Source organism: Pseudomonas frederiksbergensis (assembly GCF_003732665.1).
GTDB classification, from domain to species: Bacteria; Pseudomonadota; Gammaproteobacteria; order Pseudomonadales; family Pseudomonadaceae; genus Aquipseudomonas; species Aquipseudomonas frederiksbergensis_G.
Genome location: NZ_MOBP01000009.1, coordinates 1 through 56,371 on the forward strand (window position 1 = coordinate 1; position 56,371 = coordinate 56,371).

Annotated in this window: 56 protein-coding genes and 1 pseudogene (1 of these 57 cut by a window edge); 26 read left to right on the forward strand and 31 right to left on the reverse strand. The window is 58.3% G+C overall.

What is annotated here, in order from left to right; all coding sequences use genetic code 11:
* The 3 genes and pseudogenes from BK665_RS14805 to BK665_RS14820 form a co-directional block, all read left to right on the forward strand.
* A pseudogene (locus BK665_RS14805) lies at nt 1–119 on the forward strand (MarR family transcriptional regulator); the annotation flags it as partial.
* Nucleotides 120–458: 339 nt separating this feature from the next.
* Nucleotides 459–878 (forward strand): organic hydroperoxide resistance protein, encoded by a 420-nt coding sequence (locus BK665_RS14815; protein WP_123406683.1) that lies wholly within the window; start codon nt 459–461, stop codon nt 876–878.
* A gap of 33 nt (nt 879–911) precedes the next feature.
* Nucleotides 912–1,925 carry an alpha/beta hydrolase gene (locus BK665_RS14820; RefSeq protein ID WP_123406685.1) on the forward strand — a complete coding sequence of 338 codons (1,014 nt, stop codon included), beginning with the start codon at nt 912–914 and terminating at the stop codon, nt 1,923–1,925.
* A gap of 176 nt (nt 1,926–2,101) precedes the next feature.
* Here BK665_RS14820 and BK665_RS14825 read toward each other — a convergent pair whose 3' ends face one another.
* A complete protein-coding gene (locus tag BK665_RS14825; protein ID WP_123406687.1) occupies nt 2,102–2,671 on the reverse strand; it encodes an elongation factor P in 570 nt (189 codons plus the stop codon).
* Between the two features lie 48 nt (nt 2,672–2,719).
* A complete protein-coding gene (gene earP, locus BK665_RS14830; protein WP_123406689.1) occupies nt 2,720–3,877 on the reverse strand; it encodes an elongation factor P maturation arginine rhamnosyltransferase EarP in 1,158 nt (385 codons plus the stop codon).
* Between the two features lie 125 nt (nt 3,878–4,002).
* Between earP and BK665_RS14835 the strand changes: the two genes are divergently transcribed.
* Complete coding sequence (locus BK665_RS14835; RefSeq protein WP_123406691.1) at nt 4,003–4,413, forward strand: hypothetical protein; 411 nt, start codon at nt 4,003–4,005, stop codon at nt 4,411–4,413.
* A gap of 12 nt (nt 4,414–4,425) precedes the next feature.
* The gene (locus tag BK665_RS14840; protein ID WP_123406694.1) at nt 4,426–4,908 is read left to right on the forward strand and encodes a GreA/GreB family elongation factor; all 483 of its coding nucleotides are present in this window, start codon (nt 4,426–4,428) and stop codon (nt 4,906–4,908) included.
* 6 nt (nt 4,909–4,914) lie between these two features.
* Here the strand turns inward: BK665_RS14840 and cysB are convergent, their stop codons facing one another.
* The 5 genes from cysB to BK665_RS14865 all read right to left on the reverse strand — a co-directional run bounded on the left by cysB (nt 4,915) and on the right by BK665_RS14865 (nt 8,868).
* Nucleotides 4,915–5,889: an HTH-type transcriptional regulator CysB gene (gene cysB / locus BK665_RS14845; RefSeq protein WP_054052018.1), complete on the reverse strand. Its 975-nt coding sequence runs from the start codon at nt 5,887–5,889 to the stop codon at nt 4,915–4,917.
* Nucleotides 5,890–6,002: 113 nt separating this feature from the next.
* Nucleotides 6,003–6,506: a universal stress protein gene (locus BK665_RS14850; protein ID WP_123406696.1), complete on the reverse strand. Its 504-nt coding sequence runs from the start codon at nt 6,504–6,506 to the stop codon at nt 6,003–6,005.
* 95 nt (nt 6,507–6,601) lie between these two features.
* Nucleotides 6,602–7,507, reverse strand: coding sequence for a 5'-nucleotidase (locus tag BK665_RS14855; protein WP_123406698.1), 906 nt, complete (start codon nt 7,505–7,507; stop codon nt 6,602–6,604).
* A gap of 24 nt (nt 7,508–7,531) precedes the next feature.
* Nucleotides 7,532–8,485, reverse strand: coding sequence for a putative 2-dehydropantoate 2-reductase (locus BK665_RS14860; RefSeq protein WP_123406700.1), 954 nt, complete (start codon nt 8,483–8,485; stop codon nt 7,532–7,534).
* The gene (locus BK665_RS14865) at nt 8,482–8,868 is read right to left on the reverse strand and encodes a thioredoxin family protein (RefSeq protein ID WP_123406702.1); all 387 of its coding nucleotides are present in this window, start codon (nt 8,866–8,868) and stop codon (nt 8,482–8,484) included. The genes BK665_RS14860 and BK665_RS14865 overlap by 4 nt, the downstream gene beginning before the upstream one ends.
* On the opposite strand from BK665_RS14865, the gene BK665_RS14870 reads away from it, so the two are divergent.
* Nucleotides 8,867–9,310 (forward strand): PilZ domain-containing protein, encoded by a 444-nt coding sequence (locus BK665_RS14870; protein WP_123406704.1) that lies wholly within the window; start codon nt 8,867–8,869, stop codon nt 9,308–9,310. The genes BK665_RS14865 and BK665_RS14870 overlap by 2 nt on opposite strands.
* 128 nt (nt 9,311–9,438) lie before the next feature.
* Nucleotides 9,439–10,515, forward strand: a complete 1,077-nt coding sequence (locus BK665_RS14875; protein WP_123406706.1) for a 3-deoxy-7-phosphoheptulonate synthase — start codon at nt 9,439–9,441, stop codon at nt 10,513–10,515.
* 65 nt (nt 10,516–10,580) lie between these two features.
* Here the strand turns inward: BK665_RS14875 and BK665_RS14880 are convergent, their stop codons facing one another.
* On the reverse strand, nt 10,581–10,868 hold the full coding sequence (locus BK665_RS14880) for a GNAT family N-acetyltransferase (RefSeq protein WP_020800382.1): 288 nt from the start codon (nt 10,866–10,868) through the stop codon (nt 10,581–10,583).
* Nucleotides 10,869–11,511: 643 nt separating this feature from the next.
* Between BK665_RS14880 and BK665_RS14890 the strand changes: the two genes are divergently transcribed.
* Nucleotides 11,512–11,763, forward strand: a complete 252-nt coding sequence (locus BK665_RS14890) for an outer membrane lipoprotein OprI (RefSeq protein ID WP_002553018.1) — start codon at nt 11,512–11,514, stop codon at nt 11,761–11,763.
* Nucleotides 11,764–11,886: 123 nt separating this feature from the next.
* Here BK665_RS14890 and BK665_RS14895 read toward each other — a convergent pair whose 3' ends face one another.
* From BK665_RS14895 to BK665_RS14905, 3 genes are all read right to left on the reverse strand, one after another.
* A complete protein-coding gene (locus BK665_RS14895; protein ID WP_123406710.1) occupies nt 11,887–12,858 on the reverse strand; it encodes a L,D-transpeptidase family protein in 972 nt (323 codons plus the stop codon).
* A gap of 292 nt (nt 12,859–13,150) precedes the next feature.
* Nucleotides 13,151–13,444, reverse strand: a complete 294-nt coding sequence (locus BK665_RS14900) for a hypothetical protein (RefSeq protein WP_003226812.1) — start codon at nt 13,442–13,444, stop codon at nt 13,151–13,153.
* 56 nt (nt 13,445–13,500) lie between these two features.
* Nucleotides 13,501–14,106, reverse strand: coding sequence for an arylesterase (locus BK665_RS14905; RefSeq protein WP_185076526.1), 606 nt, complete (start codon nt 14,104–14,106; stop codon nt 13,501–13,503).
* Nucleotides 14,107–14,116: 10 nt separating this feature from the next.
* Between BK665_RS14905 and BK665_RS14910 the strand changes: the two genes are divergently transcribed.
* The 3 genes from BK665_RS14910 to greB are packed head-to-tail and all read left to right on the forward strand — an operon-like array spanning nt 14,117 to nt 17,835.
* Nucleotides 14,117–14,800, forward strand: a complete 684-nt coding sequence (locus tag BK665_RS14910; RefSeq protein ID WP_007939984.1) for an ABC transporter ATP-binding protein — start codon at nt 14,117–14,119, stop codon at nt 14,798–14,800.
* Nucleotides 14,800–17,304 carry an ABC transporter permease gene (locus BK665_RS14915; protein WP_123406714.1) on the forward strand — a complete coding sequence of 835 codons (2,505 nt, stop codon included), beginning with the start codon at nt 14,800–14,802 and terminating at the stop codon, nt 17,302–17,304. Before BK665_RS14910 ends, BK665_RS14915 begins: the two co-directional genes overlap by 1 nt.
* Before the next feature lie 33 nt (nt 17,305–17,337).
* A complete protein-coding gene (gene greB / locus BK665_RS14920) occupies nt 17,338–17,835 on the forward strand; it encodes a transcription elongation factor GreB (protein ID WP_123406716.1) in 498 nt (165 codons plus the stop codon).
* Nucleotides 17,836–17,847: 12 nt separating this feature from the next.
* Here greB and BK665_RS14925 read toward each other — a convergent pair whose 3' ends face one another.
* From BK665_RS14925 to BK665_RS14935, 3 genes are all read right to left on the reverse strand, one after another.
* Entirely contained in the window at nt 17,848–18,156 is a 309-nt protein-coding gene (locus BK665_RS14925) for a class I SAM-dependent methyltransferase (RefSeq protein ID WP_123406718.1), read from the reverse strand.
* 248 nt (nt 18,157–18,404) lie between these two features.
* The gene (locus tag BK665_RS14930) at nt 18,405–18,839 is read right to left on the reverse strand and encodes a DoxX family protein (RefSeq protein ID WP_123406720.1); all 435 of its coding nucleotides are present in this window, start codon (nt 18,837–18,839) and stop codon (nt 18,405–18,407) included.
* 105 nt (nt 18,840–18,944) lie between these two features.
* Complete coding sequence (locus BK665_RS14935; RefSeq protein WP_123406722.1) at nt 18,945–20,366, reverse strand: MltF family protein; 1,422 nt, start codon at nt 20,364–20,366, stop codon at nt 18,945–18,947.
* Nucleotides 20,367–20,602: 236 nt separating this feature from the next.
* Here BK665_RS14935 and BK665_RS14940 point away from each other — a divergent pair, with 236 nt between their 5' ends.
* The 3 genes from BK665_RS14940 (at nt 20,603) to BK665_RS14950 (ending at nt 23,682) form a co-directional block, all read left to right on the forward strand.
* The gene (locus BK665_RS14940) at nt 20,603–21,412 is read left to right on the forward strand and encodes a TatD family hydrolase (RefSeq protein WP_123406724.1); all 810 of its coding nucleotides are present in this window, start codon (nt 20,603–20,605) and stop codon (nt 21,410–21,412) included.
* A gap of 208 nt (nt 21,413–21,620) precedes the next feature.
* Nucleotides 21,621–23,105, forward strand: a complete 1,485-nt coding sequence (locus tag BK665_RS14945; protein ID WP_123406726.1) for a methyl-accepting chemotaxis protein — start codon at nt 21,621–21,623, stop codon at nt 23,103–23,105.
* A 214-nt stretch (nt 23,106–23,319) separates the two neighbouring features.
* Nucleotides 23,320–23,682 (forward strand): DUF962 domain-containing protein, encoded by a 363-nt coding sequence (locus BK665_RS14950; RefSeq protein ID WP_123406728.1) that lies wholly within the window; start codon nt 23,320–23,322, stop codon nt 23,680–23,682.
* 1 nt (nt 23,683) lies between these two features.
* Here BK665_RS14950 and BK665_RS14955 read toward each other — a convergent pair whose 3' ends face one another.
* From BK665_RS14955 to BK665_RS14965, 3 genes are all read right to left on the reverse strand, one after another.
* Complete coding sequence (locus BK665_RS14955) at nt 23,684–24,481, reverse strand: acyl-CoA thioesterase (RefSeq protein ID WP_123406730.1); 798 nt, start codon at nt 24,479–24,481, stop codon at nt 23,684–23,686.
* 219 nt (nt 24,482–24,700) lie between these two features.
* Nucleotides 24,701–25,468 (reverse strand): CHAD domain-containing protein, encoded by a 768-nt coding sequence (locus tag BK665_RS14960; RefSeq protein WP_123406732.1) that lies wholly within the window; start codon nt 25,466–25,468, stop codon nt 24,701–24,703.
* Nucleotides 25,469–25,557: 89 nt separating this feature from the next.
* On the reverse strand, nt 25,558–25,836 hold the full coding sequence (locus tag BK665_RS14965; protein ID WP_054051974.1) for a hypothetical protein: 279 nt from the start codon (nt 25,834–25,836) through the stop codon (nt 25,558–25,560).
* A gap of 222 nt (nt 25,837–26,058) precedes the next feature.
* Here BK665_RS14965 and BK665_RS14970 point away from each other — a divergent pair, with 222 nt between their 5' ends.
* On the forward strand, nt 26,059–27,096 hold the full coding sequence (locus BK665_RS14970) for a patatin-like phospholipase family protein (RefSeq protein ID WP_123406734.1): 1,038 nt from the start codon (nt 26,059–26,061) through the stop codon (nt 27,094–27,096).
* 135 nt (nt 27,097–27,231) lie between these two features.
* Here the strand turns inward: BK665_RS14970 and BK665_RS14980 are convergent, their stop codons facing one another.
* The 6 genes from BK665_RS14980 to kdpF form a co-directional block, all read right to left on the reverse strand.
* Nucleotides 27,232–27,930 carry a response regulator gene (locus tag BK665_RS14980; RefSeq protein WP_123406737.1) on the reverse strand — a complete coding sequence of 233 codons (699 nt, stop codon included), beginning with the start codon at nt 27,928–27,930 and terminating at the stop codon, nt 27,232–27,234.
* Between the two features lie 48 nt (nt 27,931–27,978).
* Nucleotides 27,979–30,630, reverse strand: a complete 2,652-nt coding sequence (locus BK665_RS14985; RefSeq protein ID WP_123406739.1) for a DUF4118 domain-containing protein — start codon at nt 30,628–30,630, stop codon at nt 27,979–27,981.
* Between the two features lie 132 nt (nt 30,631–30,762).
* Entirely contained in the window at nt 30,763–31,308 is a 546-nt protein-coding gene (kdpC, locus tag BK665_RS14990) for a potassium-transporting ATPase subunit KdpC (RefSeq protein WP_123406741.1), read from the reverse strand.
* 155 nt (nt 31,309–31,463) lie between these two features.
* On the reverse strand, nt 31,464–33,521 hold the full coding sequence (kdpB, locus tag BK665_RS14995; protein WP_123406743.1) for a potassium-transporting ATPase subunit KdpB: 2,058 nt from the start codon (nt 33,519–33,521) through the stop codon (nt 31,464–31,466).
* Nucleotides 33,522–33,531: 10 nt separating this feature from the next.
* Nucleotides 33,532–35,226, reverse strand: coding sequence for a potassium-transporting ATPase subunit KdpA (gene kdpA, locus BK665_RS15000; protein WP_123406745.1), 1,695 nt, complete (start codon nt 35,224–35,226; stop codon nt 33,532–33,534).
* Between the two features lie 8 nt (nt 35,227–35,234).
* Nucleotides 35,235–35,324, reverse strand: a complete 90-nt coding sequence (kdpF, locus tag BK665_RS15005; protein WP_007899818.1) for a K(+)-transporting ATPase subunit F — start codon at nt 35,322–35,324, stop codon at nt 35,235–35,237.
* Nucleotides 35,325–35,731: 407 nt separating this feature from the next.
* Here kdpF and eat point away from each other — a divergent pair, with 407 nt between their 5' ends.
* The 3 genes from eat (at nt 35,732) to BK665_RS15020 (ending at nt 38,077) form a co-directional block, all read left to right on the forward strand.
* Nucleotides 35,732–37,096, forward strand: coding sequence for an ethanolamine permease (eat, locus tag BK665_RS15010; protein WP_123406747.1), 1,365 nt, complete (start codon nt 35,732–35,734; stop codon nt 37,094–37,096).
* A gap of 124 nt (nt 37,097–37,220) precedes the next feature.
* A complete protein-coding gene (locus BK665_RS15015) occupies nt 37,221–37,388 on the forward strand; it encodes a DUF2897 family protein (RefSeq protein WP_123406749.1) in 168 nt (55 codons plus the stop codon).
* Nucleotides 37,389–37,519: 131 nt separating this feature from the next.
* Nucleotides 37,520–38,077 (forward strand): TetR/AcrR family transcriptional regulator, encoded by a 558-nt coding sequence (locus BK665_RS15020; protein ID WP_123406751.1) that lies wholly within the window; start codon nt 37,520–37,522, stop codon nt 38,075–38,077.
* Here BK665_RS15020 and fabF read toward each other — a convergent pair.
* The 6 genes from fabF to BK665_RS15050 all read right to left on the reverse strand — a co-directional run bounded on the left by fabF (nt 38,074) and on the right by BK665_RS15050 (nt 44,908).
* Nucleotides 38,074–39,348, reverse strand: a complete 1,275-nt coding sequence (gene fabF, locus BK665_RS15025) for a beta-ketoacyl-ACP synthase II (RefSeq protein ID WP_123406753.1) — start codon at nt 39,346–39,348, stop codon at nt 38,074–38,076. The two genes, BK665_RS15020 and fabF, sit on opposite strands and share 4 nt — an antisense overlap.
* Before the next feature lie 32 nt (nt 39,349–39,380).
* Nucleotides 39,381–40,175 (reverse strand): SDR family NAD(P)-dependent oxidoreductase, encoded by a 795-nt coding sequence (locus BK665_RS15030; RefSeq protein WP_123406755.1) that lies wholly within the window; start codon nt 40,173–40,175, stop codon nt 39,381–39,383.
* Nucleotides 40,176–40,364: 189 nt separating this feature from the next.
* Nucleotides 40,365–40,700, reverse strand: coding sequence for a ComEA family DNA-binding protein (locus BK665_RS15035; RefSeq protein WP_123406757.1), 336 nt, complete (start codon nt 40,698–40,700; stop codon nt 40,365–40,367).
* 112 nt (nt 40,701–40,812) lie between these two features.
* Entirely contained in the window at nt 40,813–42,807 is a 1,995-nt protein-coding gene (locus tag BK665_RS15040; RefSeq protein WP_123406759.1) for a polysaccharide biosynthesis protein, read from the reverse strand.
* Nucleotides 42,808–42,911: 104 nt separating this feature from the next.
* Complete coding sequence (locus BK665_RS15045; protein ID WP_123406761.1) at nt 42,912–43,940, reverse strand: MraY family glycosyltransferase; 1,029 nt, start codon at nt 43,938–43,940, stop codon at nt 42,912–42,914.
* Nucleotides 43,937–44,908 carry a UDP-glucose 4-epimerase family protein gene (locus BK665_RS15050; protein ID WP_123407147.1) on the reverse strand — a complete coding sequence of 324 codons (972 nt, stop codon included), beginning with the start codon at nt 44,906–44,908 and terminating at the stop codon, nt 43,937–43,939. The genes BK665_RS15045 and BK665_RS15050 overlap by 4 nt, the downstream gene beginning before the upstream one ends.
* A 331-nt stretch (nt 44,909–45,239) precedes the next feature.
* Here BK665_RS15050 and BK665_RS15055 point away from each other — a divergent pair, with 331 nt between their 5' ends.
* From BK665_RS15055 to BK665_RS15090, 8 genes are all read left to right on the forward strand, one after another.
* Nucleotides 45,240–46,304, forward strand: coding sequence for an acyltransferase family protein (locus tag BK665_RS15055; RefSeq protein WP_123406763.1), 1,065 nt, complete (start codon nt 45,240–45,242; stop codon nt 46,302–46,304).
* A gap of 134 nt (nt 46,305–46,438) precedes the next feature.
* Entirely contained in the window at nt 46,439–47,623 is a 1,185-nt protein-coding gene (locus BK665_RS15060) for a DegT/DnrJ/EryC1/StrS family aminotransferase (protein ID WP_259699605.1), read from the forward strand.
* A complete protein-coding gene (locus BK665_RS15065; RefSeq protein ID WP_123406767.1) occupies nt 47,620–48,564 on the forward strand; it encodes a glycosyltransferase family 2 protein in 945 nt (314 codons plus the stop codon). The genes BK665_RS15060 and BK665_RS15065 overlap by 4 nt, the downstream gene beginning before the upstream one ends.
* A complete protein-coding gene (locus BK665_RS35175; RefSeq protein WP_123406769.1) occupies nt 48,557–49,513 on the forward strand; it encodes a WxcM-like domain-containing protein in 957 nt (318 codons plus the stop codon). The genes BK665_RS15065 and BK665_RS35175 overlap by 8 nt, the downstream gene beginning before the upstream one ends.
* Nucleotides 49,510–49,920 (forward strand): GtrA family protein, encoded by a 411-nt coding sequence (locus BK665_RS15075; protein WP_259699606.1) that lies wholly within the window; start codon nt 49,510–49,512, stop codon nt 49,918–49,920. Before BK665_RS35175 ends, BK665_RS15075 begins: the two co-directional genes overlap by 4 nt.
* 10 nt (nt 49,921–49,930) lie before the next feature.
* Nucleotides 49,931–52,129 carry a hypothetical protein gene (locus BK665_RS15080; RefSeq protein WP_123406771.1) on the forward strand — a complete coding sequence of 733 codons (2,199 nt, stop codon included), beginning with the start codon at nt 49,931–49,933 and terminating at the stop codon, nt 52,127–52,129.
* 279 nt (nt 52,130–52,408) lie between these two features.
* Nucleotides 52,409–53,584, forward strand: a complete 1,176-nt coding sequence (locus tag BK665_RS15085; protein ID WP_185076528.1) for an acyltransferase family protein — start codon at nt 52,409–52,411, stop codon at nt 53,582–53,584.
* Entirely contained in the window at nt 53,581–55,026 is a 1,446-nt protein-coding gene (locus BK665_RS15090; RefSeq protein ID WP_148053229.1) for a hypothetical protein, read from the forward strand. Before BK665_RS15085 ends, BK665_RS15090 begins: the two co-directional genes overlap by 4 nt.
* A gap of 205 nt (nt 55,027–55,231) precedes the next feature.
* Here BK665_RS15090 and BK665_RS15095 read toward each other — a convergent pair whose 3' ends face one another.
* Together BK665_RS15095 and BK665_RS15100 are read right to left on the reverse strand one after the other, a co-directional pair.
* Complete coding sequence (locus BK665_RS15095; RefSeq protein ID WP_123406777.1) at nt 55,232–56,344, reverse strand: glycosyltransferase family 4 protein; 1,113 nt, start codon at nt 56,342–56,344, stop codon at nt 55,232–55,234.
* Nucleotides 56,341–56,371 carry the end of a glycosyltransferase family 4 protein gene (locus BK665_RS15100; protein WP_123406779.1) on the reverse strand. The gene runs 1,115 nt beyond the window's last position, so 31 of the gene's 1,146 nt are visible here — the last part of the coding sequence; its start codon lies beyond the right edge, outside the window; its stop codon occupies nt 56,341–56,343. The genes BK665_RS15095 and BK665_RS15100 overlap by 4 nt, the downstream gene beginning before the upstream one ends.

A 56,371-nucleotide genomic window follows, 5' to 3' on the forward strand; every position in this document is an offset into this window, starting at 1 on the left:
AAAAAGCTCGGGGCATTCCGCAGTGCATCCTGGGGTCCAGCGGGCAGACGATCGAGCAGTTGAAGAAGCTTCAGAATGATCTTCAGGATTTGCGGGCTCACCTGCAGGACAGCCTCTAATCCCCCAAACACCATAGATCCCTTGTGGGAGCGGGCTTGCTCGCGAATGCGGTGTGTCATTCAGCATGTGGGTTGACTGACACACCGCATTCGCGAGCAAGCCCGCTCCCACATTTGTTTTTGTGGTGCCCTTCAAAAAAATTCGGCCTTGCCAAATCCTGAGCAAACCGCCCTAACTCAACTGTCTTTCGAGAATCAACCCTCTGAACGCCCCTCTCCACCCAACTTTTTCAAAAATTTATCTTGCGCGCTAAATATTCGTGCGATACATTCATTTCGTACTTACTTAGCGCGCAAACATTTAGCGCAAAACACCCAAACCCGAATGAGGCTCACACCATGCAAACTCTCTACACCGCAATCGCAACTTCCACCGGTGGCCGTGACGGTCGTGCGGTTTCCAGCGACAACATCCTCGACGTCAAACTCGCCACCCCGAAAGAACTTGGCGGTGCTGGCGGCGCGGCGACCAACCCTGAACAACTGTTCGCAGCCGGTTACTCCGCCTGCTTCATCGGCGCGTTGAAATTCGTCGCCAGCCAGACCAAACGTACGATCCCGAACGACGCCTCGATCACTGCTCATGTCGGCATCGGCCAGATCCCTGGCGGTTTCGGTCTGGACATCGACCTGCACATCAGCCTGCCGGGTCTGGAACAAGCCGACGCGCAATCCCTGGTTGAAGCGGCCCACCAGGTCTGCCCGTACTCAAACGCCACCCGTGGCAATGTTGATGTACGCCTGCACGTTACCGTCTAACCGCTGAGCCCAAGACCCGAACAGGAAATGACCATGAACACTTTCAGCAAAGTCTTGACCGGCACCCTGCTTGCCCTCTCCATCCACAGCGCATTCGCGGGCGACGGAGTGGAACACACCACCCAGGCGTTCCTCGATGTACTGAATGCCGGCACCGGCAAACCGATGGAGCAACTCACTCCCAAAGACGCCCGCGCCGTATTGGTGGGTGCGCAAGCCGGGGTGAAGCTGACACTGCCAAAAGCCGATGTCAGCCAGAAAACCATTCAAGTCGATGGCCAACCGCTGAGCCTGACCATCGTCCGTCCGGCCGGGGTCAAGGGTGAATTGCCGGTGTTCATGTTCTTCCACGGCGGTGGCTGGGTGCTGGGGGACTTCCCAACCCACGAACGGCTGGTTCGGGACCTGGTGGTGGGTTCGGGTGCAGCGGCGGTATTCGTCAATTACACGCCGTCGCCGGAAGCGCATTACCCGGTGGCGATCAACCAGGCTTACGCCGCGACCCAATGGGTGGCCGAGCATGGGAAAGAGATCAACGTCGACGGCAAACGCCTGGCGGTGGCCGGCAACAGTGTCGGCGGTAACATGGCCGCCGTGGTGGCGCTGATGGCCAAGGACAAGGGCACGCCGGCGATCAAGTTCCAGGTGTTGTTGTGGCCGGTGACCGATGCGAGCTTCGAAACCGCGTCCTACAACCAGTTCGCCGACGGGCACTTCCTCACCAAGAACATGATGAAGTGGTTCTGGGACAACTACACCACCGACGCCAAGCAACGCAGCGAGATCTACGCGTCACCGCTGCGGGCGACCACCGCCCAGCTCAAAGGCCTGCCGCCAGCCCTGGTGCAGACCGCTGGCGCCGATGTGTTGCGCGATGAGGGCGAAGCCTATGCACGCAAACTCGACGAGGCCGGCGTACCGGTCACGGCGGTTCGCTACAACGGCATGATTCACGACTATGGTTTGTTGAACGTGGTGAGTCAGGTGCCGGAAGTGCGTTCGGCGATGCTGCAAGCGTCTGAAGAACTCAAGCAACACCTGAAATAAAAATGTGGGAGCGGGCTTGCTCGCGAAGAGGGAGTGTCAGACGAATCATTGTCGCCTGATACACCGCTTTCGCGAGCAAGCCCGCTCCCACAGGGGGGTTTCAGCGCTCTCACGTTATTCGCAGGCACAAAAAAGCCCGACTCAATGGTCGGGCTTTTTCATTCCTGAAGCTGTGCTTATTTGGCACGGCCTTTGTAGGAACCGCCTTCGCGGGTATCGATCTCGATCATGTCGCCGATTTCGATGAAGTCAGCAACCGACAGTTCAGTACCGTTCTTCAGTTTGGCAGGCTTCATCACCTTGCCGGAAGTGTCGCCGCGAGCGGAACCTTCGGTGTAGTCAACCTGACGCACGATAGTGGTCGGCAGTTCTACGGAAACCAGACGCTCTTCGAAGAAGATCGCTTCGCAAACATCGGTCATGCCTTCTTCAACGAAAGGCAGAACGGCTTCGATGTCTTCGGCGTTCAGCTCGTACATGGTGTAGTCGGTGGTGTCCATGAACGTGTAGGCGTCGCCGCTGATGAAGGACAGGGTCGCTTCTTTGCGGTCGAGGATTACGTCGTCCAGTTTGTCGTCGGCGCTGTAAACAGTTTCGGTCTTGTAACCGGTCAGCAGGTTCTTCAGCTTGGTCTTCATGATCGCGCTGTTACGACCCGACTTGGTGAATTCAGCTTTCTGAACCAGCCAAGGATCGTTGTCGATACGGATTACCATACCGGGTTTCAGTTCTTTACCAGTTTTCATTGCGAATATCCGAATTTGGATGGGATTTACAAAAATCTAGGCCGCGTATCATATCCAATTTAGGTAAAACTGTACCAGCGCTGCGGCAAGATCAGCCTGCAAGGCTTGTTCCAGACACCACGCCTCTGCATGTTTTTCCAGCTCCGCCCAGTGTTTGCGGGTCGCGAGCCACTGGTCGGCCATGTCTTCACCGGCATTCCACGCCCGCCAAAGACCGCTGATCGCCTGCGCGGCCGGCACCGACAGGCCTTTTGTATAGAGCGTGAGGAAGGCTTCGAGCTTGTCCAGGTGAATGTCTTCGTCCTGTTGATAGATGTGCCACAACAGCGGCCGCCCCGCCCATTGCGCCCGGACAAACGAGTCTTCACCGCGCACCGCATTGAAATCGCAGCACCAGAGCAAGTGATCGTATTGATCCTGCCGGACGAATGGCAGCACCTGAACGGTCAGGGCCTCGCGCACATGCAACGCACCGGCCACCAGGTCGCTGACCCCGAGCCAACGCTCGACGTCGCCGAGAATCCGTCCTTCCGGCACCAGCAAATGGGTGGGTGTCGAATCGGCGGCCAATGCGTCGAGCCAACTCGCCAGCCCGGTGTTCTCATAGGCAAACAGCGAAATCAATTGCGCAGCGGGCGCACGATCAATCCCTAACCCTTGCAGGAATTCTCGCTGGAGCTCGGGGCTTTGCTGAAAGTGCCGACGCCGCTCCAGCAATCCACATTCACGCAGCAAGCCGCCGGTGCCCCTCTGGAACCCCGGGAAGAAAAAGTACTTCTGCACACTTTTGTACTTCACCGAAGGCAAACCGTGGCAACCGATCACCCAGTCTTCGGCGCTCAGGTAGTCGAGGTTCATCCACAGCGGCGGTTTTTCCCTCTCGGCCATGGCGTCCATGTAGTCGCTGGGCAGTTGGCAGGCGAACGCGGCGATCACCACGTCGGCGGCATCGGCATTCGGCCACTCGGCCTGCCAATGGCACACTTCGACACCCTGCTGCCACTGCCGGGGCGCGAGGATGTCGATCTCCGGGCACAGCCGTTCGAAGGCCCGCAAGTCATCGACCCACAGGCGCACGTCCACCGCGTGTTCGGCCACCAGTTGACGGGCCAGGCGCCAGGTCACACCGATGTCGCCATAGTTGTCGACCACGGTGCAAAAAATATCCCAGCGCCCGCGGTTTTTCATTGGAGGCAGTTCAGGCATTAAAGGCTCCCGTTGGCAAAGGCGCTGATTGTCCGCATAAATTACCCCGTGCAGAAGGGCCGACGACGATTAATCTTCGTGCGACAATCGCCACTCGCCCGCGACCACCCCGCCAGGAGGCAGCCATGCCCTACCGTCCCAACCCACGCCGCCCGTTGCCGATCCGCCTCAATGCCGTGCAATTGACCGGCAGCATTGCCTTGGGTCTGTGGCTCGGGTTCCTGGCCATCGCGCTGACTTGTTGGTTCGCCTCGCGCTTTGTCTTCCCTGAACAATTGGCGCCAGTGGCCCAGGCCGTGCAGCAACTGGCGAAACCGCCGGTGGTGCAACAGCCAGCGCCGGACATCCCGCCCCAGAGCCCGCTGTTCGAACAATACAAAGAAAACCTGCGCAAGAACGAGCAACAGCAATTCCTCGATCAGGCCCGCACCAATAACCGCAACCTGTCGAACCCCAAATGCCAGTTCTGGCTGCAACAGGACCAGACCGCGCCCAGCGAAAAAAGCCGCGCCAACGTCCAGCAATTCTGCGATTGATCTGAGCTCTCTATGCACAAGCCGACCGTCCACCAACTGATTCTCGACAAGCTGCGCATCGACCTCGACATCGCCGAGCGTGCCGCGCAAACCGCCTACGAAACCGCGACCCACGAAGAAAACATCGCCGAAAACAAATACGACACGCTGGGTTTGGAGGCGTCGTACCTGGCGGCCGGGCAGGCGAAACGGGTCGAGGAAATCCGTCATTCACTGACGCTGTGCCAGAACCTGACGTTGCGCCCGTATGACGATCAGCGTGGTATCGAAGTCGGTGCCCTGCTCGGCCTGGAAGACGAAAAGGGTCGTGAACAATGGCTGTTCCTGGCCCCTGATGCGGCGGGTTTGAAGGTTGATCTGGTGGGGCAGATGATCACCGTCATCACCCCCCGCTCGCCGCTGGGCAAAAGCCTGCTGGGCAAGTTCGAAGGGGACGAGGTGGAGATTCTGGTGGCGGGCGCTCGGCAACAGTTTGCTGTTACCGAGGTGATTTAAAGCAGCTTAGTGGACCGGCAGTTCGACGCCGTCGAACAGCTCTTCCAGTTCCTGCTTGTTGTGGCACTGGATGGCCTTGGCCATGACTTCGCGGGTCAGGTGCGGGGCAAACTTCTCGATGAAGTCGCACATGAAACCACGCAGGAAGGTGCCGCGACGGAAGCCGATCTTGGTGATGCTGGATTCGAACAGATCGCTGGCATCGAGCATCACCAGGTCGCTGTCGAGTTTGGCGTCGACCGCCATTTTGGCGACGATGCCCACGCCCAGGCCCAGGCGCACGTAAGTCTTGATCACGTCGGCGTCGGCGGCGGTGAACACCACTTTCGGTGTCAGGCCACGATGGCTGAAAGCTTCGTCGAGTTTCGAACGGCCGGTGAAACCGAACACGTAGGTCACGATCGGGTATTCGGCCAGGGCTTCAAGGGTCAGCTTCGGCAGCTTGGTCAGCGGGTGGCCCTGGGGCACGACCACGCAGCGGTTCCAGCGGTAGCACGGCATCATCACCAGGTCACCGAACAGCTCCAGGGCTTCGGTGGCGATGGCGAAATCCACGGTGCCGTCAGCGGCCATTTCGGCAATCTGCATCGGCGAACCCTGGTGCATGTGCAACGCCACGTCCGGGTACTGCTTGATGAAGTTGCTGATTACCGGCGGCAACGCATAACGCGCCTGGGTGTGGGTGGTGGCGATCGACAGGGTGCCTTTCTTCTCGTTGGAGAATTCCTGGGCAATCTGCTTGATGCTTTCGACCTTGCGCAGGATTTCGCCGGCGGTGGTGATGATGCGCTCACCGGCCGGGGTGACGCGGGTCAGGTGCTTGCCGCTGCGGGCGAAGACCTCGACGCCCAATTCGTCTTCCAGCAAACGGATCTGTTTACTGATGCCCGGCTGCGAGGTGTAGAGACTTTGGGCGGTAGCGGAAACGTTGAGGTCGTGGTGCGCCACTTCCCAGATGTAGCGCAATTGTTGAAGCTTCATATGAATCCCTCAAAGCAGGTAGACGCCACGGGCATCAGCGACGGTATATAACTATATTAATGGTTTGAAGAATAAATCTAGAACTTTTTTATCAAAACGCCATTATTCGTGTTCTAGCGATCACCCTGGCGGCGACGCTCTACCAATGGCACCAGATAGACCGGGACCCTGGCCAACTGCAACACCCGCGCCGCCGTGCGCCCCAAAGGCGTTTCCGCCCCCGCGCGATGGCTATGACTACCTACGATCAGCAAATCCACCGAGAGTTTCTGCGCCTGGTCGAGAATCACCTGCGACGGATCGCCCTGAAGCACCCGCACCGCTTTGATCCGTTCCAGATCCTGATCCCCCTCATCCCCCAGCTCTTCACGAAAGCTTTCAAGTACCCGTTGCTCGATATTGGCGATCACCGTGTTCAGGCCCTGGCTGTGAAACTCGTTCAACGCCTGCTCGTCGAGATAGCTTTGCAGCACCGACTCGGCGAACAGCCCCATGGGTTCCACGGCGTGCACCACATACAGGTCGGCATCAAAGGTTCGCGCAAGCGCCAGGGCGTGCTGCATCACCAAAGGTGCGTACAGGCCGAGGTCGGTGGCATACAGCATGGAACGAATCATATGACCTCCTTGCGTGCCGACATGGCGGAGATTTGATTCAGCTTAGCAGTGCCTTGTCGAGTACGACGGGCCGCGCAACACCTTGAAGCAAGGGCTTAAACTTTTTGCTCGTTGCTTATGCCATGGGGCACGTGACCGGTGGCGACCACTTCCCGGGCCAGTTCGCAATGGCCGGCCTGGTCGTCGAAAAACACGTCGGCGGCAAAGGCTTCCAGAAACGCCGCTTTGGTCAGGCCACCAAGGAACAGCGATTCATCCAGGCGGATGTCCCACTCGCGCAGCGTGCGGATCACCCGTTCGTGGGCTGGCGCCGAGCGTGCGGTGACCAGCGCGGTGCGGATCGGGCAAGCGTCGTCGGGGAACTCGCGTTGCAATAAATTCAGCGCCGCGAGGAAGCCTTTGAACGGGCCTCCGCGCAACGGCTCGCGAGCGGACTCACGCTCACTGGCCTGGAACGCTTCCAGCCCACCGGCCTGATAAACCCGCTCCGACTCATCGGAAAACAGCACCGCGTCACCGTCGAAGGCGATGCGCAATTCATCGCTGGCGGCGCGGCTGGCACCGCCCGAGAGAATGGTTGCCGCCGCAAAACCAGCTTCCAGCGCACTGCGCACGTCTTCGGCATGGGTCGAGAGAAACAGGTCGCAACCAAAAGCCTTGAGGTACGGATAAGGACTGCGCCCGCCGACAAACGCTGCGCGGGAAATCGCCAGGCCGTAATGGTGAATCGAATTAAAGACCCGCAGGCCGGTGTCGGCACTGTTGCGCGACACCAGCACCACTTCGACCCGAGCGCGACCGAGGCGGGTATTGAGATTGAGGAGTTTTTCCACCAGCGGGAAGGCGTCGCCGGGCTCGAGGATTTCGTCTTCGTGTTCGATCTGGTATTGCCGATAAGCTTCGACCCCGCTCGACAAATACACCTTGTGGCTCTCGCTCAAATCGAACAACGCTCGCGACGAAATCGCCAGCACCAACTTGTCATCTATGTCCTTGGCCATGTACTTCCCCTCTGGTGGATCGACTCAAACGTTACGTCGATCGATAAAACCAAGCGCCCGATACAGGGCCTCGATACGCGGCAATTCACAGCCTGCCGCCTTCGCTGCCGCCAGGGGCCGGGCGTAAATGGCCTCCAGCTCCAGCGGGCGCTTGTGCAGCAAATCGTGATGCATGCTCGGCCAATAGTCGGGCATTTTCTCGGTCATCATGAACAGGTAATCGGCGTAACCGGGTGGTATCTCGTGACCACAAGCCTGGGCGCCCTGCACCACTTCGGCCATCAACGCCTGGATCAGCGCGCGGCTGTCGGCGTCGGCCATCAACGGCGTGGTGCTCGCCCCGAGCAGCACCGACAGACCGTTGTAAGGAATATTCCAGACCAGTTTTTGCCAGCGCGCCTGCTGCAGGTTGGGCATGGCTTGGGAATCGATACCGGCCTTGCGGAACAGCCCGGCGCCTTCCTCGACCAACGCCATGCGCGCCGCATCATCGATGGCCGGGCCGCTGTGGTAGCCGACATTCACCGCACCGAGGGCTTGATGGGTGATCACCCCCGGGCCGTCGCGGTGGACGCAAATCAGGCACAGGCCGCCGAGCAGGTGCAGCGAATCGGGCAGCAGCTCACGCAGGCTGTCCTCGACATCCAGGCCGTTTTGCAGCAGAAGGACTTTGGCGCCGGGGGCGGCAGCCTGAGTGATGATCGGAGCCAGGCCCGAGCTGGTGCTCTTGGCCGCCACCAGCAGCCAGTCGCACGGCGGCATGTCTTCGGCCGATGAATAGGCCTGGACCGGATTCAACGTCAGCGCGCCATGCACCGCGCTGTTGACTTGCAAGCCGCGCTCGGCGACTGCGGAAAACTCACTGCGCAACAGAAAGTGCACATCGAAACCGGCCCGCGCCAGCATCAAACCGTAAAAACCACCAATCGCGCCGGTCCCGATAATGCCGATTGTCGGCTTGGCAACTGCTCCCATCATGGCAACTCCTCAGCAATTCGATTCAGCGCCCGCCCCACCGCCTCATTGAGTTCGGTGCTGGTCAGGCGCGACTGTACCGCCCCAAAGAACTCACCGTCGCGCACCACAAACAGCGCCGGCAAATGAAAGACCTCATAACGCGCCACCAATCCGCCATTGTTCCCGGCGTCGATCCAACACAGGTGATCCACCCTCAGATCGAGCCTGGGCAGTTGCTCTCGGGCGAATCGGCAACTGGCGCAGCCGACGCTGGTGAAAATCACCAGGGAAACGCCGCTCATCGCCAGCAGCCGTTGGTCGGCGTCGAAATCGGTCAGTTCCGATTCGACCACTATACTGGGGGAAACAATGTCAAATGGGCGACACAGGGAGTCCGTGTTCATGGGACGTTTTCTTCCTCATCCTGACGATGTGCCCGTGGAACTTACGCTGCTCAAACATGAGTGCATTTCACGGCAACGGCTGCACACTATCAGCCTCGGCGGCATGGCTTGCAATTACCACCGCGCCTGGCGTCACGGCACGGCGCTGGAAGTGCGCATGCCAACCTTGAACCCCGACTTGCGTTATCTGGGCTACGTAGCTTGGTGCCTGCGCCGAAAGCGCGGCTACCTGGTGGGCATCGCGTTTGTGGATGAGCAGATGCTGTTCAGTGCGCGGATGGGCGAGCAGGTGTGCCAGATCGAACACTATCGCCGGCTACATGAGGCACATGATGACTTGCAGGATATTCAGGCCCTGGCCCTCGAATGGGTCCAGGAGCATGCCGACGAGTTCTCCCACGACACGGTTCGCAAGGCTTTCGCGCAGCCTGTGCTGGATTAAAGCGCTGTCTGCCCATTGTCGAGCCACGGTGTAACGCGCTAAGGTTCCGCTCCCCGACGCGCTTAATTTGCTGTGCTCCGCCGCGCGGGTTCGCTGGCGGATGGCACCCGTGACCTGACGAGTAAACGATGGCTGATTTACCGATCAACGACCTAAACGTCGCTTCCAACGAAACCCTGATCACTCCCGATCAGCTCAAGCGTGATATCCCTTTGAGCGACGCTGCCCTGCGCACCGTGACCAAGGGCCGCGAAGTCATTCGCAACATTCTTGATGGCACCGACCACCGCCTGTTCGTGGTGATCGGGCCGTGCTCGATCCACGACATCAAGGCTGCCCACGAATACGCCGAGCGCCTGAAGGCACTGGCGGCCGAAGTGTCGGATACCCTGTATCTGGTGATGCGCGTGTATTTCGAGAAGCCGCGGACCACGGTTGGCTGGAAAGGTCTGATCAACGATCCGTACCTGGATGACTCGTTCAAGATCCAGGATGGCTTGCACATCGGTCGCAAGTTGCTGCTGGACCTGGCCGAGATGGGCCTGCCGACCGCTACCGAAGCCCTCGACCCGATCTCCCCGCAGTACTTGCAGGACCTGATCAGCTGGTCGGCCATCGGCGCGCGCACCACCGAATCCCAGACTCACCGTGAAATGGCTTCCGGCCTGTCCTCGGCCGTCGGCTTCAAGAACGGCACCGACGGCGGCCTGACTGTGGCGATCAACGCCTTGCAGTCGGTTTCCAGCCCGCACCGTTTCCTGGGGATCAACCAGGAAGGTGGCGTGTCGATCGTCACCACCAAGGGCAACGCCTACGGTCACGTGGTGCTGCGCGGCGGCAACGGCAAGCCGAACTACGATTCGGTCAGCGTCGCGCTCTGCGAGCAAGCGCTGAACAAGGCCAAGATCAAGCCGAACATCATGGTCGATTGCAGCCACGCCAACTCCAACAAGGACCCGGCCCTGCAACCGCTGGTGATGGAGAACGTCGCCAACCAGATTCTCGAAGGCAACCAGTCGATCATCGGCCTGATGGTCGAAAGTCACCTGAACTGGGGCTGCCAGGCGATCCCCAAAGACCTCGCCGACCTGCAATACGGCGTGTCGATCACCGATGCTTGCATCGATTGGTCCGCCACTGAAAACACCTTGCGCAGCATGCACGCCAAGCTCAAGGACGTGCTGCCGAAACGCGATCGCAACTGATTGCTGCTTTTTTAAGGCACAAAAAAACGCCGGGTTGTTAACCCGGCGTTTTTTATGCGTTGCGTTTACTGGCTCAGTTTCGCGGCATGGCGCTGATGACGTTCCATGTAGCGCTCCACGTAGGAGCACGACGGGATCACCGTGTAGCCCATTTCTTCAGCGTACTGCAGCGCCTGCTCGGTCAATGCCGCCGCAATGCCGCGCCCACGCAATGCGTTGGGCACGAAGGTGCGATAGATATCCAGGGTCTGTTTACCCAGATCCATATAGGTCAGGTAGGCACGATGACCGTCCACATTGGTCTCGAACTGATGACCAGCCTGGTCATGGTGGATGGACAACGCCTCGCTCATCACTACTCCTCGCGGGTCTTGGATTCTGACCCCTACCTTACCGATGTTTTTCCGGCGAAGGAACATCTACGCCACCCTGTGCCTGAATGGACACCGAGAAGAGCGACACCGATCTCGCGCAGCCTGGCACGTATCAAATATTAGGCACCATTGGCGAAAATGCTCAAGGTGCGCTCGTCATCATGCTGAGGTGGCGGCGGGTGTTGCTCCGGGGTTACGCAGGGACGGCTCGACCGAAGATCTTACCGGGTCGAAAGCCTGAACATTGCCGGATGTTGAGACTTAAGACGAGCGCCCTTCGTTAAAGTCACCTCTACATGCAGAAAGATATGAGAGGCACTGCGCAAAATTCGAACAAAAGTGTAGACGAACCCATGTAGACAGACTTTAACAAATACCCGAAATACTGCCTGTGGAATAGGGAACTTTTCCCATGCGGCTCGCTCATCTCGGGCCTTGCAGCTGGGTATTTTTTAAACAGCGCAGTTAAAAGTTGCTCGAAAAAGAATCAACGCCTACAATTTTTTTTGCTTCTTGCTTTACGTCAGTTTACTTACGACAAGTAATGGGTAGTATGTACGCCGGCTATTTCCTCACTCTGAGGAGACAGCTACTTAATAGAAAGTCCTTGAAGGGGAACACGATGAACAACGTTCTGAAATTCTCTGCTCTGGCTCTGGCCGCAGTTCTGGCTACCGGTTGCAGCAGCGTATCGAAAGAAACCGAAGCACGTCTGACCGCTACTGAAGACGCAGCTGCTCGCTCCCAGGCTCGTGCAGACGAAGCTTACCGTAAAGCTGATGAAGCTCTGGCTGCTGCTCAAAAAGCACAACAGACTGCTGACGAAGCTAACGAGCGTGCTCTGCGCATGCTGGACAAAGCTAGCCGCAAGTAATAGTCCTTCGGGATTGTTATCAAGCCGATCCATTTTTGGGTCGGCTTTTTTTATGGCCGGCGTTTAGCACCGCCCATAAAAGACCCGCCATCGCAGCCAGCGTTGGCGGGTCTTTTTTAGTGCTTACTGCTGCAGATCGACCGGCACGCTCGACACCATCGGTGCGGAGGTATTCGGTACGGCGATCTCAACCGGCAGGCCATCTTCGGCCGCTACCACGTCACGCACCACATCCCAGTTCATGCGCAGGTTGTTGGTGATGTCTTCACGCTTGAGCATCGCGTTGATCACGGCGGTGTGCTTGTCGACCACCGACGGATTGCCGTTGTCATCCAGCGGCGTGTGCGCCTCAAGATAGACCTTGCCGCCACTCATGCCGAACTTGTACGGGTCGTTGATGATCCGCACCGACGTACCAACCGGGACCATGCTCGCCATTTCCAGCACGTTGTTGTTGAACATGCGGAAGCAACCGTGGCTGGTGCGCATGCCGATGCCAAATTTCTTGTTCGAACCGTGAATCAGGTAGCCCGGGGTGCCAAGGCTGAACTTGAACGGCCCCAGCGGGTTGTCCGGGCCGGCCGGCACCACATTCGGCAACGGATCACCGTCGGCCAAGTGCTCGGCCTTGATCGATGCTGGAGGGGTCCAGGTCGGGTTCGGCGTTTTCGCGGTGATGGTGGTGTGGGCAATCGGCGAACCCCAGCCCTCACGACCGATACCCAGCGGGAAGGTGTACACCACGTTCCGGCCTTTCGGGTAGTAGTAGAGACGGTACTCGGCCAGGTTGATAACGATGCCTTCACGCGGACCCGGCGGCAGGATGAAACGGGTCGGCAGAACGATTTCGGTGCCGGCGCCTGGCAGCCAGGCGTCGACGCCCGGGTTGGCCGCGACCATTTCCGAATAGCCCAGATCGTAGGTTGTACCAAGGTCGGCGAAGGTATCTTCGTACTTGGCCTTGATCACTTGCACCTGACCGATGATGTCTTCACCAGGGGGCGGTAGAGGCAGCTCAAGTGCTGAAACTGGACCGGCCACACAGAGGGCGGCAAGGGTCAGGCAGCGGGTGACGGCAGGAAAGCGCGGCAACATCCGGAAAATCCTTCGCAGGGTCGACAAGGGTATAAGAACGCGATTGTACACCGACGTCCGTAATTTCGGGGAGATCGGGCACATCGCAGGCGATACATGACGTTTTTTTCATGTACAGGGGTGTGTGGCTGGAAAGCTTTTGTGGCGAGGGGGCTTGCCCCCGTTCGGCTGCGAAGCAGTCGTAAATTCATCACACGCGGTGTGTCAGTTGAAGCCCGGCTGCAGGATTTGGCACTGCTTCGCAGCGCAACGGGGGCAAGCCCCCTCGCCACACAAGCCCGCTCCCACTGGCCTAAAGCTCGAAACGCAATTCCGGCCATATCGGCGAGGTGCCACGCTTTTGCGATTCCAGGATGGCGCGGCACAACGAGCACAAGCGCTGATCCTGAAACACCCGCCGATCCACACTCGACCAGCGCGGTTGCGCCGGCAGCAGGCTGCCGCACAACGTCCGGTCCGCCGAACCGCCAAGCTCCAACTGACGCGTCACCAGATGCACCCGCACTTCCTGGCAGGCGAACAGATCCAGCTGTTCGTCAGGCTCGATCAGTTGGTAGGCAAAAAGGGACCAGGCAGGACGCGGCATCGGGGGCTCCAAATCGGGGGCGCCACCTTAGCCGAAACACCGCCACTAGAAAAGCGTCAAAGCAGCGGTTTCAGTGTCGGCCAGACATTTTCCAGCAACTTGTCCTGAGCCACCGCAGCCGGGTGCAGGCCGTCGGCTTGCATCAGGTCTGGATGACCACCGATTCCTTCGAGAAAAAACGGGACCAGGGGGATTTTTTTCTCGTCGGCGAGTTTGCCGTAAACCTCGGCGAAGGCGTCGGTGTAGCGCTTGCCATAGTTGGGCGGCAATTGCATGCCGAGCAGTAGCACCTTGGCGCCGCTTTGGCGGGAGCTGTCGATCATCGCCGCAAGGTTTTGTTGCAATTGTGTTGGCGGCATCCCTCGCAGTCCGTCATTGCCTCCCAACTCGAGGATGACCAGCTCCGGTTTATGCTCTGCAAGCAGCGCCGGCAGGCGTGCCTGGCCTCCGGCACTGGTGTCGCCACTGATGGAGGCATTGATTACTTTATCGTCGAAACCTTCGTGCTTGAGCCGTTGCTCAAGCAGCGACACCCACCCCAAGCGGGTATCCAGTCCGAAACCGGCGCTGATACTATCGCCAACGATCAGGACTGTACCCGCCGCTGCGTTCTGGGCCATGCACGTCAAGGCCAGGCCAGCACTCAAAAACCACACACGCATCGGATTCTCCATGGGCGCAAGCATTCTCACCGCGAAGAACCTCAGCAAAGTGGTTCCCAGCGCGGAAGGTGAACTGACTATCCTGCACGAACTCAGCCTGGAACTGAACAAGGGCGACAGCTTGGCCATTGTCGGCGCCTCCGGTTCCGGCAAATCCACCCTCCTCGGCCTGCTGGCCGGCCTCGACCTGCCAAGCAGTGGCGAAGTCACCCTCGCCGGCCAGGGCCTGAGCAATCTCGACGAAGACCAACGGGCGCGCATCCGTGCCGAACATGTGGGGTTTGTCTTTCAATCGTTCCAACTGCTCGACAGCCTCAATGCCCTGGAAAACGTCATGCTGCCCCTGGAGCTCGATGGCCGCAAAGACGCCCGGGAGCGCGCCACCGAATTGCTGCAACGGGTAGGCCTGGGCCAGCGCCTGACCCACTCGCCACGCCAGCTCTCCGGTGGCGAACAGCAGCGCGTGGCGATTGCCCGGGCGTTCGCCGCCGAACCCGACGTGCTGTTTGCCGATGAACCCACCGGCAACCTCGACAGCCACACCGGCGAGCGCATCAGCGACCTGCTGTTCGAACTGAACAAGGAACGCGGCACGACCCTGGTGCTGGTGACCCACGACGAACGCCTGGCACATCGCTGCCGGCGCCTGATCCGCCTTGAAGCCGGCCTGCTGGTCGCCCCTCTGGAGCCTTGATGGCACGCTTGCCGCTATTGCGCCTGTTCAGCCTCGCCATCCGCCAACTGCTGCGCGACGCTCGCGCCGGTGAGCTGCGGGTGTTGTTCTTCGCCTTGCTGGTGGCCGTGGCGGCGAGTACCGCCATCGGTTACTTCGGTGCCCGCCTCAACGGCGCCATGATGCTGCGCGCCACAGAATTCCTGGGCGCCGACCTGTTGCTCGAAGGCAGTTCGCCGGCGCGGCCGGAGCAAATCAGAAGCGGCACCGAGCTGGGACTGGAACATGCCCAGGTGGTGGAGTTCTCCAGCGTTATCGCCACCGATAACGGCATCCAGCTATCCAGCATCAAGGCTGCCGATGAGGTCTATCCGCTGCGCGGCGAACTGAAAAGCGCCCCGGCGCCCTTCGCCCCGGAAGAGATCGGTGGCGGGCCGAAACCCGGCGAAGCCTGGGTCGAGGCACGGCTGCTGACGGCGTTGGACCTGAAGATCGGCGACAGCATCGACGTCGGCATGAAAACCCTGAAGCTGGCTCGGGTGCTGACCTATGAACCCGACCGCGCCGGCAATTTCTACAGCCTGACGCCCCGGGTGATGATCAACCTCAGCGACCTCACGGCCACCGGCGTGGTCCAGCCTGGGAGCCGGGTCAGCTACCGCGAACTCTGGCGCGGCAGTGCCCAGGCCCTGGAAACCTACCGTCAATTGATCAAGCCGGGCCTGGCCGCCAACCAGCGCATCCAGGATGCCCGGGACGGCAACCGGCAGATTGGCGGTGCGTTAGGCAAGGCTGAGCGCTACTTGAACATGGCCAGCCTGGTCGCGGTGTTGCTGTCGGGTGTGGCGGTGGCGCTGTCGGCGACACGCTTCGCCACCCGCCGCTTCGATGCCAGTGCCCTGCTGCGCTGCCTGGGTCTGTCCCGCCGGGAAACCATGATGCTGTTCAGTGTGCAACTGACGGTACTCGGCCTGCTCGCCAGCCTCAGCGGTGCCCTGCTCGGTTGGCTGGCCCAGCTCGGGCTGTTTGCGTTGCTGCATGATCTATTGCCCACCGACGTTCCACCGGGCGGCTTGTTGCCGGCCGTTGCGGGTATCGGCACTGGATTGGTAGCACTGGCCGGTTTCGCCCTGCCCCCACTGGCCGCCCTTGGCCGGGTGCCGCCGCTGCGGGTATTGCGTCGGGACATGCTGCCGATTCCGTCCAGCACCTGGATGGTCTATGGCGCGGCGCTGGGTGCGCTCGGGCTGATCATGTGGCGCCTGAGCCTGGACCTGGTTCTGACCTTCGCCCTGCTCGGCGGTGGCGTGATCGCCGCCGTAGTGCTTGGCGGCTTGCTGTTGTTGCTCCTTAACAGCCTGCGCCGTTTGCTGGCCCGGGCCTCGTTGCCATGGCGCTTGGGTCTGGGTCAATTGTTGCGTCACCCATTGGCGGCCGCCGGTCAGTCCTTGGCCTTCGGTTTGATTCTACTGTCCATGGCATTGATCGCGTTGCTGCGTGGCGAATTGCTCGACACCTGGCAAAACCAGTTGCCAAAAAACGCACCTAATTATTTCGCCCTGAACATTCTGCCGGCGGACAAACAAGCCTTCACCGATCGCCTGGTCGAACTGTCTGCGCAATCGGCACCGCTGTATCCGGTGGTGCCCGGCAGATTGATCAGCATCAATGGCGAAGCGGTGCAGGATATTGTCAGCAAGGATTCGGCCGGTGACCGGGCGATCCAGCGTGACCTGAGCCTGACCTGGGCCGCCGACCTGCCGGCGGGCAACAAGCTCACCTCGGGTAACTGGTGGACGGAACAGACACCGGATGAGATTCCCGGGGTGTCGGTCGAAGGCAAGGTCGCCGAGAGCCTGAAACTCAAGCTCGGCGATCATCTGGTGTTCACCGTCGGCGGAGTCAATCGCGAAGCGAAAGTCACCAGCCTGCGGGAGATCAACTGGGACAACTTCCAGCCGAACTTCTTCATGATTTTCCAGCCTGGCACCTTGAAAGATCTGCCAGCGACCTACCTCACCAGTTTCTATCTGGCGGCCGGGCACGATCAGCAGATTGTCGACCTGTCCCGGGCATTTCCGGCGGTGACCATCCTGCAAGTCGAAGCGTTGCTGGAGCAACTGCGCAGCATTCTCGCCCAGGTCACCCTGGCAGTAGAGTACGTGTTGTTGTTCGTGCTGGCGGCGGGGATGGCGGTGCTGTTTTCCGGGTTGCAGGCGACTCTGGATGAACGGATTCGCCAAGGGGCGTTGTTGCGGGCACTGGGGGCCGAGCGACAGTTGCTGGTCAAGGCCCGGCGCATCGAGTTCGGCCTGCTCGGCGCGGTCAGTGGTTTGCTGGCGGCACTGGGTTCGGAGTTGGTCAGTCTGGTGCTTTACCGCTACGCCTTCGACCTGCCTTGGCATCCACATCCGTGGCTGCTGGTACTGCCGTTGATTGGTGCGGTACTGATTGGTAGCGCTGGTGTGTTCGGCACCCGTCGCGCCTTGAACGCCAGCCCCCTGACAGTCTTGCGCGAGGGTTGATAGACTCGTGACTCATTTCCACAAGAAGTCGCCATGAGCCGTTATCGCCCTCCCCGCACCGCTGGCACCGCGCTGATCACCCCCGAAGGTGAAGCGCGGATGCGCGCCGAGTTTCACGAACTCTGGCACGTGCGCCGGCCGCAGGTGACGCAATCGGTCAGCGAAGCGGCGGCCCAGGGTGATCGCTCGGAAAATGCCGAGTACACCTACGGCAAGAAAATGCTGCGCGAAATCGACAGCCGCGTGCGCTTTCTCACCAAACGCCTGGAGGCCCTGAAAGTTGTCAGCGAAAAACCCAGCGATCCGAACAAGGTGTACTTCGGCGCCTGGGTGACGATTGAAGATGAGGAAGGCAAGGAGTCGCGCTATCGCATTGTCGGGCCGGATGAACTGGACCTGAAACTGGGGCTGATCAGCATTGACTCACCATTGGCCCGGGCCTTGATCGGCAAGGCCCTGGACGCCGAGGTTCTGGTCCAGACGCCCACTGGCGAGCAATGCGTTTATATCGTGGCGATCGAATACCTGTAGTGCCGTGGAACCTCAGCGCCGGGTAATCAGCCCTTGGCGAGCGACGCGGGTCAGTTGCCTGATCACTTCGGGCGCGTCTTCGAGGCGCGGCGACTGAATCACCGCCAGATCAAAACTGTCATTGGCAAATCGAGCCAAAGACTCGCCGTCTTCGACAAACTGGATCAGGAACGCGGCAGGACCGCCGGTGCGACGTGGCCAGCCATCGAGATAACGCAGGAGCGTCGGCTGATGTTTGCCGCCAAGCAGGATTTTTGGGTTGCGCTGGGTGAGATGTGCCGTGATCGGCGCGGGACGTACAACGGGGCTTAGTGCATTCATTGGGTCGTGTCTCTGCCTCGAAAGTCTGCATGGCAGGTGAGAGGCAACACCGAACCAGCGCTTTAGCGGTATTTCGAAGCCTGTTCCAGGCTTCTGTCGGCGACTGATTGAGTCACCTGGCGCCCCGCAAGTAGCTGTTTAAATCGGCGCATGAGCAGCATCCTAGAGAACCTGACCGGACAGTGTCAAGAATGACGCAAAACAAAAAAGGCCCGCGCAATGCGGGCCTTTTCGTTGAGCCAGAGCGGTCAGCCAGCGATGGCGCGGTCCGCCGAGAGCTTGCCGGCACCTTCGATCAGTACCGCGATACTGCCACCGAGCAAGGCCAGGGCGAACTCGTATCCGTTGTTGGCCATGAACAAACCGTTAGGCAAATGCACGGTGAAGATCGCCACCAGCGAAAGGAACGCCAGCCCCAGTGCCGCCGGACGAACCAGCAAGCCGATGATCAACGCCAGGCCAGCGAAGAACTCCGTACCACCAGCCAGAATCGCCATCAGGTGACCCGGCGTCAGGCCAAGGCTTTCCATGTACTGCGCGGTGCCAGCGATGCCATAACCACCAAACATGCCGAAGAGTTTCTGCGAGCCATGGGCCGCGAAGATGATGCCGACAACAATCCGCAGGACAGTCAGGCCGTAGCCAGCGCGGGTAAACAGTACCTTGTTGATCAGAGTGCTCATGCTGTGTCATCCATTGATTGTGTGTGTGTTGGTTGGCCGCCATATTAATCGTTATATCGAATGATAAAAGCGTAAATATTCCGCAATAACAATCGGTTTATTCGATCACTTCCGTGAGGCGACTTTTTGCCCCTGAGGCTCCAACGACTCCCGCTCCCGATCGAACGCCAAGTAATACTTGTTCACGCTATTAACATAGCTGACGGCGCTCATGCCCACCTGCTCCATGGCGATGCGCTCGACCTGAAAGAACCACTGATTAGGATTCAAGCCCCGCCGCCGGGCCTCGGCGCGCATGCCCTGGACCCGCTCCGGACCCATGTTGTAGGCGGCCAGCACAAACGCCATGCGCTCACGCTCGTTGAGTTTGGGGCTGGAGAAGAATTTGCGGCGGATCATCGCCAGGTACTTGGCCCCGGCCTGCACATTGGCATCGAGGTTCTGGATATTGTTGACCCCGACCCGCTGCGCCGCCGACGGGGTGATTTGCATCAGGCCCGTCGGGCCTCCACCACCGCGAGTCTCGGGTTGCAACGCCGATTCCTTGAACGCCAGCGCCGCCAGGTTCAGCCAGTCCATGCCTTGGGCGTCCGCGTGCTTTTGCAGCACCGGACGCAGTTTTTCCAGGCGCTGTCGATCAGCCTTGGCCAGCGGATAGTGCACTTGATACAGGCGTCGGTAGATCCGCAGGAACGCCACGTCCTCATCCGACGGTTTTTTGTAGGTGGTCAGGAAGCGATCGATGCTCGCCCGCAGCATCGAGGCATCGCGGCGAACGAACCAGTACTCCTCGCCCGGCTCGCTGATCAGCAACTGCCGATCGAAACGCAGCTTGGGCAGAATCTTGCCCCAACGCTCGGCAATCGGTTGCTCGACGATGGTCAGGTGGAAAATGCCGCCCTGGACCATCTCCAGCACATCCTCGACCGCCAGGCTCGGGTCGACCCACTCGACCTTGATCGGCGCCAGTTTGTGCAAGGCGAGTTTTTGGTTGATCTGACTGACTGCATCTCCGGCGGCACTGCCGGTGGGCAGCGCCAGGGTCTTGCCGGAGAGTTGTTCGAGTTTGGTGTAGCGGCGTTCGCCCTTGATCCCGACCAGGATCAGCGGCACGTTGCTGGCAATCGGTTCGCTGGTGCTGACGGCGTGGCCGGATTGCGGATCGAGCAACTCCCCCGGCGCCACCAGATCACCCTCCCCGCGCTGTAACGCGCCAAGCAGTTGATCCTTGGCCTTGGGGATGATCTTGAGGGTGATTTCCTGACCGTCGCGGGCGTGACCGTTAAGGTATTGCTCGAAGGCGCGCAGGCGATGGTATTCGACGCCAATGGCCTGGCCCTGGACTTCGCCGGAGCTGTTGCGGCTCTGATTGACCAGGACTTTCAGCACGCGGCTGCTGCGGATTTCCGCCAGATCGCGCACCTTGGTGGACGGCACGGCTTGCAGCGGTCCGGCCAGACGCGCGACCGCCGGCATCGGCAGCAGCAACGAACAACACAGCAGTAGCAAAACCGAGGGACGTGTCATCCACTCTCCGGAAAGAATACTGGTCAACCCCACGACAATTTTCATGGGGAAAAACATCAGAAACAGAGCGCTTGGAGCGCTGGCAAAGTGCGAAAGACTGGCACAGTGATGGCAGTTTCACCAACCCGACCTGTCTCGCGGCATCAAGAGACAGCTTCAACTCGTTGTAGTTCTTCGTTTTTCTTATAAATCTACAGCTCTGATATGCTTTCCGGCCTTTGGTCCGAGGTAGCACCATGCAACTCATCGATATCGGCGTCAACCTGACCAACCCCAGTTTCGACGACAAACACCAGGCTGTACTCGATCGCGCCTACGCAGCGGGGGTCTGCCAATTGGTGCTCACCGGGACCAGCGTCGACGGCAGCGAACAGGCGCTGGAGCTGTGCCGGCAACTGGATGAAAGCGCGCTGCGGCTGTTCGCCACCGCCGGCATCCACCCCCACTCCGCCAGCGACTGGAACGCCGACAGCGAGCAGCGCCTGCGCGGTTTGCTCAAGGAACCGAACATGGTCGCCGTGGGCGAATGCGGGCTCGATTTCAATCGCGACTTCTCCCCGCGCCCGCAACAGGAAAAGGTGCTCGAACAGCATCTGGCCATGGCCGTCGAACTGCAATTGCCGGTGTTCCTGCATGAGCGCGACGCCAGCCAGCGCTTGCTGGAAATCCTGCGTGATTACCGCGATCAACTGCCCGCTGCGGTGGTGCATTGCTTTACCGGGGAAAAGAAAGCGCTGTTCAGCTACCTCGATCTGGATCTGCACATCGGTATTACCGGGTGGATTTGCGATGAACGTCGGGGCACGCACTTGCATCCGTTGGTGAAAGAGATCAAGCGCGGCCGCTTGATGCTGGAGAGCGACGCGCCGTACCTGTTGCCGCGCAGCTTGCGGCCGAAGCCAAAGAATGGGCGCAACGAGCCGGCGTATTTGACTGAAGTGCTGCGCGAAGTGGCGTTGCATCGCGAGGAAAGCGAGGAAGAATTGGCGGCGCATACCACCGATTGCGCACGAGCATTCTTCGGCCTGCCCACAATCCCCCAATAACCCAATATTCCCTTTGTGGGAGCGGGCTTGCTCGCGAATGCGGTGTGTCAGTCGACATCAATGCCACTGATACACCGCATTCGCGAGCAAGCCCGCTCCCACATTGGAATGGTGTGGTCATTGACCTGGGTCAAATTCGAATCCCTGCATAGCGGCACAATAATGGCACCTTGCCAATGCTGTTTCCGCTATCAGAGAAGACCTTCCTATGGGTGCCTGGCTTAGCAACATCTCGCTGAAATACAAATTCTGGGCGGTCAATGCGGTCGCCTTCGTCACCACCCTGTTGTTGGTGCTGTACGCCGTGCAACTCGAACAACAGGCCCGCAGTCACGCGTCCCAGGCGTCGGCCCAGGCCCAGGCGCGGTTGCTCAGCGCCTGGCCCGCCGGGCAGCCGTTGCCCAAGGCTGACAACGTGCTGATTTTCAGCCATGGCCAGGCACCACGGCTGAACGAGCAACCGGTTCTGGAGCTGACCGATACCAACAACGGCTGGATCGAGATCAACAGCATGCCGCTGTTCGGCGACAACCCATTGATGGGCGCCGAAGTCTTTGGTCGCGCCGAGGGCCAGCAAGTCGCAGTCATCGCTTACGGCCCGAGCCTGAGCCAGGTGTTTGGCGAACGTTTCTTCAACTATGCGATGGCCGTGGCGATCCTGATGCTGGCGATGCTCGGTGCTTCGCAGTTACTGATCCGCTTCCTGCTCAGCCAGCTCAACACCTTGAAAGACGTGATGCTGCATGTGGAGAAAACCGGCGACCTGTCGGCCCGGGTGCCCCTGGCCTGCAAGGACGAAGTCGGGCAGATGGCCAATGCCTTCAACGCCATGCAGGCCGGTTATCAGCGAGTGGTCAATACAGTCGCCAACACCGCCCGGCAACTGGATGTCGGCGCGGCGCGATTGGCGGCGAGCATGAACGAAGTGCGCCACGGCATGCTCGGCCAGCAAAGCGAAACCGACCAGGCCGCCACGGCGATCAACGAAATGACCGCCACGGTCTATCACATCGCCCAGCATGCCGGCGCCACCCGCGACCTGTCGCAAAGCGCCGACACCCTGGCCGGCAGCGGCCAGGAAGTGGTCAGCCGGGTGCAGAAGTCGATTGCCGGTTTGTCCAGTGGCGTGCAGCAGACCGCCGAGATGATCCAGCGCCTGGCCGAGGACAGTCAGAAGATCAATGGCGTGGTCAGCGTGATTCACAGCATCGCCGAGCAAACCAATCTGCTGGCGCTCAACGCTGCCATCGAAGCGGCCCGGGCCGGTGAAATGGGCCGAGGCTTCGCAGTGGTCGCCGATGAAGTGCGCAACCTGGCCAAGCGTGTGCAAGCCTCGACCGATGAAATCACCTTGATGGTTTCCGCGTTGCAGGCCGGGACCCGGGACGCGGTGGATTTCATGCAGGAGAGCTCATTCAAGGCTGACGACTGCGTGCAACAAGCTCAAGAGGCCGGCGCGGCGTTGGCGCAAATCACCAGCGCCGTGGCGCAGATGCGTGAAAGCAACACGCAGATTGCGGTGGCGGCTGAGCAGCAGAGTCATGTGGCGGAAGAGATGAATCGCTCGGTGGTGAGCATTCGTGATGTGACCGAGAACACCGTGCAACAGACCGTGGATTCGGCGAATACCAGTAATGAGTTGGCGACGTTGGCTGGGGAACTGAGCAAGGCGATTGGGCAGCTCAAGCTGTAAGGGCCTCTTCGCGAGCAAGCCCGCTCCCACATTGGATCTGAGCCGTTCACAAATCCCCTGTGGGAGCGGGCTTGCCCGCGAAGGCGCCAGCCAGGTCAACATCAATTTCAACCATGACCCGCTATCACTCCGATAGCCAACCTCGATTCGCCGCCCGCCCCAGCCGCGCCTATCCTTCAGGCATGTGTTCAACATGGATTTGAGGAGTTTCATCATGGGCAAACGTCATCCCAACCTTCCGGCCTGGCAGTGGAAGTCCTACCCGAATAATCACCAGCACCCGACCAACCTGGCCATTCACCTGATCGCCGTACCGCTGTTCATCATCGGCTTTCTGTTGATTGTGTCCGGGGTGTTCAGCCTGAGCCTGCTGAATGTGGTGATCGGCATCATCGGCGTGATTGCGGCCCTGGGCTTGCAGCGCCACGGTCACAGCCTGGAGGCGCAAGCCTCCGAGCCGTTCGAGGATCGCAAAGATGCGATGTCTCGCTTGCTGGTCGAGCAGTTCCTGACCTTCCCACGGTTCTTCCTCAGCGGTGGCTGGTGGCGCGCCTGGCGTAAGCGCCACCACCGCTGAGTCAGGCGAAAATCGTTACCGTCTGCCGGCTCATGGCAATCAACTGACCGTCCGCGTTCCACAGTTTCGCCGCTGCGTGACCGTAGCCGTCCGCCGCGTGCTCGATTTCCACCAGGTACTTGCACCAGTCCAGTGTGCTCAGCGCCAGCAGCGGCTGGACGAATTCGATGGTCCAGGTCAGCGTGCTGCCCATCGCCGGTTTGTTCAGGTGCGGCAGCAGGGCCGGCGGCCAGGCGTCCACCAACGCGAGGATATGCGCCTCGCTCAGGGCTTCTTCCTTCACATCCCCGCGCAACCGCACCCAACCACCCATGTCCCGGGATTTGTTGCCGGTGAACGGCAACCCGCCGACGCTCCAGCGCATCGCCACATGTTTCATGAATTCCGGGAGCACACCTTTGATGAAAGGCAGTTCCTGGCAGTCATCCCAGTGTTTCATCTCGGGCGCCGGTAGCGCCGCGACCGCCACTTCGGACGGTCGCGAGGCACCGAAACTGCCCTGGACCAGGGTCACCACCTGGCCCTTCTGCATCGCCCGGCCCAGCACTTGGCTGACTGCCTTGCCTTCGCGCAACACATCGACTTCAAAACTCACCGGCACATCGGGCTCAACCGGGCCGACAAAGGTGATCGCCAGGGAGCGCACCGGACGATCCGCCGGGACTTGCGCGCGCATGGCTTCGTACTGCAACGCGGCGACCAGGCCACCGAAACTGGCCCGGCCCTGGCCCCATTCGGCTGGAATGGACAGATCCTGCGGCTGGCTGCGCACAGCGTCGAGCAGATCGGAAAAGCGCATGGAAACCTCGGAAAACGGAAAAGGATGTGGGGATGTTAACCAGCCTGCGAGGGGGATACAGCGCTTATTCCGGACAAATGCACTGACAGAAAAGCCGCGCAGGTCTTATGCCCGACACAAAACCAACTGTGGGAGCGGNNGTGCATCAGTCAATACATGTTTCGACTGACACACCGCTTTCGCGAGCAAGCCCGCTCCCACAGGGGATTACTGCTGATTTCAGGATTTGAAGCAGGCGGCGCTGAACTTGTCGAGCACCCGATCCGCACGCTCTTCAGCCTTGGCCATGGTGGTTTTCCACACGGCGACGCAGGGGTGCAAATCCGCTTCCTGCTCTGCCCGAAGCAACCACTGCCAGCAGTCATGCCAGTCACCCAACGCAGCCTGGGCCGATTTGAGTCTTGGCAGGGCTTGCTTGGGCAAACGGTCCAGTTCGGGATAAGCCTCGATGCCGTAGCGCACGCGCTTGATCAACAGGCGCAGGCGATGGCGGTCATGGGCCGGGTCGTGCAGGGCTTCATCGAGTTTTTCCCATTGCTTGGCCAGGCGTTTTTCGATGCGCTTGCGCAGGCCCGTGAGCAACCCTTGGCGCTGGGACGCCCGCAGGAAACGTGGGAAGGCGTCGAGGATCATCAGCAATTGAATGACCTGCGGGCTGGTCGCCACGGTCGGATACGCCACATCCATTTGCGCCATGCGCCGCTGCGCCGCCTCGGGCTGGCCGTGCTGGAGCAAGTACGCCGCCAGCACTTCGCGATCGCGCAGCGGCGTGGTCAATTGCCCGACCCCGGACGCCGCCACTTCCAGTTGCTCGACCCCGGGCAAGCCCCGCAACGGTCGCAACAGGCTGCGCAAACGGCGAACCGTGGTGCGCAGGTCGTGCAGCGCCTCCGGGTCGGTGCGGGCAGTCAAGCGTGCCTGGCAGGCCAGCAAACGGACTTCAATGCTCAAGACTTGAGCCACCAACCGGTCAACCAAGGCAGACATCACTTGCTCCTTGAATCAAATAGGGATGATCCCACTCGACGCCATCGTGCCTGCATCGAAACGCGCAGTCCTTGCGCTACATCATGCGCTTAACGACCGGCACGGGACTCGCGAATGTAGAAACGCGCCTTCTCGGCCTTGCTGGTGCAACCTTCGTAGGCTTCGAATTGTTGCTGGGTCTTGGCACCCGTCAACAGCGACAAGGCTTTAGAGTAGCTGACGGTGCCGGCAAAACCTTCGGCCTTGGCCAGGTCGAGTTCGTGCCACGCCGCATCGATCTGCGTGCCGCAGCTATCGCGGTACGCAGTTTTCCCGGCACAACCGGCCAGCGCCAGGGCAATCAAAGGCACACAGATCCAGGCTTTCATCGATAACACCTCAAAGATAGGTAAACAGTCGTGCAGGTAAGACGGTGCGGCGCGCAAAAAGTGCCTTGCCTCGCCCGTACAAACTATAGCGCTCGCGAGCATACGCATCTGTCGCCATGCAGTGTCGAAAAAACGACGCACCTGCGCCACCCAGCGACCTTAGCGATTGAAGCCCGACCCTCGATGGGTGCATTGTTGAACCTTGTCAGACGAGGGCGATTCATGAAAAAGCGTGTCGCATTGGTGCTGGGCTCAGGTGGAGCCCGGGGCTATGCCCATATCGGTGTCATTGAAGAGATCGAACGTCGTGGCTACGACATCGCCTGCATCGCCGGTTGCTCCATGGGGGCGGTGGTCGGCGGGATTTATGCCGCCGGCAAACTCGACGAATATCGCAATTGGATCGAAAGCCTGGATTACCTCGACGTGTTGCGCCTGGTGGATGTCAGCTTCCGGCTGGGGGCGATTCGCGGGGAGAAAGTCTTCGGCCAGATCCGCAAGATCGTCGGCGAGATCAATATCGAAGACCTGCGCATCCCCTACACGGCGGTGGCCACCGACCTGACCAACCAGCAGGAAATTTGGTTCCAGGCCGGCTGCCTGCACCAGGCCATCCGCGCCTCGGCGGCGATCCCCAGTTTGTTCACGCCGGTGATGCAGGGCAATCGCATGCTGGTGGATGGCGGTTTGCTGAACCCGTTGCCGATCGTGCCCGTGGTGTCGAGCCATTGCGACTTGATCATCGCAGTCAACCTCAACTCCACCAACCAGCGCCACTATCAACTGCCGGTGATCCCGCGCCCTCCGGCGTTCAAGTCACGCTTCAACAGCCTGGTCAATTCGCTGGGTTCGAAGATGCCGTTCCGGCGCAAACAGGCTGAGCAATTGTTGTTGCTGGAACAGGAAGCGTTGAAAGCAGAAGCGGCGGAAATCAACCCGTGGATCGAATCCGCCGAACCCGAAGCCCAGCAACCGGCCGCCGCGCCCCTGGGCGAGGGCGCGCCGAAGTCGGCCACCGGTTCGTTCATCATTGATAACGTCGGGCCGGCGTCTTTACTGGACCTGATCAACCAGAGTTTCGAGGTGATGCAGACCTCGCTGGCGCAGTACAAGATTGCCGGGTATCCGCCGGACGTCCTGATCAACGTGCCGAAGCGTGTGTGCCGGTTTTTCGAGTTTTACAAGGCGCCGGAGTTGATCGCCCTGGGGCGGGAGATTGCGCGGGATACGATGGATCGGTATGAGAATGAGCAAAACTGAGCATCTGAAAGTTTTCGGGTGCCTGATCGTTCCCACGCTCCGCGTGGGAATGCCGCCATGGACGCTCTGCGTCCGCCCTTAAGATCGTGACGCGGAGCGTCACAGGATGCATTCCCACGCGGAGCGTGGGAACGATCAAAGCCCCCCCTCATTCAACAACCGATACCCCACCCCCGCCTCGGTCACGATAAACCTTGGCTGGGTCGGATCATCCGCCAGTTTCTGCCGCAGGTGCCCGACCACAATCCGCAAGTAGTGACTGTCCTCGGTATGAGTCGGCCCCCAGATGTCCTTGAGCAATTGCTGCTGGGTAATCACCCGCCCCGGATGCCGCGCCAGTTGCGCCAGCACCGCGTATTCCTTGCGGGTCAGCGCGACTTCGGCGCCGTCGAGCAGCACTCGGCGATAGGCCAGGTCCACGGTCAACGGGCCGAACGTGAGGGCTGCTTGCTGGGCTTCGCCGGACGGGGCCTGGCGCAACAAGGCACGCACCCGGGCGAGAAATTCCTGAATGCCGAATGGTTTGGTCACGTAGTCATTGGCGCCGCCATCCAGGGCTTCAACCTTCTGCCCTTCGCTGGCCCGCACCGACAGCACCAGCACCGGCACCGTCGACCATTCGCGAAACTCGCGCAGCACTTGCTGGCCGTCCATGTCTGGCAGGCCGAGGTCGAGCACCAGCAGGTCGGGTTTGTTCAGCGCGGCTTGCGCCAGGCCTTCGTTGCCGGTGCCGGCCTCCAGCACTTTGTAGCCCTGGGAGGCGAGGCTGATGCGCAGGAACTTGCGAATCTGCGGTTCGTCGTCGATGACCAAAATGGTCGTGGTCTGGCTCATGAATTCACATCAACACAAAGAAGTGGCAAGAGAGTAGCGCAAGCGCACTTAGGCTTCACTTTCAAAGCCTGGCTGCTCCTGCAATGGCAGATGAAGCGTGATGCAGGTTCCTCGTCCTTCAATGCCATCGCCGACGCTGATCCGCCCGCCATGAGCACCGACCATGCCCTGACAAATCGCCAGCCCCAGCCCGGTGCCCTGCCCGCCGCGATCGCCACGGGCGGCGGTGTAGAACATATCGAAAATTTTCGCCCGCTCGTCCTCCGGAATCCCCGGCCCTTCGTCGCTCACCGCGAAAAACAGCTCGTTGTCATCGGCCCCGGCGTGCACTTGCAAGCGCCCGTGAACCGGTGAAAACCGCGCGGCGTTTTCGATCACGTTGACCAGCGCCTGTTCGATCAGTGCGGCGTGGACGTACAGCAGCGGCAGTTCGGCCGGCACTTCGGTGCTGACCTGCAACGGCGCCAGCACTGCCCGCAGGCGATTGAGCGAACTGCCGACGATATCCGCCGGCGACACCCAGTCCCGGGCCAGTTTCAACGCGCCGTGACCCAGGCGAGTCATGTCCAGCAGGTTCTGGATATAGCGATCCAGGCGTTCGGCTTCATCGCGGGTGCCTTCGAGCAGCTCGCGGCGATCCTCCAACGGGATCGCTTCACCGAGGGCCAACAGGCTGTCGATGCTGCCGCGCATGGAGGTCAGCGGCGTGCGCAAATCGTGGGAGACCGAAGCGAGCAAGGCGCTGCGCAGTTGCTCGGTCTCACCGTGCAGGCGCGCCGCTTCCAGGTCTTCGGCCAATTGCGCTCGGGCCAGGGCCTGGGCCAGCGGTTGGCTCAGGGCGGTCAACAAGCGACGGCGCTGGCCGCTCAAGGTCTGGCCTTCGTTGGCACAAACACCGAGCAAACCCAACGGCCCATCCTCGACCGACAACGGCCACCACCACCAACGCCCGAACGGCAAGGTGCCAGTGCCCGCGCCGGCCGGTTGATCGTGTTGCCAGGCCCAATCGGCGGCGGCGCGCTCGGCTTCGGAGAACTCCAGCGGGCCACCGGTCTCGACTTTCCAGCCGCCCTGGCCGTCACGGTTGAGCAGGCACAATTGCAGATCACTCCAGCCGTTCAAGTGCTGGGCGGCGGCGCTGACCACGGCCTGACGGTCAGTGGCGGCGGTGAGTTTGCGCGACAGGTCGAGCAGTTCGCTGGTTTCTTCCTGGGTGTCTCGCAGAGCCTGCAATTGCCGACGCTGACGGGCCGCGAGGTTACCGGTGAGGGCCGCCATCAGCAGGAAGAACAGCAAGGTCAGTACGTCTTCTTCGCGCTGGATATTGAAAGAGAAATTCGGCGGGATGAACAAAAAGTCGTAGGTCAAAAACGACAGTGCCGCACAGGCCAGCGCCGGGCCGAGGCTGCTGCGCACCGCCACCAGCAACACGGCGGCAAGGAACACCAGGGAGATATTCGGCAGCGGCAGAACACTCGCCACTGCCCAGGCCAAAGCACTGGCCAAAATCGTTGCCACCAGGGCCAGCGCATAATCGAACCAGACCAGTGACTGGGCCGAACGCTGACGGGGGGCGTGTGTTTCCTGATCACTGTCGAGGACGTTGATTTCCAGGCCACGGGCATCGCGCAACAAACGCGACGCGAGACCGCCGCCGAATAATCGTCGACGCAAACGCTGGCGCGATTGGCCGACCAACACGAGGCTGGCGCGACGTTCAGCGGCGTGCTGGATCAGGGTTTTCGCCACCTCGCCGGCCCGCAGCAGCACCACTTCACCACCGAGGCGTTCGGCCAATTGCTGGGCGCTTTGCAGGCGCAGGCGCGATTGCTCGTCACGCACGCTGCCGTTGTCCACGTGCACCAGGCTCCACGGCAGATGCCGACGCTGGGCGACACGGCTGGCATGTCGCACCAGGCGCTCAGCCTGAGCATCGCCGTCGACCCCCACCAACAAACGACCACGCACTGCCGGTGCGGCCTGACCGAGTTGGCGATAACCCTGGGCCAGATCATCATCAACCTGGGCCGCGGCGGTTTGCATCGCCATTTCCCGCAGGGCGGTCAGGTTGGTCTGGGTGAAGAACGCGTCGATGGCGGCCCTAGCCTGCTCCGGCACGTAGACCTTGCCGTCGCGCAGACGCTCCAGCAATTCACGGGGTGGCAGGTCGATCAGCAACAGTTCGTAGGCTTCTTGCAGGACCCAGTCCGGCAGAGTTTCCCGGACCTGGACGCCGGTGATACCGCGCACTTTGTCGTTGAGACTTTCCAGGTGCTGGACGTTGACCGTGGTGTAGACGTCGATGCCGGCGGCCAGCAGTTCCTGAATGTCTTGCCAGCGTTTGGCGTGACGGCTGCCGGGGGCATTGCTGTGGGCCAGTTCGTCGACCAGCACCAGTTTCGGCTTGGCTTTGATCAGGCCGTCGAGGTCCATTTCTTCGAGCATCACGCCACGGTATTCCGAGCGCACCAGCGGTTGTTGCGGCAGGCCACCGAGCAGGGCTTCGGTTTCAGCGCGGCCATGGGTCTCGACCACGCCAGCGATGATTTTCACGCCCTGGCGCAGTTGGGTGTGGGCGGCTTGCAGCATGGCGTAGGTCTTGCCGACACCGGGCGCGGCGCCAAGGAACACCTTGAGCCGGCCACGGCCATCGCGGGGCAGGTCTGCTAACAGCGCGTCGGCGCGGCCGGAATCGCTCATGCTTGAAGTTCTCTTCTTTCAGGTGTTGATGTGGTGATTGTGCGGCCGCCTTCGCGAGCAAGCCCGCTCCCACACTTTGAAATGCATTCCAATGTGGGAGCGGGCTTGCTCGCGAATGGCGGCGCCACCGATTTACAACTTTTCGAGTGCGATGTTCAACGCCAGCACATTCACCACCGGCGGCCCCACCAGCGGCTGTTCGATGTTCGCGTTCAGCAGTTGCTCAAGCGTAGCCACCGGCAAATTACGCGCCGCCGCAACACGCGCCAGTTGATAGGCAATCGCTGCCGGTGGCAAGTGTGGATCGAGGCCGCTGCCGGAGGTGGTCAGCATCGCCAATGGCACCGGGCCCTGGCCTGGGACGATCAGTTTATTGGCATCGTCGAACACCCGGGTAGCAAGAGCCGGGTTGCTCGGCGACAGGTTACTCGCACCGCTCGACACCGTGGCAAAGGCACCGGCCGATGGTCGTGGATGGAACCAGGCGTCACCGACGAAATCCTGGGCAATCAGCGACGAGCCTCTGACCTTGCCGTCGGCGTCGTGTACCAGGCTGCCGTTGGCCTGGTCCGGGAACGCGACCTGGGCCACGCCGGTGACCACCAGGGGGTAGGCGACACCGGTGATCAGGGTCATCAGCACCAGCAGGCTCAGGGCCGGACGTATCATTGTGGACATTTCAAAATCCTCGAATTCAGGGAACAAATGCAGCGTTCATCAGGTGGACCGTGGTGCATTCTTCGCGAGCAAGCTTTGCTCCTACGGTTTTGCGCAACCTGTAGGAGCGAGGCTTGCCCGCGAAGGCGATGTGTCTGACACACCGCCCTGCAGGGTCAAACCAAATGCAACGCCGTCAACAGCATGTCGATCGCCTTGATGCCCACGAACGGCACCAGAATCCCGCCCAGGCCGTAGATCAACAGGTTGCGTCGCAACAGCGCCGCCGCACTCGCCGCTTGCACTCGCACGCCGCGCAGCGCCAGGGGGATCAGCACAACAATGATCAAGGCGTTGAACACAATCGCCGAGAGGATCGCGCTCTGCGGGCTGCTCAGGTGCATGACGTTCAGCACACCGAGTTGCGGATAGATCGAGGCGAACAGCGCCGGCAGGATCGCGAAGTACTTGGCCACGTCGTTGGCGATGGAAAAGGTCGTCAACGCACCGCGAGTCACCAGCAACTCTTTACCGATCTGCACCACGTCCAGCAGCTTGGTCGGGTCGCTGTCGAGGTCGACCATGTTCGCCGCTTCGCGTGCCGCTTGCGTACCGTCGTTCATCGCCATGCCCACGTCTGCCTGGGCCAGGGCCGGGGCGTCGTTGGCGCCGTCGCCGCACATGGCGACCAGGCGACCGTCGTTCTGCTCGTGGCGAATGCGCGCCAGTTTTTTCTCCGGAGTGGCTTCGGCCAGTACGTCATCGACGCCCGCTTCAGCAGCAATCGCGGCGGCGGTCAGCGGGTTGTCGCCGGTCACCATGACGGTGCGAATCCCCAGCTTGCGCAGCTCGGCGAACCGCTCGCGGATACCTGGCTTGACCACGTCCTTGAGGTGAATCGCGCCGAGCAATTTACCGTCGGCGCAGACCAGCAACGGGGTGCCGCCGCTCTGGGCGATCTTGTCGATTTCCCGGGACAGAGACGGTGCCAGGTCGGCACGTTTCAGGCCGACGAAGGCCAGCAGCGAATCCACCGCGCCTTTGCGATAAACACGACCCTGATAGTCGACACCGGACAGACGTGTCTCGGCGCTGAACGGCACGGCGGTCAGCAGCTCGGTGCTTGGCTCTGGCTGCGGATGCAGACCACGCAGGTACTCGACGACAGACTTGCCTTCAGCCGTGTCATCCGCCAGCGAGGCAAACAACGCGCCCTCGGCCAGTTCCTTGGCGCTGACGCCGGGTGCCGCATAAACGGCTGTGCAACGACGGTTACCGAAGGTGATGGTGCCGGTCTTGTCCAGCAGCAGGACGTGCACGTCCCCCGCCGCTTCCACGGCGCGACCGGACTTGGCGATCACATTCAGGCGCACCAGGCGATCCATCCCGGCGATACCGATGGCCGACAACAAACCACCAATCGTGGTCGGAATCAGGGTGACCAATAACGCTACCAGGAACACCAGTGGCAGGCTGCCGTTGGCGAAGTGGGCGAACGGTTGCAGGGTCACGACCACCAGCAGGAAGATCAGGGTCAGGCCGATCAGCAGGATGTCGAGCGCCACTTCGTTCGGGGTTTTCTGGCGTTTGGCGCCTTCGACCAGAGCGATCATGCGATCCAGAGTCGACTCGCCCGGATTAGCGGTGATGCGCACCAGCAGCCAGTCGGACACCAGCCGGGTGTTGCCGGTGACGGCCGAACGGTCGCCGCCGGACTCGCGAATCACTGGCGCCGATTCACCGGTAATCGCCGCTTCGTTGACCGCCGCGATACCTTCAATCACCTCGCCGTCACCGGGGATCATTTCCCCGGCTTCGACGCGCACCACATCGTCCTTGCGCAGGCTGGTGGCGGGCACCACCTGGAAGGTGCCGTTGGAAGTGCGGCGACGAGCGCTCAAACCTTCGCTGCCAGCCTTGAGGCTGTCGGCGCGAGCCTTGCCGCGACCTTCGGCCAAGGCTTCGGCGAAGTTGGCGAACAGCACGGTGAACCACAGCCACAAGGCGATTTGCGCGGCGACGAAAGTCGGCACGCTGCTGTCGGGAATGAAGCACAGCACGGTGGTCAGCACGGCGGTCAGTTCGACCACCAGCATCACCGGCGCACGCTGCAATTGCCGTGGGTCGAGCTTGACGAAGGCTTGCACCAGCGCCGGACGCCACAGGGCCGAGATCGCGGTTTTCGGTTGTTCCGGCGCCTTGGCGACGACGGTTTTGCTTACAGGCATATTCATGATGGATTCCTTAGAAGCCCATGCTCAGGTGTTCAGCAATCGGACCCAGTGCCAATGTCGGCAGGAAGGTCAAACCACCCACCAGCAAAATGGTCACGGTCAGCAGCGTCACGAACAGCGGGCCATGGGTCGGGAAGCTGTTCTGGCCGATCGGTGCGGTTTTCTTCATCGCCAGGCTGCCGGCCAACGCCAGAACCGGGAGGATGTAACCGAAGCGACCGATCAACATGCCCAGGCCCAGCATCAGGTTGTGGAACGGGGTGTTGGCACTGAACCCGCCGAACGCCGAACCGTTGTTGGCACTGGCCGAGGTGTACGCATAAAGCAACTGGCTGAAACCGTGGGCACCGGGGTTACTCACCGCCGCCACCGGACCGGGCAGGCTTGCAGCAATCGCGCCCAGCACCAGCACGCCGACCGGCATCACCAGCAAAGTCACCACCAACAGTTGCACTTCCTTGGCTTGCAGCTTCTTGCCGAGGTATTCCGGGGTGCGGCCGATCATCAGGCCCGCGAGGAATACTGCGATCAACACGTTGAGCAACATGCCGTAGAGCCCGGCACCGACGCCGCCGAAGATCACTTCGCCGACCATCATGTTGACCAGCGCAACCATGCCGGTCAGCGGATTAAGGCTGTCGTGCATGGCGTTGACCGAACCGTTGGATGCCGCAGTCGTCGTTACCGACCACAGCACGGTGGCGGTGGTGCCGAAGCGCGCTTCCTTGCCTTCCAGCGGTGCGGTCTGCTCGACGGCCGCGTTGGCCAGGGTCGGGTTCGGCTGGTATTCAGCCCACAGCGACGTCGCGCCGCCGATGATGAACAGCGCCAGCATGCAGGCGATGATCGCGCGGCTCTGACGCAGGTCTTTCACGTAGTGGCCGAAAGTGAACACCAGGGCGACCGGGATCAGGATGATCGAGCCCATCTCGAACAGGTTGCTCCACGCGGTCGGGTTCTCGAACGGGTGCGCCGAGTTGACGCCGAAGAAGCCACCACCGTTGGTGCCCAGTTGCTTGATCGCAATCTGGCTGGCCGCCGGGCCGAGCGGGATCACTTGATCGACGCCTTGCATGGTTACCGCATTCACGTAGTGCGCGAAGGTTTGCGGCACGCCCTGCCAGACCAGGTACAGCGCCAGCAGCAGGCACAGTGGCAGCAGACCGTAGAGGGTGGCGCGGGTCATGTCGACCCAGAAGTTGCCCAGGGTCTTGGTCGACTTGCGACCGATACCACGGCACAAGGCAACCAGCACGGCGAGGCCGGTGGCGGCGCTGACGAAGTTCTGCACAGTGAGGCCGGCCATCTGACTCAGGTAGCTCAGGGACGCTTCACCGCTGTAGGCCTGCCAGTTGGTGTTGGTCATGAAACTGATGGCCGTGTTGAACGCCAGCGTCCACTCCTGACCCGGCAGGTTCTGCGGGTTGAGCGGCAAGTGGTCCTGGAACAACAGGATCGCGAACAACAGCAAGAAACCCGCGAGGTTGAAGGCGAGCAAGGCCAGGGTGTACTTCTGCCAAGTCTGTTCTTCCTGCGGGTCCACGCCGGAAATCCGATAACAGCCGCGCTCGACCGGGCCCAAAATCGGCGACAGCCAAGTGCGTTGCCCTTCCATCACTTTGTAGTAAAAACGCCCCAGGAACGGTGCCGGAATCAGCACCAGGGCGAAGAAGGCCAGGATCAGCCAATAGTCATAACTGTGCATAGCCGCTCCTAGTTCCGATCCGCGCGCAACAGCGCAACCAACAGATAAATGAACAGCCCCACTGCCAATAGCAGTGACACCCCGTCCAGAACGCTCATGGAAGTTCTCCGTGTTACGGCGTATTGCCGCGTGTGGAGTCATTGTCCGCAGGGAGGCTGTAAAGGAACGAGAGCGAGGGGTGTGGCGGGGCATAAAGAAAGCGTAAAGAGTGGGTTTATGCTGGCGTTACAGGCGGGTTTTGTGGCGTGCGGGCGGGCCTCTTCGCGGGCAAGCCCGCTCCCACAGAGGATTTTCGTCGTTCAGAGATCTCCTGTGGGAGCGGGCTTGCTCGCGAAGGCGGCATAACTGGCAACACTGCTCCCAACTGGCGCACAAAAAGCAGGCATCCAGCAGCGATCATCCCCGATACGACAGCTTTAACCGCTTTACGACGCAAAAATACAAAATGGCACGCCCACTGCAACGCCCTCCCCCGAGCTTTCCAAACCGTTCAGGGAGCAAACGCATGAACACACAACTCAAACCCACGCTGGGCACGCTGCACCTGTGGGGCATCGCGGTCGGGCTGGTGATTTCCGGGGAGTATTTCGGCTGGAGTTATGGCTGGGGCGTGGCCGGGACACTGGGCTTTCTGGTGACCTCCTTTATGGTCGCCACCATGTACACCTGCTTTATCTTCAGCTTCACCGAACTGACCACGGCGATTCCCCACGCTGGCGGCCCGTTCGCCTACAGCCGTCGCGCCTTTGGCGAGAAAGGTGGGTTGATCGCCGGGCTGGCAACGCTGATCGAATTCGTCTTCGCCCCGCCCGCCATCGCGTTGGCGATTGGTGCGTACCTGAATGTGCAGTTTCCGGCGCTTGATCCGAAGCACGCGGCGGTTGGCGCCTACATCGTGTTCATGGGCCTGAACATCCTCGGGGTGAAACTGGCGGCGACCTTCGAACTGATCGTCTGCGTATTGGCGGTGGCTGAACTGCTGGTGTTCATGGGTGTGGTCGCCCCGGCGTTCAGCTTCAGCAACTTCGCCCTCAACGGCTGGGCCGGTTCCGATGTGTTCGGCGCGCCGGCGATTGCCGGGATGTTCGCGGCGATCCCGTTTGCGATCTGGTTTTTCCTCGCCATCGAAGGCGCGGCCATGGCCGCTGAAGAAGCCAAGGACCCGAAACGCACGATTCCGAAGGCCTACATCAGCGGCATCCTGACCCTGGTGTTGCTGGCCATGGGCGTGATGTTCTTTGCCGGCGGCGTCGGTGACTGGCGCACCCTGTCGAACATCAACGACCCGTTGCCGCAAGCGATGAAAACCGTGGTCGGCGAAAGCTCCGGCTGGTTGCACATGCTGGTGTGGATCGGCCTGTTCGGCCTGGTGGCGAGTTTCCACGGGATCATCCTTGGCTATTCGCGGCAGTTCTTCGCCCTCGCCCGGGCCGGTTACTTGCCCAAATCCCTGGCCAAATTGTCGCGTTTCCAGACCCCACATCGGGCGATCATCGCCGGTGGCCTGATCGGCATCGCGGCTATTTATAGCGACGGTTTGATCAACCTCGGCGGCATGACCCTGACGGCGGCGATGATCACCATGGCGGTGTTCGGCGCGATCGTCATGTACATCATGAGCATGCTCAGCCTGTTCAAACTGCGTAAAACCGAGCCGAACCTGGAGCGCACCTTCCGCGCGCCGTGCTATCCGCTGGTGCCGATGATCGCGCTGGTGCTGGCGGTGGTGTGCCTGGTGGCGATGGCCTGGTTCAACGCCTTGATCGGGCTGATATTCCTCGGCTTCATGGCGGTGGGTTTCGTGTATTTCATGCTGACCGGGCAATTGCGCGCCGATGCGCCGGCGGATGCGATGTTGACCGGGCTCTAAACAGCACAGGTGCTGCTGTCGTATCAGGCATAGAATGGAACCACTGCGAAAATGAATCGCTCAAAGTGGTATGCACGATCGGTTGGCAAAATCCGCCAACCGGCCTGCCCTCAAGGAGAGCCCTATGCCCTGGTATGCCTGGTTGATTCTGGTCGTTGCAATCGGCTCGATCGTTGGTGGTTTGATGATGTTGCGCGACACCGCCACCAAGGTCGACATGACCGAAGAGCAACGTAAACGCGTCGCTGAACGCAATGCGGAAATGGATGCCAAGGAAGCGCAGGACCGCTGACAAAAAACCCCGCCATTACGGCGGGGTTTATTTTTTGTGGTTCGACGCATCTGCATGCTTTTTAGGAGTAGAAGTACAGTCACCATCCAACATTCATTGGTTAAGATGGCGCATTGTCGCGGAGATCAGAGATGCGTTACTCGCAGGACCACAAAGCCCAGACCCACCAACGCATCATCAAGGAAGCTTCAGCACGTTTCCGCCGCGACGGAATCGGTGCCACCGGCCTACAACCATTGATGAAAGCGCTCGGCCTGACCCATGGCGGCTTTTATTCGCACTTCAAATCCAAGGATGAACTGGTAGAGAAGGCCCTCGTGGCTGCACGCGAAGAGCTCGATGGGTTGTGCGCCCAGTTGTTTGCTTCCGAGCATCCGCTGGAGGCGTTTATCGACAGTTATTTGTCCGAATGGCACCAGACCTCACCCCATGAGGGTTGTCCGCTGCCGACCATGTCGTCGGAACTCGGGTTGCGTGGGCAAGCAAGCGCCACCAGCGATGCGGTGCTTAACGCGCGACTGGAACAGGTGCAAGCCACCCTGGAAGGCGAAAACGCCGCCGAGCGCAGCATCGTCATCATGTCGACGCTGGTCGGGGCATTGCTGCTATCGCGCAGTGTCGAGAACGCTGAGCTGGCCCAGCGGATCCTCGACGTTACCCGCGATCATCTCAAACAGTCCAAAGACTAATCCTGCCACCGCTTGAACAGCACACTGGCATTCACCCCACCAAAGCCGAAGCCGTTTGATAGCGCATATTCGATGGGCATCGACCGCGCCTCGCCATGGACGATGTCCACGCCTTGGGCAGCCGGATCCGGATTTTCGAAATTGAGGGTCGCGGGCACGATCTGATCGCGGATGGCCAACAGCGTGAAGATCGCCTCGATCCCGCCGGCGGCACCCAGTAAATGCCCGGTGGCGGACTTGGTAGAGGTCACGGCAATCTTGTTGTCCGTACCGAACAATGACTTGATCGCCGCCAACTCCCCTAGATCCCCGACCGGGGTCGAGGTGGCGTGGGCGTTAAGGTGCTGGACCTGGGCCGGAGAAATCCCCGCCTGCGCCAACGCCAGCGACATCGCCCGTCGCGCACCGCTGCCATCTTCAGGCCCGGCGGTCAGGTGATAGGCATCGGCACTGGTGCCGTAGCCGACCAGTTCCGCGATCGGCCGAGCCCCCCGGGCCAATGCATGTTCAAGGGATTCGATCACCAACAAACCGGAGCCCTCGCCCATCACGAAGCCATCTCGATCACTGTCGAACGGCCGTGACGCACGTTCCGGGGTCTCGTTGAAACCGCTGGACAAAGCACGCGCTGCGGCAAATCCGGCCAGGCTGACCCGATCGATCGCCGCCTCTGCCCCGCCACACACGGCAATATCGGCTTCGCCACTGCGAATCAACCGCGCCGCATCACCAATCGCCTGAACCCCGGCCGCACACGCGGTGACCGGCGCCCCCAACGGACCTTTGAATCTGTGCTGGATCGACACGTGACCCGCCGCCAGATTGACCAGGAACGATGGAATGGTAAACGGCGACAATCGTCGCGGCCCGCGTGTATCCGTGGTGCGCACCGCGTCGGCGATTGCGCCGAAACCGCCTATACCGGAACCGATGATGGTAGCGGTGCGTTCCTGGGCATTGGCGTCCTGGGCCTGCCACCCGGCTTGCTCCAGCGCCTGGCGCGCGGCTTCCATGGCGAACATGATAAAGCGGTCCATCTTCTTCTGTTCTTTGGGGGGCGTGGCCCGGTCCGGGTCGAACCCGGCTTCAGCGTCTTCGGCCAGACTCGGAACAGCACCACCCACCTTGGCCGGCAAATCGGCAACCACCTCGTCCGGCAGCGCTCGTAACCCCGAGCGCCCAGCCAGCAGGCGCGCCCAGACCGCCTCGACGCCCGTTCCCAATGGAGATACCAGGCCCATACCCGTTACAACTACTCGACGATCACTCATACCGCATTCACCTCAAACCGATTCATGGCGCCTCACTTGTAGCGTGCGGCAGCTTTGTCTCGGGACAAGTTCGGCGCCATCACATGACGGGCCGCAACGAAAGCTTCCCACTCGGCAGCATCCGGCAACGAAGGAATGGTGATCAGTTCACCCTGGTCCAGACCGGACAATGCCGCGTCCACCATGTCCCCTGCTTCCATGACCATCTCCGCCGGGATGCCACTGGCATCGATACCGGAACGCTCCCAGATCTCAGTGCGGGTCACCCCAGGCAACACCGCTTGAACCTGGACACCGGTGCCATCGAGTTCGGCATTCAACGATTGGGTCAGACTCAGAACATACGCCTTGCTGGCGCTGTACGTCGCGTTGAACCGCTCAGGGAACAAAGCGACGACTGAAGCGATATTGATGATCGTCCCGCGACCGGCCTTGGCAAAACTGGCGGCGGCTGCCGAGGCCAAGCGAGTGACGGTGGTGACGTTGAGCTGGATCAGACGCTCCAGTTGCTCCATGTCGGCGTTGGCCAACAACCCATCGGCCGCGACACCGGCGTTGTTGAGCAGCAGGCTGATACTTGAATCGCTACGCAGACGCTGCTCAAGTTTCAATACTTCATCCTTTTGCGTCAGGTCAGCCTTGAGCACTTCCACCTGAACACCGTGCTCGGTGCGTAACTTGCTCGCCGCGGCCTCCAGCCGTTGCTCGTCGCGAGCCACCAACAACAAATCAAAACCACGTGCTGCCAACCGCTCGGCGTAAATGGCGCCGATGCCAGAAGAAGCACCGGTGACGAGGGCTGTACCTTGGGACTGGGTGGAAGTCATGACTGTGCTCCTGGGGATACTTGAGGGATGGCGAGCGCCAGAGCGCTCCGGGAATTTATTATAGGCATAATCCAAAGACTATATGATAGTCGTAATTTTTCATCCGCCGACCAAAGGCCGCCCCCAATGCCCGCGTCAGAATGCAAAAAGGCCGGTCAATGACCGGCCTCTTGGCGTTGAGTTACAAGTTTAGTTCACCTGAAGCTTCTCGCGATTCTTGTCCAGAATGGCCTTACCAATCCCCTTCACTTCCAGCAATTCGTCTACGGAAGAAAACGGACCATTAGTTTCACGATACGCAACAATCGCCTTTGCTTTGGCTTCGCCAATTCCCGCCAGTTCGCGCTGCAGCGTCGGTGCGTCAGCTTCATTGAGATCGACTTTGTCGATCTGATCCTTGGGGGCCACTTCCAGAACCAGAGGGGCGCCGCCGGCATCAGGTTTGGCCGCAGGTGCGGCAAAAGCGGCAATAGAGGCGCTGGTGAGCAGGGCAAAAACCAGAGAGTAGAAATAGCCAGTACGCATAAATGAAGCTCCATGACATCAATTGAGAAAGCAGCTTTTCCGAAGCTGCCTTCCAAACTTAGGCGATGTGATGGAGCTGTCAAAAGTGTGTACGTTACAGGATGTGAAACAATCAGGGTTCGAGGCGGCGTTGCTGGTAGATCCAGTCGACGATTTCGCCATCCGGCGTGTAGCCGCTGACGGTTTCCCGTAGCAGTTGGCGCACCCGAGAATAATCGTCCTGCTCAACGGCCAGCAAGAGCTCCGTCAAACGCCCTTTAAGGATGTCCCAGGGCAGATGGTCTTCGTTGGCGCACATGATCATCGGATGCTGTGTCGCCGCCACGTTGTCGCCAATCAACAGTTCTTCGTAAAGCTTTTCGCCCGGCCGCAACCCTGTGAACTCAATGGAGATGTCGCCGTGCGGATTTTTATCCGAGCGGATGCCCAGGCCGGACAGATGAATCATTTTCTCGGCCAATTCGACAATTTTCACCGGCTCGCCCATATCCAGCACGAACACATCGCCCCCCTGCCCCATGGACCCTGCCTGGATCACCAGTTGCGCGGCCTCAGGGATGGTCATGAAATATCGGGTGATTTTCGGGTGCGTCACCGTCAGCGGCCCGCCGGACTTGATCTGGCTGTGGAATAGCGGGATCACCGAGCCCGACGATCCCAACACATTGCCGAAGCGCACCATGGTGAAACGGGTCTTGTTGACGCGCGAGACGTTGGCCTTGTCGCCGAACAGCACCGGAGCAATTTCGCGGCTGAGGGCTTGCAGGATCAATTCGGCCAGGCGCTTGGTGCTGCCCATGACGTTGGTCGGGCGCACGGCCTTATCGGTGGAAATCAGGACAAAGTTCGCGACCCCGGACTGCAATGCAGCCTGAGCCGTATTGAGCGTGCCGATGACATTGTTGAGCACGCCTTCGGCAATATTATGCTCGACCATCGGCACATGCTTGTAAGCCGCCGCATGGTAGACCGTCTCTACGCGCCAGGTTTTCATCACGTCCAGAAGCTTGTGCGGATGACGTACGGAACCGAGGATCGGTAGTAAGCGAACGGAAACCGACTCCCTGCAGCTGCGCTGCTCCAGTTCCGACAGAATGCTGTAAAGGTTGAATTCACTGTGATCGAACAGCAACAGCGTGGTCGGCCCCAGGGCGAATATCTGGCGACAAAGCTCTGAACCGATCGAGCCGCCGGCGCCGGTCACCATGACGGTCTTGCCTTTGATACACCGTTCGAGCAAGTCCGGTTGCGCCGGCACCGAATCGCGCCCCAACAGGTCAGCAATATCCACTTCCTGGATATCTTCGACCTTGACCCGGCCACTGGCCAGGTCGGTGAAATTGGGAACGCTTCGAATGTGCAGCGGGAAACCTTCCAGAAGATTGAGGATTTCCCTGCGGCGGGCACGGGTAGAAGACGGTAATGCGAGGAGAATTTCCTTCGCGCCAGTGACGTCGATCATTTGTTGGATGTGTTTGGGCTTGTAGACCTGCAGCCCTGAAATTGAGCGATCGGCGATGCTGGCATCGTCGTCGATAAAGGCGACCGGGCGCATCACCTTGCCCATGCGCAAGGCTGCAACCAGCTGATTGCCCGCGACACCGGCGCCATAGATAGCCACCTTGGTCAAACCGTTATCGCGGTTGGTGAACGGCACATGTTGGGCGGCGGTGAACCAGTCGCCCATGAAATATTGGCGCATGCAAAGCCGCAGCCCGCCGATGATGACAAGGCTTAACCACCAGTAATTGAAAATGATCGAGCGAGGTACAACAACCTCATGATTGCTGTACCAATAGACGACGACAGCCAGGATCAGCGAAGACAAACTGACGGCCTTGATAATGGCAATCAACGCATCATTGCCAAAATAACGCATGACCGCACGGTACATGCCAAAACGGATAAAAAGAGGAATGGCAACGATGGGAGCGCTGGCAAAAAGCCAGAAATGGACTTTGAAGGGGTTGTACATATCATCGATACCCAAGCGGACGATGAACGCCAACCACAGTGCAACCCAGACCAGAATAATGTCTGTGCCGACCTGAATCAGTCGTTTCCGGCGTCTGGGAAGCCCTAAAAGACGCTCTCGGACCTTATCCATTAAATCTTCAAACACCTCAGCACCTCTCTTCAACTGCTGAATCGCCGTGGATAAACTTTCGGGCGTATCACTTCCACTTTAAACCTAAATGACATAACTGTTACTTAGTTCTTTATAGAAGCCCCTTCCAACTCTCCCGCACGGAATTTGATTGCCAGCACCAACAGGGGAGCATAGGCCAGAATCAGACCGAGGCTACCGTCCAGGCCAAAGCGCGTGACGCCCACGGCAATAGGCAACAACCAGAGCAAATTGATCGCTCCAACCGCCAAAGTAACCGCTAAATGGCTGCCAAACCGACGAGAGGCAAATTGATAGGCATGACTTCTGTGGGCCTCGTAAATCTTGTCGCCCCTGAACAAACGACGAAACAACGTGAACGTGGCATCGACGATAAAAACACCGAGGAGGATTAACCAGCCCCACAGCAAGTTGGCAGAAACCGAGGCCGCTTGTAGTGACAAGCCCCCCAGAACAATACCCAGAAAGCCGCTCCCCGCATCGCCCATGAAGATTCTGGCAGGTGGAAAGTTCCAAAACAGAAAACCGGCCACGGCCACCGCAAGCAATAGCGGTGCCCAAATAAGTTGCGGTGTACCACCACACCAATAGAGGACGCAGGCACCGAGACAGACACACATTGCCTCGACACTGGCAATGCCATCGATTCCGTCCATGAAGTTATAAAGGTTGAGCAACCACACCAGGTAAAACGCCGCCAGCACATGCCCCAGCCACCCCAGATCCACCACCACGTCCCCGAACTGGACTGAAGGCAGGCCACCCAGCCAGACCAGCAACCAGGCCGACGCTACAAAATGCCCCAACAGGCGCCACCGGGCAGCAATGTGACCGTGGTCATCCATAAACCCGATGACTGCAATCAGCGCGCCGGCGCCTGCAATTGCACAAAAAACCGAAGATGCTATCAGCCCCGCGAACAGCAACAGCCAGAGCGCCAACGTAAAGGCCAGGACGATGGCCACTCCACCGCCACGGGGCGTCGGCACCGAATGAGAACTGCGGGCGTTGGGAATATCCATGAGGCTGCGAGACAACGCGTAGTGACGCAACGCCCAAGTCAGGGTGAAGGAAACCAGGGCAATGAGGGCAATGAACCATCCGTAATTCATGATTGGCGATAATCCAGAAAATGCTGCGCCGTCAGGCTCAAGGCCTTATCGAGAGTGACCGGGGGAACCCAGCCCAATAGCTGCCGGTTTTTGCTTATATCGACCCGCAGGGAACCGAAAATCCGCTGCGATAGCGCCTGCCGTCCGAGCAACGCGGCGGCGCCACGCATGAGCCAGACCGGTATTGGCAGCAAAACGGCAGGTTTTCCAAGGGCGCGGGCCAGCTTGCGAAGCAATTGCGTCGTCGATACATCCTCACCATCACTGGCCAGGAACACCTGGTTGGCCGCGGCCGGATGCTCGGTACAAGTAACGATAAGGTCCACCAGATTATCGATCGCAACGAGGCTGCGACAGTTGTGAACTGCACCCAACGGCAGCGGGACGCCGCGATGGAGCCAACGCATCATGCTGAGGAAGTTGGCCTTGACGCCCGGCCCGTAGACCAGCACTGGGCGAATGACGACCACTTCCATGCCAGAAGCAACCGCCAGCGCCTGCAACGCCCGCTCCGCCTCAAGTTTGGAAATGGCGTAGGGGTCAACCGGGGCTGGGACATCCTCTGCGGTATAGGCTTGATCCTGCCGTCCGCCCTCGCCGTTCACCTTGATCGAACTGATGAAGACAAATCGCCGGACACCCGCGGCGACCGCCTGACGAGCAAGATTCAAGGAACCTTCGACATTGATCTGGCGGAACGCAGTCAACGGATCAGCAGAAACCTCGTTCATGACATGAACCCGCGCGGCGGCATGGATAACCACATCCACCCCCTTCAGCGCATCACTCCAGTCAGTCGCCGAATCGAGGCAGGCGAAAGGGATTGCATGAACTCCTGCCGCAAAGGTTGTGGATGTATTCCTGACGGGTGCGACCACGGAACATCCTGATACCAACGCCAACCGGTTGATCACCGCCCGCCCCACAAAGCCACTGCCACCAGTAATCAGGAATGTCTTGGAACTCATTGGCGACCTTTTGTAGTTCGTGAGGATGTCGATGCGGGAGATGCAGTAGTCGTGGCGCAAGTACAGCATTCGCCACAACCCAGGCGCACCGATCATGAAGTATGAAACCGGGGGAGGCATGGGGCTGGCAGTTTATTGAATAACCGTACGGTTAGCCACTTCACCTGCCACACGTCGCTCGCCCTTTGCGCGACTTTTCACGGCCCTCCAATTGCCTGCCACTTACTCGGAAGTCGCCTACAAAATTATCCGGAAATCGGCGACTTACCCGTCATTCATGCAACTGGCAACCTCAAATGCCACACATTTGCCTGTGAAGTGAATCAACACCATGAAACCTCAACGCGAACGACTGATCTATCTGGACGCCATCAGAGCGGTGGCGGCTTTGTCGGTCGTGATCTCACACTACATCGAGCGCACGCCGCTTCATCAATGGGCCATCTTCGATTTTTTGCGCCCCGGCCAGTTCGGTGTCGTGGTGTTCTTCATACTCAGCGGCTTCGTCATTCCTTTCAGTTTCACGAAAGGTGCAACCAGCAACAGAACCTTTCTGGTCTCACGGTTGTTCCGCCTGTATCCGGCCTATTGGTTATCAATCCTTCTCGCCTGTTTCGCTATTACTCACTTCCTCGGCGCGGACTTGAACGAAAAACGGATATTGGCAAATGTCACAATGCTTCAAGCCTTGACCGGCTATCACAATCTTTTCGGAGTCTACTGGACATTATTCGTCGAGCTTGTGTTTTACGCGCTGTGCATCGCATTGAGCTGGGCAGGATTACTCGGCAACCTGAAGATTCGCTTACTGATGGCAATAACCTTTTTACTAGCCGCTCTCGCTGGTGCTGCGGCGCGCCACTATTTATCCCTGCCCGCCCCCGTCGGCATTTTATCTTCCTTATCATTAATGCTGTTTGGGGGGCTTTGGAGAAGCCATGTAATTGATCGCACACCAAAAGCCAAAGCTTACTGCCTGCAATGGATCGCCCTGTTTCTTCTTTGCTTCCCGTTAATTGCCTTGCTTGCCTACAACGTCGATCAAGGCCTCGGTGAAAATGCTTATACCTACATCGGCAGCTACTTCACCGCGCTACTGTTTTTCATCACCACAACAACGTTACTTAAACTGAAAAATAAAGTCCTTATATTCCTGGGCTCTATCAGCTACTCGCTTTACCTGATTCATCCATTTTTTCTGGAGTGGGTGACCGCCAGGTTTTCCCTTTCGAGCCAGTTCAACCTGGCACCTTTCGCCCTCTATCTCCTCGTCACTCTCGCTTGCTCGACGGCGTGTTACGTCCTGATCGAGAAAAACGGGATCCGGCTAGGCAGACGTTTGAATGCAGCTTTAGACCGCGCAGCGCTCAAGAACGCAACGCCGGTTCGCCCATAACCGTCACCGCCCCTGATAGAGGACTAGTAAATCGCCACCACAGGCCCTATTTACGCTCTGCTGGTTGGAGCTGGCCCGGGGTAGAGATAGAATCCGTGCGGAAAAAGGGAATAGAGCGTTCGGCTGTCCGGGCCATGTCTCTCCCAAGCGCATACAACTTCGGCGATTGCCGTCAAAAAATTAATATTTGTACGCTTTTTGCTTCGAAATGGAGAGCACCCATGCAGCAAATCAATAACCTCGCGGCGAAGATCAATAAATTCCAGACGCAAATAAATGCTTCGATTCAACGAGTCGTTGCCAGCGGTTGGGTGATCCTGGGGCCTGAGGTGAAACGTTTCGAAGCTGCTTTCGCCGAATATCTGAATGCCAGACATTGCGTCACCGTTGCCAATGGCACCGATGCAATCGAGTTGGCGTTGAAAGCCCTGGGTGTTCAAAAAGACGATCAAGTGGCAACGGTGGCGAACGCCGGCATGTACACCACCACCTCGATTTTGGCGGTGGGTGCGACCCCTGTGTTCATGGACGTCGATGCGCAGACTCAGGTCGTTACACTCGCCAGCGTGAAAAACGCTATTGCCTCGGGCGCCAAGGCAGTAGTCGTCACCCACCTGTATGGTTTGGCCATCCCCGAGATCCAGGAAATAGCGACCTTCTGCGCAGCGCAGAACGTTGCCCTGCTGGAAGACTGCGCCCAGGCCCATGGTGCAGAGCGCGACGGTAAACGCGTGGGGACTTTTGGAGACGCGTCCAGTTTCAGCTTTTACCCCACCAAAAACCTCGGAGCCCTCGGCGACGGCGGCGCGGTGGTGACCAATTCGGCTGAAATTGCCCAGCGCGTAGCCCAATTGCGCCAGTATGGCTGGTCTTCGAAGTACTGCGTTGAACTGGACGGCGCTCGAAACAGCCGCCTGGATGAGATGCAGGCCGCTATCCTGCTGGAGTTCCTCCCACACCTTGACGAAGGGAACGCTCGTCGTCGCCAGATTGCCGCGCGCTATCGCAGCGAAATCAACCACAGCGACGTGCAACATCCACAGGACCAGGGCACTGCATCGGTTGCGCACCTGTATGTGATCCAGTCATCGAAAAGAGCGGCACTGCAGGTGCATTTGCGCGACGCCCAAATCGCCTCGGATGTTCACTACCCGATCCCTGATTACAAACAACCGGTATTCGGGCAACAGTTCGCCGGCTTTTCGCTTGAAAATACCGAGCACCTGGCCTCGGTGATTCTGACACTGCCCTGCTACCCGGAAATGACCGACGACGAAGTCAGCACTGTCGTTGCAGCTGTGAACGGATGGGCTGCATGAGATATTCCGTTATTGTCCCGGTCTACAAGAATGTTGATTCGATACCCCGGCTGATCCAGGCCTTGACGGACATGAACGAGACCCTCGAAAACCAGCTCGAAGTGGTTTTCGTGGTAGACGGCAGCCCTGATGAGTCGTTTGCGTTGCTCAAAGCCGCGCTGGGCACGATGAGTTTCTCTGCGCAGCTATTGGCCCACTCTCGAAACTTCGGCTCGTTCCCCGCCATTCGTACCGGCCTGATGGCGGCGAAGGGTGACTACTTCGGCGTAATGGCGGCTGATCTCCAGGAACCTCCGGAATTGCTGATCAGTTTCTTCAAGTCCCTTTCCAACGACGAGTGCGATGTTGCTATCGGCACTCGCAATGCTCGCCAGGATCCGCTGTCGAGCCGTATGGCCTCGTCCATGTTCTGGGGTTTGTATCGCCGCCTGGTCGTGCATGACATGCCTAAGGGTGGCGTGGATATTTTCGGCTGCAACAAAGCGTTTCGCGAGCAACTGCTGCAACTGAACGAATCCCGCTCCTCACTGATTGCACTGATCTTTTGGCTGGGTTTCCGTCGCAAATTCATCGAGTACGAACGTCAGACCCGCCTGGAAGGCAAATCCGCGTGGACGTTCAAAAAGAAGCTCGAGTACATGATGGACAGCATCTTCGCCTTCACCGACTACCCGATCAGATTGCTGACGCGGATGGGTGCAATCGGTACGATCATTTCGCTGTTCATCGGCATGATGGTCATCATTGCCCGCCTGTCTGGTGCCATTGAGGTACCGGGCTACGCGGCAACAATGCTCGTCGTCCTGTTGCTCGGAACATTGAATTTACTCGGACTCGGGCTGGTAGGCACCTATGCCTGGCGAGCGTTCGAAAACAGTAAGCAACGGCCGCTGGCTATTGTGTGCATGAAACTCGACAACAAGGAGAATCCAATTGACTGATCCCTTTATCCACGCCAGCGCCGACGTCAAAAGCAAGAGGATTGGAAAAAACACTCGCATTTGGCAGTACGTAGTGGTCTTCCCGGATGCTGTCATTGGCGACGACGTAAACGTGTGCTCGCACTCCTTGATCGAAAACGACGTCATCATCGGCGATCGCACGACCATTAAGTCTGGGGTCTACGTATGGGACGGCCTGCGGATCGGCTCCGACGTGTTCATTGGCCCAAACGCCACGTTCACCAACGACAAGTTCCCGCGCTCGAAAGTCTATCCAGGGTCGTTTGCACGGACCGTGATCCAGGATGGCGCTTCAATCGGCGGCGGTGCGGTCATTCTTCCGGGTATCACGATCGGCACCGGCGCAATGGTCGGAGCAGGCGCAGTGGTCACCAAGTCGGTGCCCCCCTACGCCATCGTCACTGGTTCGCCCGCAAGAATTACCGGTTACGTGGAAAACTCTGCGTTCAGTGATGCAGCCAAGAGTCCGACGCAAAAAACTGAAGAGCAGAACGACGCTTTCGTCCGTATCGGCGTGGGCGATGTAACCACCCATCGCTTCAAATATATTGCGGACATGCGCGGCGACCTGTCAGTTGGAGAGTTCCACAAGGAAATCCCATTCGCACCGAAAAGATACTTCCTGGTATTCAACGTCCCAAGCCAGAAGACTCGCGGCGAACACGCTCACCACAAATGCCACCAGTTTTTGATTTGTGTCAAAGGCAGTTGCGCCGTGGTCGCTGACGACGGCACCAACCGGGCCGAAGTCCTTCTTGATGCACCGAACAAGGGGATCTATCTGCCGCCCCTGACCTGGGGTATTCAGTACAAATATTCTGAAGATGCTGTGCTGCTGGTATTCACCTCCGATTACTACGAGGCTGACGACTACATCAGGGATTATTCCGAATTCATCAAACTCACCTGCAAAAAAGCCCCCTTGTGATAGCGCTGAAAAATAACCCCCAGGTTCGCCGCTGGATCAGTTTCCTTATCGGCGGAGGACTCAATACGGGGCTCACGTATTGCCTCTACCTGCTTTTGAGTTATTTGATTGACTATCAAGCCGCCTATGCCATCGCTTATGTGGCGGGAATAGTCTTCGCTTATTTCTTTAACTCGAAAATTGTATTCAAAGTAGATCACTCGTGGGTGGGCATGGTCATTTATCCCACTGTGTATCTTGTGCAGTACTTGTTCGGAGCGCTGTTACTCAAGCTCCTGGTTGAACACCTGCACTTGCACAAAGCCATTGCACCACTGGTCGTCATTCTGCTGCTTCTACCTTCCAGCTACCTTTTAAACAAAATCGTTCTGAAGGCCACTCACAAAACAAAGCCCTCGAAGGATTAACAGGCGCCCCATGACAGCTACCACCAACCAGACGTTTACCGCGACGTCGCCGCTACGTAATGGAAAAGCATTAAACTGGCTTGCTCACCTCGGGCCCGCGCTACTGACAGTCATGTTCATGTGGCTGCCCTTTGGCTTCGCATTAACCGGATTACTTGAAGAGTGGGGTGTAATCGGCTTATTCAGTCGAATTGGTGTGTTTTTTCTGACGGATGTATCCAGTGCAATGCCGGCCCACGCACTGCGACCCTTGACCATTTTCCCTCATGCCCTTGCTTACTTTCTTGACTCGAACACATTTAATTATTGGCACGTACTGCTGATTATTGCGCTTGTTATCAAAGGCTGGGCACTGAGTGTCATAACCACTCGCATCACAGGCGCATTGAAATGGGGAATGCTGGCCAGCATTCTGGTGATCATTTTTCCCGCCGACACCATGCAGCTTTCATTCAGATCGATTCACATCAACTGGTCATTGAGCCTCATCTTATTGGCAAGTGTGATATTTCTGTATGCCCTTGACCAAAAAAACAAAACCCGCTCATTCACCTTTAGCGCATTAAGCAGTTTGTTACTGGCGGCCGGATGTGCGATGTATGAAGTGTCACTCATGCTCGCGGCCATTCCAGCATTAGTCATCTTCATTCAGATCGGCATCAAGAACATTATCCCGCACATCAAACAGTTTTATGGACGGCATCTGATCTGGGCGGCGGGCGTCATTACTTACGTTGCCTATGTGCTCCATACCGCACCACTTGTTCAAACCTATCAAAGTGCAGTTGTCGGCGACAGTGCTCTTGGCTCCCTCAAAATGTTTTACCCCAAGATTTTCAGCTTGGGAGTGGCACGAAGCATTTTGGGAGGGTGGATTGATGCGTTTGGAATTACCCGTTCCGAAATAAGCAGTTACTGGTATCTCGCCATTGCTACAACCGTGCTGCTTGCACCGATCTTTTTTGTTGCCTGGAAGTCAAAAACCGCCATTCTTCAGCGTGCAGAAAATCGAGAATGGGCCATGCCGATACGCTTGGCCATCGTGGGCTTAGTCCTGATTTGCCTCGGTTACCTGCCGTTCATTTTCAACCTCGCGTACATGACGGTCAGTCAGCGGACGTTCCTGCATGCAGCACCAGGAGCCACTCTGTTCTTTGTGGCGCTGTTTTTGATCCTAGACCGCTACTCGAAAATGGCCTGTACAGCGCTAGCCGCTTTACTGATCTTCACAGGCTTGGCCGCCCAACTCTATCAGTTCCAGCACTACGTTGAGATTTCGAAAAGACAGCAACTGGTACTAAAAGACATCGTGCATAACTTTGACGGTAATGCACTCAATAAAACCTTGGTCATTCTCGATTACTCAAACGAACTGAACCATGACTGGATGTTCCTGAACCCCAATCTGGCGGCGACTCTGTTCTACCTGTATGGCAAACCCGCCGACACCCTCGAAGTTTGCTATATGCCCAGCCATGAGTGGCAACAGGCCGACTCGCTGATGCGCAAAGGTACCTGTGAAGAAACTGCTGAAGGCTGGACATTCAACTACCCCACCCCAGTCAGCGGCCCAGGGGTTGAACTGACAACCCAGCAGCCAAGTAAAAAACTGTTGAAAGCCGACGTAATCACTGTCGCCGTTGGTAAAGGAGAGACACCGACGACCAGCCCTGAACTCGAAACCTACCGCCGAGATCTCGCCTCAAACACTCTCCCAATGAGCGCGCGAATCCAGGGCATCACCGAAACAGCGCCATGGCTTGACTTCTTCAAGTTCCGCCACCAGGAACACAGTGATGAATACTTCTGGGGATTTGGCAACTGGTGGAGCCTGGACGCACCGATAGCAGGCTCCGGCTGGCGTAACACCGAATGGGAAAGCAGTCGTTTGTCCCATACGTCTTCGGCCTGGAAAAATGCCCCACGCGCATCCCTTAACTTTGACCTGACTCCTACACCCGGAGCTTATGTCATTAGCGGTCTGTTCAATGTATTCGCCAATGAGAAGATTCGCGGTGAAATGCAGGTCATGGTGAATGGCTCCTTGATTCCGGTGCAGTGGAGCCCGGATGGCGGCTTCAGCGGTAGCGTGAATCCGGAGATACTCAAATCCGGAGCAAATGTCATTGAGTTTGTATCAGGTGTCGCAGACAACTATTACGGGCTTTCTGCCAGACTGGACTGGGTAAAAATAGCCAAGCAGAGATAAAATCAGGGTATTGCCCGATGTCGATCAGATTGTCTGGGTACTGCGAAACAGCACCCAGAACAATCACTCGCCAGTCTTCGCCACGCCCCAAAGATTCAACATCAAAGCCCGCTGCCTTTTTCCGACAATCAATGATTGTCCGTATTCGCATCTGCTACACCCACCATCAAATATTGACAGGGCGCCGGATCAACCCGGCCAGTGCTCAAACGCCTAAAAAAAATGGAACTTTCCAAGCTTACTGATAGAATCGCATCCAAATATTATCAGGTGGGTAAAATGTCGGTTACCAATAGAACCTTCGGGCAGATACCTGCCCTGACTGGCTTGCGATTTTTTGCAGCTCTAATGGTTTTCTTTTCGCACTATCCGATCCCCGGATTAAATCAAACGCTCATGCTCTTACAAAACTCTGGGTTTAGCGGCGTCACATTTTTTTTCATACTGTCTGGCTTTATAATTACATATAACTACCTAGAGCGATTCGAAAGCAGCCCAGCCGAATCCACCCCAAACTATTTATTCGCTAGATTTTCTCGAATCTACCCACTTTATGCCTTCTGCATTTTATTTGCCTGGATGAATTCAGGCGGCGCCATTGCGATATGGCCATATCTTTCTGCCACTCAAGCCTGGGATGACAACATTGGTTTAGCCATGGGGTTAAACTCTCCCGCCTGGAGCATCAGCGTAGAGGCTTTCCTATATATAATCTTCCCTTTCGCCATACCAATATTGAAATACACTGGCGCTCTCTCATCAAAGAACAAGCTCTTTATATTCTTCACCATCGTAATTGCAATTCAAATTGCATTAGCCTTGTATTTCTCTATCTCCGACAAAAGGCTTCTTGGCTCCATAGATCCAAGCTCGCCTCACCGCTGGTTATACAGAGACCCGCTAAACCGATCGCTTGATTTTCTACTAGGGATCTTTGCCGCAATTTATTATAGAAGGTTTTTTGTTGAATCCCTGAAAACCATAAAGAAATGGTCATGCATTACTTACATTTCCATTGCACTTATACTCATGGTGATGACCTCCACTACAATATACTCCAATGCATTTAAGTGGGATGCTGCCTATGCATTACCCTATGTCACTCTTATATTGAGCATCGCCATATCTAAAGAATCAAAGATAAGCAAATTTCTATCCACCCCAAAAATTGTTCTTCTCGGCGAAGCTTCGTTCGCGTTCTATCTGATTCATGTAATGATAGGCGGCGTCTATCTTAAACAAGCAACAAGTTCACTCCCATTCACCTTGATACATCAGGCGTTGTTCCTGTTGATCATTGTTTCACTTTCGATTGGGCTACATCTCACAATAGAAAAGCCTTCGCAAAAATTTCTGAGGGGGCTTACTAAACGAAAAAGAAGCCCCACTAAATACATCCCTTTAAATATAGAAACCCCAGCGCAAACAGAACAACCAACGCAGGCCAACACATGAACGCAAGTGCATTCAGTTTAAGTCAGACACTTGAAAGCAAAAAAAGTCAGCTTATAAAAAACCATGAAAATTTATTGGCCTTTTTCATAGCAACATTTTTTATGCTTTTCGCACAATTCCAAATCAACCCGCCGCTTTTCCTGGGAGATGCCTACAACTACTGGCTTCTCAGCGGAGACATTCTCGACTTATCTTTTCCCGAATCCATTCGGGGCTATTTTTACCCCCTGATGCTTGCGCCATCACGCGCCATTTTTAATGTGCTTCCAAATAGCGGTTATATAGCAACACATATAAGCCAAGCTTTGTTTTTTTCATTTTCGTTAACCATCGCACTACCTTATGTATTTAGCAATATAGTGGGCGGCAATGTCACCTTGACAAGACGCCTTGTAGTGCCTTTTTTGGTGGCGTTTTTCTTCCCTGCACTTATTGCTTACACGCTCAGCGACCTGCCAGCGCTCTGCCTGATCATCATATCAACTGCCTTGATCATACTGGCAAAAAAACAAGACACACCGATACGTTCATTAACTTATGTTTTATTAGCAGGCGTATTGGCATACGGCGCGTACAACACTCGAACAATATACCTGTTCACTTTTATTGCACTGGTGCCAATCATTCCTACACTGGCTTTCACAGGCAAGTCAAACAGATGGAAAGCGATCATAACGGCATCTTTCATTTTTGGCTCCACACTGGCTGCCACACCTCAATCTTTAATCAACCTGCAACACCTTAACTCACTCACCCCACTTGTAATCGCCAACGTCAAGGGGTCGTCCCTCTTTGCTAGCCAACTAAAATGGGGAATTACAATCCAGAAAGTTGAAGGCGTTCACAACCCGGAGGCGGGAGCAACTTTTGCGATATATTACGCCGACCCAATCGGCCTGCAATTGGCAGAGACCTACAAATACAAAGAAACTACACCCACACTTGGCTGGTATGTAAATCTGTTATTTTCAGAACCTGTTTCCTTCCTGAAGATATACACCAAGCACTTTATAAACGGTATCGACGTTCGAGATCCGGATGTCTATACAAAAGGGCTATCCAAGGAAAACAACCTTCGCTCCATCGCAAGCATTTCTATTGTTCTGCTTGGGTTAGTCTGCCTGGCATTTCTGACAACAAAAAAATCCCAACCCCGCAATCACACGGCATACATCAGCCAGACTGGCTCGCGACTGATCTGGCTAACCGCAATATTACTTCCAGTCTTTGCAATTATACCGAGCGCAATTGAAACAAGATTTTTTCTCCCCGTACACGTCTTGGCTTATTGCGCAATTGCTTTTGGACTTTCAAAAGAATGCATTAAGTCAACCCCCGCGACAGTGCTAATACTTACAGGCGTATTGTATGCAGCAGCCGTGTCGGCCTGCTATATAACCGTAACAGACTCTATATCCAAGCCCGTTCTCGAAATGCCCTGACACCGGCATTAAGCACCCCGAATAGCCAAATAATACTCAAACACACCGCCCCATCCGCACATAAAGCTGGGTTTGAGTATTAGTAAGGTTTTAGACTGAGTCTGCGAAGCATACTGGCAGTACAGCGCAATTGCATTTAGATCATGCAACGGCGCTGTACGAGACATCGAATTGGTTTTTCAGGAAAGCCACTCTGGCTTAATTACTACGACACCAATTTACGGTAAATAGCTGCGTATGCAGCAGCCATTGAGTCTGCAGAAAATACATCCTGATACCGCAACAGAGCTCGCTCGCCCATCCGCCGGGCAAGCGCAGAGTCCTCCGCTAGCGCCCTCATTGCATTGGCAAGCGCCCCCGCATCCTGAGGAGGAATAACCAGCCCGGTATCATTGGCGATGTTGATGTAGGTAGTGCCCGACCCGATTTCACAAGAGATCAGAGGCTTTCCATACATGGCAGCTTCAAGCAAGGAGATACCAAACGACTCGGAACGCAGATGCGAGGGAAACACAAACGCATAACACAGCGTCAACAGTGCAGCCTTGTCGTCATCACCAAGACCACCGAGAAATTGCACGTTGGAAAGGCCAAGACGTGAAGCCTTCTCCTTGAGCTCGGCCTCCTGATGCCCTCGCCCAAGAATGACCACCGGCAACCCGGTAATTTTTGCCGCATCGAGCAAGTAGTCGAGTCCCTTGTAGTAACGCAACGCGCCTACAAACAGAAAAAACTGGTTACCGACTTTACTGCGCCAATAAGCGAGCTTCTCCTCGGATACGACGGGATAAGTGGCTCTGTCCAGCCCGTAGGGAATGATCTCGACTTTGTCCTTGAATCGGGTGAGTACCGGGCTGCTTTGTGCGTAATTGGGGGAGGACGCCACAATACAATCCACGCTGGATAGAAAGCGGTTCATCAATGGCTGATAGAGTTTGAGGAGGGTCTTCTGCTTGACGATATCGGAGTGATAACTGACGACCGATGGCTTGCCGTGGCGGGTCGTAAAATGGACCAGATCCATGTACGGCCAAGGAAAGTGGTAATGAACCACATCGGCCTCTTTCGCCAATTGCGAAAAATCCCTGAATGCCGACAGCGAGAATCCTGTCGAAGCAACATGCAGATCCAGCTTCGAACGGTGAGTCACATGATTGCCGACCCGCTCATTGCGAGCCGCGCCGCGCTCACTGAGGTAAAGCACCTCAGAGGAACAGCCGTGCTGTGCAACACCCTGGGCAATCTGAAAAATGACTTGCTCGATACCACCCATCGTTTCCGGATAGTAGGTTTTGAAAAAATGCAGAACCTTGATCATTTTCCGTCGAGCACCCTTTGATAGACC

Coding starts and splice junctions, on each gene's coding strand:
- BK665_RS14840 (WP_123406694.1), top strand. CDS start 4,426: ATGCACAAGCCGACCGTCCACCAACTGATTCTCGACAAGCTGCGCATC.
- greB (WP_123406716.1), top strand. CDS start 17,338: ATGAGCCGTTATCGCCCTCCCCGCACCGCTGGCACCGCGCTGATCACC.
- BK665_RS15090 (WP_148053229.1), top strand. CDS start 53,581: ATGAACGCAAGTGCATTCAGTTTAAGTCAGACACTTGAAAGCAAAAAA.
- BK665_RS15045 (WP_123406761.1), bottom strand. CDS start 43,940: ATGAATTACGGATGGTTCATTGCCCTCATTGCCCTGGTTTCCTTCACC.
- BK665_RS15035 (WP_123406757.1), bottom strand. CDS start 40,700: ATGCGTACTGGCTATTTCTACTCTCTGGTTTTTGCCCTGCTCACCAGC.
- BK665_RS14970 (WP_123406734.1), top strand. CDS start 26,059: ATGAAAAAGCGTGTCGCATTGGTGCTGGGCTCAGGTGGAGCCCGGGGC.
- BK665_RS14890 (WP_002553018.1), top strand. CDS start 11,512: ATGAACAACGTTCTGAAATTCTCTGCTCTGGCTCTGGCCGCAGTTCTG.
- BK665_RS14980 (WP_123406737.1), bottom strand. CDS start 27,930: ATGAGCCAGACCACGACCATTTTGGTCATCGACGACGAACCGCAGATT.
- kdpA (WP_123406745.1), bottom strand. CDS start 35,226: ATGCACAGTTATGACTATTGGCTGATCCTGGCCTTCTTCGCCCTGGTG.
- BK665_RS14900 (WP_003226812.1), bottom strand. CDS start 13,444: ATGCCGCGTCCTGCCTGGTCCCTTTTTGCCTACCAACTGATCGAGCCT.
- BK665_RS14865 (WP_123406702.1), bottom strand. CDS start 8,868: ATGAACACGGACTCCCTGTGTCGCCCATTTGACATTGTTTCCCCCAGT.
- BK665_RS14820 (WP_123406685.1), top strand. CDS start 912: ATGAACACTTTCAGCAAAGTCTTGACCGGCACCCTGCTTGCCCTCTCC.
- BK665_RS14835 (WP_123406691.1), top strand. CDS start 4,003: ATGCCCTACCGTCCCAACCCACGCCGCCCGTTGCCGATCCGCCTCAAT.
- BK665_RS15065 (WP_123406767.1), top strand. CDS start 47,620: ATGAGATATTCCGTTATTGTCCCGGTCTACAAGAATGTTGATTCGATA.
- eat (WP_123406747.1), top strand. CDS start 35,732: ATGAACACACAACTCAAACCCACGCTGGGCACGCTGCACCTGTGGGGC.
- BK665_RS14880 (WP_020800382.1), bottom strand. CDS start 10,868: ATGAGCGAGGCGTTGTCCATCCACCATGACCAGGCTGGTCATCAGTTC.
- BK665_RS14870 (WP_123406704.1), top strand. CDS start 8,867: ATGGGACGTTTTCTTCCTCATCCTGACGATGTGCCCGTGGAACTTACG.
- BK665_RS15085 (WP_185076528.1), top strand. CDS start 52,409: ATGTCGGTTACCAATAGAACCTTCGGGCAGATACCTGCCCTGACTGGC.
- BK665_RS14895 (WP_123406710.1), bottom strand. CDS start 12,858: ATGTTGCCGCGCTTTCCTGCCGTCACCCGCTGCCTGACCCTTGCCGCC.
- BK665_RS14855 (WP_123406698.1), bottom strand. CDS start 7,507: ATGGCCAAGGACATAGATGACAAGTTGGTGCTGGCGATTTCGTCGCGA.
- BK665_RS14925 (WP_123406718.1), bottom strand. CDS start 18,156: ATGAATGCACTAAGCCCCGTTGTACGTCCCGCGCCGATCACGGCACAT.
- BK665_RS14815 (WP_123406683.1), top strand. CDS start 459: ATGCAAACTCTCTACACCGCAATCGCAACTTCCACCGGTGGCCGTGAC.
- BK665_RS14860 (WP_123406700.1), bottom strand. CDS start 8,485: ATGATGGGAGCAGTTGCCAAGCCGACAATCGGCATTATCGGGACCGGC.
- cysB (WP_054052018.1), bottom strand. CDS start 5,889: ATGAAGCTTCAACAATTGCGCTACATCTGGGAAGTGGCGCACCACGAC.
- BK665_RS14915 (WP_123406714.1), top strand. CDS start 14,800: ATGGCACGCTTGCCGCTATTGCGCCTGTTCAGCCTCGCCATCCGCCAA.
- BK665_RS15040 (WP_123406759.1), bottom strand. CDS start 42,807: ATGGATAAGGTCCGAGAGCGTCTTTTAGGGCTTCCCAGACGCCGGAAA.
- BK665_RS14960 (WP_123406732.1), bottom strand. CDS start 25,468: ATGTCTGCCTTGGTTGACCGGTTGGTGGCTCAAGTCTTGAGCATTGAA.
- BK665_RS14945 (WP_123406726.1), top strand. CDS start 21,621: ATGGGTGCCTGGCTTAGCAACATCTCGCTGAAATACAAATTCTGGGCG.
- BK665_RS14930 (WP_123406720.1), bottom strand. CDS start 18,839: ATGAGCACTCTGATCAACAAGGTACTGTTTACCCGCGCTGGCTACGGC.
- BK665_RS14875 (WP_123406706.1), top strand. CDS start 9,439: ATGGCTGATTTACCGATCAACGACCTAAACGTCGCTTCCAACGAAACC.
- BK665_RS14935 (WP_123406722.1), bottom strand. CDS start 20,366: ATGACACGTCCCTCGGTTTTGCTACTGCTGTGTTGTTCGTTGCTGCTG.
- kdpF (WP_007899818.1), bottom strand. CDS start 35,324: ATGAGCGTTCTGGACGGGGTGTCACTGCTATTGGCAGTGGGGCTGTTC.
- BK665_RS15095 (WP_123406777.1), bottom strand. CDS start 56,344: ATGATCAAGGTTCTGCATTTTTTCAAAACCTACTATCCGGAAACGATG.
- BK665_RS14905 (WP_185076526.1), bottom strand. CDS start 14,106: ATGCGTGTGTGGTTTTTGAGTGCTGGCCTGGCCTTGACGTGCATGGCC.
- BK665_RS14965 (WP_054051974.1), bottom strand. CDS start 25,836: ATGAAAGCCTGGATCTGTGTGCCTTTGATTGCCCTGGCGCTGGCCGGT.
- kdpC (WP_123406741.1), bottom strand. CDS start 31,308: ATGTCCACAATGATACGTCCGGCCCTGAGCCTGCTGGTGCTGATGACC.
- BK665_RS14825 (WP_123406687.1), bottom strand. CDS start 2,671: ATGAAAACTGGTAAAGAACTGAAACCCGGTATGGTAATCCGTATCGAC.
- BK665_RS14850 (WP_123406696.1), bottom strand. CDS start 6,506: ATGATTCGTTCCATGCTGTATGCCACCGACCTCGGCCTGTACGCACCT.
- BK665_RS14940 (WP_123406724.1), top strand. CDS start 20,603: ATGCAACTCATCGATATCGGCGTCAACCTGACCAACCCCAGTTTCGAC.
- BK665_RS15020 (WP_123406751.1), top strand. CDS start 37,520: ATGCGTTACTCGCAGGACCACAAAGCCCAGACCCACCAACGCATCATC.
- fabF (WP_123406753.1), bottom strand. CDS start 39,348: ATGAGTGATCGTCGAGTAGTTGTAACGGGTATGGGCCTGGTATCTCCA.
- BK665_RS15055 (WP_123406763.1), top strand. CDS start 45,240: ATGAAACCTCAACGCGAACGACTGATCTATCTGGACGCCATCAGAGCG.
- BK665_RS15050 (WP_123407147.1), bottom strand. CDS start 44,908: ATGAGTTCCAAGACATTCCTGATTACTGGTGGCAGTGGCTTTGTGGGG.
- BK665_RS14950 (WP_123406728.1), top strand. CDS start 23,320: ATGGGCAAACGTCATCCCAACCTTCCGGCCTGGCAGTGGAAGTCCTAC.
- BK665_RS15030 (WP_123406755.1), bottom strand. CDS start 40,175: ATGACTTCCACCCAGTCCCAAGGTACAGCCCTCGTCACCGGTGCTTCT.
- BK665_RS15080 (WP_123406771.1), top strand. CDS start 49,931: ATGACAGCTACCACCAACCAGACGTTTACCGCGACGTCGCCGCTACGT.
- BK665_RS15015 (WP_123406749.1), top strand. CDS start 37,221: ATGCCCTGGTATGCCTGGTTGATTCTGGTCGTTGCAATCGGCTCGATC.
- earP (WP_123406689.1), bottom strand. CDS start 3,877: ATGCCTGAACTGCCTCCAATGAAAAACCGCGGGCGCTGGGATATTTTT.
- kdpB (WP_123406743.1), bottom strand. CDS start 33,521: ATGAATATGCCTGTAAGCAAAACCGTCGTCGCCAAGGCGCCGGAACAA.
- BK665_RS15060 (WP_259699605.1), top strand. CDS start 46,439: ATGTCTCTCCCAAGCGCATACAACTTCGGCGATTGCCGTCAAAAAATT.
- BK665_RS14955 (WP_123406730.1), bottom strand. CDS start 24,481: ATGCGCTTTTCCGATCTGCTCGACGCTGTGCGCAGCCAGCCGCAGGAT.
- BK665_RS14910 (WP_007939984.1), top strand. CDS start 14,117: ATGGGCGCAAGCATTCTCACCGCGAAGAACCTCAGCAAAGTGGTTCCC.
- BK665_RS14985 (WP_123406739.1), bottom strand. CDS start 30,630: ATGAGCGATTCCGGCCGCGCCGACGCGCTGTTAGCAGACCTGCCCCGC.